Annotated in this window: 52 protein-coding genes and 1 tRNA gene (2 of these 53 cut by a window edge); 20 read left to right on the top strand and 33 right to left on the bottom strand. The window is 70.9% G+C overall.

All coding sequences use genetic code 11. The features are described 5' to 3' along the window. The 5 genes in view from tkt to pgl are tightly spaced (at most 34 nt apart) and all read left to right on the top strand, a layout consistent with a single transcriptional unit that may run on beyond the window. On the top strand, positions 1-1031 hold the 3' end of the coding sequence (tkt, locus tag OHA19_RS30370) for a transketolase (RefSeq protein ID WP_405752295.1). The gene continues 1057 nt to the left of window position 1, outside the view; the window shows 1031 of its 2088 coding nt (coding positions 1058-2088); its start codon lies beyond the left edge, outside the window; the stop codon is at positions 1029-1031. A gap of 34 nt (positions 1032-1065) precedes the next feature. Next, a complete protein-coding gene (tal, locus tag OHA19_RS30365; protein WP_405752293.1) occupies positions 1066-2184 on the top strand; it encodes a transaldolase in 1119 nt (372 codons plus the stop codon). Positions 2185-2189: 5 nt separating this feature from the next. Further along, positions 2190-3722 carry a glucose-6-phosphate dehydrogenase gene (gene zwf / locus OHA19_RS30360; RefSeq protein WP_405711497.1) on the top strand — a complete coding sequence of 511 codons (1533 nt, stop codon included), beginning with the start codon at positions 2190-2192 and terminating at the stop codon, positions 3720-3722. Continuing rightward, entirely contained in the window at positions 3719-4732 is a 1014-nt protein-coding gene (gene opcA, locus OHA19_RS30355; RefSeq protein WP_405711499.1) for a glucose-6-phosphate dehydrogenase assembly protein OpcA, read from the top strand. The genes zwf and opcA overlap by 4 nt, the downstream gene beginning before the upstream one ends. Beyond that, entirely contained in the window at positions 4729-5511 is a 783-nt protein-coding gene (gene pgl, locus OHA19_RS30350; RefSeq protein ID WP_405711500.1) for a 6-phosphogluconolactonase, read from the top strand. The genes opcA and pgl overlap by 4 nt, the downstream gene beginning before the upstream one ends. A gap of 121 nt (positions 5512-5632) precedes the next feature. Here the strand turns inward: pgl and OHA19_RS30345 are convergent, their stop codons facing one another. The 14 genes from OHA19_RS30345 to OHA19_RS30280 form a co-directional block, all read right to left on the bottom strand. Continuing rightward, the gene (locus OHA19_RS30345; protein WP_405711502.1) at positions 5633-7213 is read right to left on the bottom strand and encodes a PH domain-containing protein; all 1581 of its coding nucleotides are present in this window, start codon (positions 7211-7213) and stop codon (positions 5633-5635) included. Beyond that, positions 7210-7713, bottom strand: coding sequence for a PH domain-containing protein (locus tag OHA19_RS30340; RefSeq protein WP_405711504.1), 504 nt, complete (start codon positions 7711-7713; stop codon positions 7210-7212). Before OHA19_RS30340 ends, OHA19_RS30345 begins: the two co-directional genes overlap by 4 nt. Positions 7714-7717: 4 nt before the next feature. Next, positions 7718-9370, bottom strand: a complete 1653-nt coding sequence (pgi, locus tag OHA19_RS30335; protein WP_405711506.1) for a glucose-6-phosphate isomerase — start codon at positions 9368-9370, stop codon at positions 7718-7720. A 152-nt stretch (positions 9371-9522) separates the two neighbouring features. Continuing rightward, positions 9523-9858 (bottom strand): RNA polymerase-binding protein RbpA, encoded by a 336-nt coding sequence (locus OHA19_RS30330; RefSeq protein WP_072483070.1) that lies wholly within the window; start codon positions 9856-9858, stop codon positions 9523-9525. Between the two features lie 109 nt (positions 9859-9967). After that, positions 9968-10204, bottom strand: a complete 237-nt coding sequence (gene secG / locus OHA19_RS30325; RefSeq protein ID WP_072483071.1) for a preprotein translocase subunit SecG — start codon at positions 10202-10204, stop codon at positions 9968-9970. 115 nt (positions 10205-10319) lie between these two features. Continuing rightward, the gene (gene tpiA / locus OHA19_RS30320) at positions 10320-11096 is read right to left on the bottom strand and encodes a triose-phosphate isomerase (RefSeq protein WP_405711509.1); all 777 of its coding nucleotides are present in this window, start codon (positions 11094-11096) and stop codon (positions 10320-10322) included. 6 nt (positions 11097-11102) lie between these two features. Further along, positions 11103-12314, bottom strand: a complete 1212-nt coding sequence (locus OHA19_RS30315; protein ID WP_405711511.1) for a phosphoglycerate kinase — start codon at positions 12312-12314, stop codon at positions 11103-11105. 181 nt (positions 12315-12495) lie between these two features. Beyond that, positions 12496-13506, bottom strand: coding sequence for a type I glyceraldehyde-3-phosphate dehydrogenase (gene gap, locus OHA19_RS30310; RefSeq protein WP_405711513.1), 1011 nt, complete (start codon positions 13504-13506; stop codon positions 12496-12498). Positions 13507-13767: 261 nt separating this feature from the next. Further along, positions 13768-14757, bottom strand: a complete 990-nt coding sequence (gene whiA / locus OHA19_RS30305) for a DNA-binding protein WhiA (RefSeq protein WP_405711514.1) — start codon at positions 14755-14757, stop codon at positions 13768-13770. Beyond that, positions 14748-15782 (bottom strand): uridine diphosphate-N-acetylglucosamine-binding protein YvcK, encoded by a 1035-nt coding sequence (yvcK, locus tag OHA19_RS30300; protein WP_405711515.1) that lies wholly within the window; start codon positions 15780-15782, stop codon positions 14748-14750. The genes whiA and yvcK overlap by 10 nt, the downstream gene beginning before the upstream one ends. Next, positions 15779-16768 (bottom strand): RNase adapter RapZ, encoded by a 990-nt coding sequence (gene rapZ / locus OHA19_RS30295; protein WP_405711517.1) that lies wholly within the window; start codon positions 16766-16768, stop codon positions 15779-15781. Before rapZ ends, yvcK begins: the two co-directional genes overlap by 4 nt. Beyond that, the gene (gene uvrC / locus OHA19_RS30290) at positions 16765-18837 is read right to left on the bottom strand and encodes an excinuclease ABC subunit UvrC (RefSeq protein ID WP_405752290.1); all 2073 of its coding nucleotides are present in this window, start codon (positions 18835-18837) and stop codon (positions 16765-16767) included. The genes rapZ and uvrC overlap by 4 nt, the downstream gene beginning before the upstream one ends. A gap of 117 nt (positions 18838-18954) precedes the next feature. Continuing rightward, positions 18955-19812 (bottom strand): hypothetical protein, encoded by an 858-nt coding sequence (locus OHA19_RS30285; RefSeq protein ID WP_405752287.1) that lies wholly within the window; start codon positions 19810-19812, stop codon positions 18955-18957. Between the two features lie 4 nt (positions 19813-19816). After that, complete coding sequence (locus OHA19_RS30280; protein ID WP_405711523.1) at positions 19817-20470, bottom strand: papain-like cysteine protease family protein; 654 nt, start codon at positions 20468-20470, stop codon at positions 19817-19819. Between the two features lie 228 nt (positions 20471-20698). On the opposite strand from OHA19_RS30280, the gene OHA19_RS30275 reads away from it, so the two are divergent. After that, a complete protein-coding gene (locus tag OHA19_RS30275) occupies positions 20699-21625 on the top strand; it encodes a hypothetical protein (protein ID WP_405711525.1) in 927 nt (308 codons plus the stop codon). Between the two features lie 63 nt (positions 21626-21688). Here the strand turns inward: OHA19_RS30275 and OHA19_RS30270 are convergent, their stop codons facing one another. Then, a complete protein-coding gene (locus OHA19_RS30270; protein WP_405711527.1) occupies positions 21689-22117 on the bottom strand; it encodes a Rieske (2Fe-2S) protein in 429 nt (142 codons plus the stop codon). Between the two features lie 382 nt (positions 22118-22499). Beyond that, positions 22500-25535 (bottom strand): excinuclease ABC subunit UvrA, encoded by a 3036-nt coding sequence (gene uvrA, locus OHA19_RS30265; protein WP_405711529.1) that lies wholly within the window; start codon positions 25533-25535, stop codon positions 22500-22502. Positions 25536-25710: 175 nt separating this feature from the next. On the opposite strand from uvrA, the gene OHA19_RS30260 reads away from it, so the two are divergent. Together OHA19_RS30260 and OHA19_RS30255 are read left to right on the top strand one after the other, a co-directional pair. Continuing rightward, positions 25711-26400, top strand: a complete 690-nt coding sequence (locus OHA19_RS30260) for a maleylpyruvate isomerase family mycothiol-dependent enzyme (protein WP_405711531.1) — start codon at positions 25711-25713, stop codon at positions 26398-26400. Positions 26401-26439: 39 nt separating this feature from the next. Next, positions 26440-27096 carry an MBL fold metallo-hydrolase gene (locus OHA19_RS30255; RefSeq protein WP_405711534.1) on the top strand — a complete coding sequence of 219 codons (657 nt, stop codon included), beginning with the start codon at positions 26440-26442 and terminating at the stop codon, positions 27094-27096. A 120-nt stretch (positions 27097-27216) separates the two neighbouring features. On the opposite strand, the gene OHA19_RS30250 is transcribed toward OHA19_RS30255, so the two are convergent. From OHA19_RS30250 to OHA19_RS30230, 5 genes are all read right to left on the bottom strand, one after another. Continuing rightward, a complete protein-coding gene (locus OHA19_RS30250) occupies positions 27217-28209 on the bottom strand; it encodes a TerC family protein (RefSeq protein WP_405711536.1) in 993 nt (330 codons plus the stop codon). A 265-nt stretch (positions 28210-28474) separates the two neighbouring features. Next, positions 28475-30424 carry a TerD family protein gene (locus OHA19_RS30245; protein WP_405711538.1) on the bottom strand — a complete coding sequence of 650 codons (1950 nt, stop codon included), beginning with the start codon at positions 30422-30424 and terminating at the stop codon, positions 28475-28477. Positions 30425-30614: 190 nt separating this feature from the next. Next, positions 30615-31193 (bottom strand): TerD family protein, encoded by a 579-nt coding sequence (locus OHA19_RS30240; protein ID WP_388656832.1) that lies wholly within the window; start codon positions 31191-31193, stop codon positions 30615-30617. A 131-nt stretch (positions 31194-31324) separates the two neighbouring features. Beyond that, the gene (gene uvrB, locus OHA19_RS30235) at positions 31325-33445 is read right to left on the bottom strand and encodes an excinuclease ABC subunit UvrB (RefSeq protein WP_405711540.1); all 2121 of its coding nucleotides are present in this window, start codon (positions 33443-33445) and stop codon (positions 31325-31327) included. A gap of 62 nt (positions 33446-33507) precedes the next feature. Continuing rightward, positions 33508-34383 (bottom strand): MHYT domain-containing protein, encoded by an 876-nt coding sequence (locus OHA19_RS30230; protein WP_405711542.1) that lies wholly within the window; start codon positions 34381-34383, stop codon positions 33508-33510. Positions 34384-34598: 215 nt separating this feature from the next. Between OHA19_RS30230 and OHA19_RS30225 the strand changes: the two genes are divergently transcribed. The 3 genes from OHA19_RS30225 (at position 34599) to OHA19_RS30215 (ending at position 37652) form a co-directional block, all read left to right on the top strand. Further along, on the top strand, positions 34599-35546 hold the full coding sequence (locus OHA19_RS30225) for a glycerophosphodiester phosphodiesterase (RefSeq protein WP_405711544.1): 948 nt from the start codon (positions 34599-34601) through the stop codon (positions 35544-35546). A gap of 63 nt (positions 35547-35609) precedes the next feature. Next, positions 35610-36152 carry a methylated-DNA--[protein]-cysteine S-methyltransferase gene (locus OHA19_RS30220; RefSeq protein WP_405711546.1) on the top strand — a complete coding sequence of 181 codons (543 nt, stop codon included), beginning with the start codon at positions 35610-35612 and terminating at the stop codon, positions 36150-36152. Positions 36153-36338: 186 nt separating this feature from the next. After that, on the top strand, positions 36339-37652 hold the full coding sequence (locus OHA19_RS30215) for an MFS transporter (RefSeq protein WP_405752284.1): 1314 nt from the start codon (positions 36339-36341) through the stop codon (positions 37650-37652). 17 nt (positions 37653-37669) lie between these two features. Here the strand turns inward: OHA19_RS30215 and OHA19_RS30210 are convergent, their stop codons facing one another. Beyond that, the gene (locus OHA19_RS30210) at positions 37670-38032 is read right to left on the bottom strand and encodes a cupin domain-containing protein (protein WP_405711550.1); all 363 of its coding nucleotides are present in this window, start codon (positions 38030-38032) and stop codon (positions 37670-37672) included. A 152-nt stretch (positions 38033-38184) separates the two neighbouring features. Here OHA19_RS30210 and OHA19_RS30205 point away from each other — a divergent pair, with 152 nt between their 5' ends. Together OHA19_RS30205 and OHA19_RS30200 are read left to right on the top strand one after the other, a co-directional pair. Beyond that, positions 38185-39168 (top strand): pseudouridine-5'-phosphate glycosidase, encoded by a 984-nt coding sequence (locus OHA19_RS30205; protein WP_405711552.1) that lies wholly within the window; start codon positions 38185-38187, stop codon positions 39166-39168. Next, complete coding sequence (locus OHA19_RS30200) at positions 39165-40166, top strand: carbohydrate kinase family protein (protein ID WP_405752282.1); 1002 nt, start codon at positions 39165-39167, stop codon at positions 40164-40166. The genes OHA19_RS30205 and OHA19_RS30200 overlap by 4 nt, the downstream gene beginning before the upstream one ends. A 75-nt stretch (positions 40167-40241) precedes the next feature. On the opposite strand, the gene OHA19_RS30195 is transcribed toward OHA19_RS30200, so the two are convergent. After that, positions 40242-40892, bottom strand: coding sequence for a uridine kinase (locus OHA19_RS30195; RefSeq protein WP_405711556.1), 651 nt, complete (start codon positions 40890-40892; stop codon positions 40242-40244). Positions 40893-40955: 63 nt separating this feature from the next. Continuing rightward, a complete protein-coding gene (locus tag OHA19_RS30190; protein WP_405752279.1) occupies positions 40956-41957 on the bottom strand; it encodes a hypothetical protein in 1002 nt (333 codons plus the stop codon). Positions 41958-42221: 264 nt separating this feature from the next. Between OHA19_RS30190 and OHA19_RS30185 the strand changes: the two genes are divergently transcribed. Continuing rightward, positions 42222-42587 (top strand): nuclear transport factor 2 family protein, encoded by a 366-nt coding sequence (locus OHA19_RS30185; protein ID WP_405711561.1) that lies wholly within the window; start codon positions 42222-42224, stop codon positions 42585-42587. A 39-nt stretch (positions 42588-42626) separates the two neighbouring features. Here the strand turns inward: OHA19_RS30185 and OHA19_RS30180 are convergent, their stop codons facing one another. Then, positions 42627-43295, bottom strand: coding sequence for a winged helix-turn-helix transcriptional regulator (locus OHA19_RS30180; RefSeq protein ID WP_405752276.1), 669 nt, complete (start codon positions 43293-43295; stop codon positions 42627-42629). A gap of 86 nt (positions 43296-43381) precedes the next feature. Here OHA19_RS30180 and OHA19_RS30175 point away from each other — a divergent pair, with 86 nt between their 5' ends. Together OHA19_RS30175 and OHA19_RS30170 are read left to right on the top strand one after the other, a co-directional pair. Then, entirely contained in the window at positions 43382-44593 is a 1212-nt protein-coding gene (locus OHA19_RS30175) for a pyridoxal phosphate-dependent aminotransferase (RefSeq protein WP_329816953.1), read from the top strand. A gap of 13 nt (positions 44594-44606) precedes the next feature. Continuing rightward, positions 44607-45257 (top strand): peptidase, encoded by a 651-nt coding sequence (locus tag OHA19_RS30170; RefSeq protein WP_405711565.1) that lies wholly within the window; start codon positions 44607-44609, stop codon positions 45255-45257. A gap of 276 nt (positions 45258-45533) precedes the next feature. On the opposite strand, the gene OHA19_RS30165 is transcribed toward OHA19_RS30170, so the two are convergent. Then, positions 45534-45619: transfer RNA gene (locus OHA19_RS30165), tRNA-OTHER, on the bottom strand. A 31-nt stretch (positions 45620-45650) separates the two neighbouring features. Beyond that, the gene (locus tag OHA19_RS30160; protein WP_405711567.1) at positions 45651-46382 is read right to left on the bottom strand and encodes a hypothetical protein; all 732 of its coding nucleotides are present in this window, start codon (positions 46380-46382) and stop codon (positions 45651-45653) included. Between the two features lie 390 nt (positions 46383-46772). Here OHA19_RS30160 and OHA19_RS30155 point away from each other — a divergent pair, with 390 nt between their 5' ends. Then, positions 46773-47288: a DUF3574 domain-containing protein gene (locus OHA19_RS30155; RefSeq protein WP_405711569.1), complete on the top strand. Its 516-nt coding sequence runs from the start codon at positions 46773-46775 to the stop codon at positions 47286-47288. 29 nt (positions 47289-47317) lie between these two features. Here the strand turns inward: OHA19_RS30155 and OHA19_RS30150 are convergent, their stop codons facing one another. Beyond that, entirely contained in the window at positions 47318-47866 is a 549-nt protein-coding gene (locus tag OHA19_RS30150) for an HXXEE domain-containing protein (protein WP_405752274.1), read from the bottom strand. 87 nt (positions 47867-47953) lie between these two features. Here OHA19_RS30150 and OHA19_RS30145 point away from each other — a divergent pair, with 87 nt between their 5' ends. Next, positions 47954-48532, top strand: coding sequence for a TetR/AcrR family transcriptional regulator (locus OHA19_RS30145; RefSeq protein ID WP_405711573.1), 579 nt, complete (start codon positions 47954-47956; stop codon positions 48530-48532). A gap of 90 nt (positions 48533-48622) precedes the next feature. Next, positions 48623-48934, top strand: a complete 312-nt coding sequence (locus tag OHA19_RS30140; RefSeq protein ID WP_405752272.1) for a hypothetical protein — start codon at positions 48623-48625, stop codon at positions 48932-48934. A 91-nt stretch (positions 48935-49025) separates the two neighbouring features. Here the strand turns inward: OHA19_RS30140 and OHA19_RS30135 are convergent, their stop codons facing one another. The 3 genes from OHA19_RS30135 to OHA19_RS30125 form a co-directional block, all read right to left on the bottom strand. Beyond that, entirely contained in the window at positions 49026-50330 is a 1305-nt protein-coding gene (locus tag OHA19_RS30135; protein ID WP_405711577.1) for an SWIM zinc finger family protein, read from the bottom strand. Further along, positions 50327-53266, bottom strand: a complete 2940-nt coding sequence (locus OHA19_RS30130; protein WP_405752269.1) for a DEAD/DEAH box helicase — start codon at positions 53264-53266, stop codon at positions 50327-50329. The genes OHA19_RS30135 and OHA19_RS30130 overlap by 4 nt, the downstream gene beginning before the upstream one ends. 200 nt (positions 53267-53466) lie before the next feature. Further along, entirely contained in the window at positions 53467-54498 is a 1032-nt protein-coding gene (locus OHA19_RS30125; protein ID WP_405752266.1) for a slipin family protein, read from the bottom strand. 237 nt (positions 54499-54735) lie between these two features. Here OHA19_RS30125 and OHA19_RS30120 point away from each other — a divergent pair, with 237 nt between their 5' ends. Then, positions 54736-55083: a hypothetical protein gene (locus tag OHA19_RS30120; protein ID WP_405752263.1), complete on the top strand. Its 348-nt coding sequence runs from the start codon at positions 54736-54738 to the stop codon at positions 55081-55083. Between the two features lie 30 nt (positions 55084-55113). On the opposite strand, the gene OHA19_RS30115 is transcribed toward OHA19_RS30120, so the two are convergent. After that, positions 55114-55809, bottom strand: coding sequence for a class I SAM-dependent methyltransferase (locus OHA19_RS30115; RefSeq protein ID WP_405711584.1), 696 nt, complete (start codon positions 55807-55809; stop codon positions 55114-55116). 67 nt (positions 55810-55876) lie between these two features. Further along, positions 55877-56536, bottom strand: partial view of a PucR family transcriptional regulator gene (locus tag OHA19_RS30110; RefSeq protein ID WP_405721341.1) — the 3' portion only. Its footprint extends 552 nt past the window's final position; the window shows 660 of its 1212 coding nt (coding positions 553-1212); the start codon falls outside the window, past its right edge — the gene reads right to left on this strand; the stop codon is at positions 55877-55879.

Raw genomic sequence — 56536 nt, 5'->3', positions numbered from 1 at the left:
AGCTGCCCGCGGGCTGGGAGGACAAGCTCCCGGTCTTCGAGCCGGGCAAGGGTGTCGCCACCCGCGCCGCCTCCGGCAAGGTGCTCCAGGCACTCGGCGAGATCATCCCCGAGCTGTGGGGCGGCTCCGCCGACCTCGCGGGCTCCAACAACACCACGATCGACAAGACGTCGTCGTTCCTCCCGGTGGGCAACCCGCTGCCGGGCGCGGACCCGTACGGCCGCACGATCCACTTCGGCATCCGCGAGCACGCCATGGCCGCCGCCATGAACGGCATCGCGCTGCACGGCAACACCCGCATCTACGGCGGCACCTTCCTGGTGTTCTCCGACTACATGCGCAACGCCGTGCGCCTGTCCGCGCTGATGCACCTCCCGGTGACGTACGTGTGGACGCACGACTCGATCGGTCTCGGCGAGGACGGCCCGACCCACCAGCCGGTGGAGCACCTGGCCTCGCTGCGTGCCATCCCGGGCCTGAACATCGTCCGCCCGGCCGACGCCAACGAGACCTCCATCGCCTGGCGCGAGATCCTGCGCCGCTACACCAAGGTGTTCGGCAAGGGTGCCCCGCACGGTCTGGCGCTGACCCGCCAGGGCGTTCCGACGTACGAGGCGAACGAGGACGCAGCCAAGGGCGGCTACGTGCTCTTCGAGGCCGAGGGCGGCCAGCCGCAGGTGCTGCTGATCGGCACGGGCTCCGAGGTGCACCTCGCGGTCGAGGCGCGCGAGGAGCTCCAGGCGGCCGGCATTCCGACCCGGGTGGTCTCGATGCCGTCGGTCGAGTGGTTCGAGGAGCAGGACCAGGCGTACAAGGACAGCGTTCTGCCGCCGTCCGTGAAGGCACGCGTCGCGGTCGAGGCCGGCATCGGTCTGACCTGGTACCGCTACGTCGGTGACGCCGGCCGGATCGTGTCGCTGGAGCACTTCGGTGCCTCGGCCGACGCCAAGGTCCTCTTCCGCGAGTTCGGCTTCACCGGCGAGCACGTCGCCGCCGCCGCACGGGAATCTCTCGCCGCCGCCGCGCGCTGACGCCGATATACGACTAGTAGGAGATGCAATTCTCATGACAGACGCACTCAAGCGCCTCTCCGACGAGGGCGTGGCGATCTGGCTCGATGACCTGTCGCGCAAGCGGATCACCTCGGGCAACCTCGCCGAGCTGATCGACCAGCAGCACGTCGTGGGCGTCACCACCAACCCGTCGATCTTCCAGAAGGCGATCTCCTCGGGCGACGGGTACGAGCAGCAGCTCACCGACCTCGCCACCCGCAAGGTCACCGTCGACGAGGCCATCCGCATGATCACGACGGCCGATGTGCGGGACGCGGCGGACATCCTGCGTCCGGTCTTCGACGCCACGGACGGCCAGGACGGCCGGGTCTCCATCGAGGTCGACCCGCGTCTGGCCCACCACACCGCGGCCACCGTCGCCGAGGCCAAGCAGCTGGCCTGGCTGGTGGACCGGCCCAACACGCTCATCAAGATCCCGGCGACGAAGGCCGGTCTCCCGGCGATCACCGAGGTCATCGGCAAGGGCATCAGCGTCAACGTCACGCTGATCTTCTCGCTGGAGCGCTACCGCGAGGTCATGGACGCCTACCTGGCGGGTCTGGAGAAGGCGAAGGCCGCGGGCCTGGACCTCTCCCTGATCCACTCGGTGGCCTCGTTCTTCGTGTCCCGCGTGGACACCGAGATCGACAAGCGGCTCGACACCGTCGGCACCGACGAGGCCAAGGCCCTCAAGGGCAAGGCGGCGCTCGCCAACGCCCGGCTCGCCTACCAGGCGTACGAGGAGGTCTTCTCCTCGGAGCGCTGGGCCGCCCTGGACAAGGCGCGGGCCAACAAGCAGCGTCCGCTGTGGGCCTCGACCGGTGTCAAGGACCCCGCGTACAAGGACACCCTGTACGTCGTCGACCTGGTCGCCCCCGGCACGGTGAACACCATGCCCGAGGCCACCCTGGACGCGACGGCCGACCACGGGCAGATCACCGGCGACACGATCTCCGGCACCTACGAGCAGGCCCGCGCCGATCTCGACGCCGTGGCGAAGCTCGGGATCTCCTACGACGACGTCGTCCAGCTCCTGGAGGACGAGGGCGTCGAGAAGTTCGAGGCGTCCTGGATCGACCTGCTCAACTCGACCGAGGCGGAGCTCAAGCGCCTCGCCCCTTCGGAGGGCTGACCACCTTGTCTGGTGTTCCCGGAGCCAATCCGCTTCGTGACCCCCAGGACCGACGGCTCCCGCGCATCGCGGGGCCGTCGGGTCTGGTGATCTTCGGAGTCACGGGCGATTTGTCCCGCAAAAAGCTGATGCCCGCCGTGTACGACCTGGCCAATCGCGGCCTGTTGCCGCCGGGCTTCTCCCTCATCGGTTTCGCCCGCCGCGAGTGGCAGGACGAGGACTTCGCGCAGGAGGTCCACGACGCCGTCAAGCAGCACGCCCGTACGCCGTTCCGCGAAGAGGTCTGGCAGCAGCTGATCCAGGGGATGCGCTTCGTCCAGGGCAACTTCGACGACGACGACGCCTTCGAGCAGCTGAAGAACACGATCCAGGAGCTGGACAAGGCGCAGGGCACGGGGGGCAACTTCGCCTTCTACCTGTCGGTGCCGCCGAAGTTCTTCCCCAAGGTCGTCCAGCAGCTCAAGAAGCACGGCCTCGCGGACCAGAAGGAGGGCTCCTGGCGGCGTGCCGTCATCGAGAAGCCCTTCGGCCACGACCTGAAGAGCGCGCAGGAGCTCAACCAGATCGTGCACGACGTCTTCCCGCCCAACGAGGTCTTCCGGATCGACCACTACCTGGGCAAGGAGACGGTCCAGAACATCCTGGCGCTGCGGTTCGCCAACACGATGTTCGAGCCGATCTGGAACAGGTCGTACGTCGACCACATCCAGATCACGATGGCCGAGGACATCGGCATCGGCGGCCGGGCCGGCTACTACGACGGCATCGGCGCCGCCCGTGACGTCATCCAGAACCACCTGCTCCAGCTGCTGGCGCTGACCGCGATGGAGGAGCCCGGCTCCTTCCACCCGAAGGCACTGGTCGCCGAGAAGCTCAAGGTGCTCACGGCGGTGGAGCTGCCAGAGGACCTGGGCAAGCACACGGTGCGCGCCCAGTACGCACACGCGTGGCAGGGCGGCGAGGAAGTCCCCGGCTATCTCGAAGAGGACGGCATCGACCCCAAGTCGAAGACCGACACCTACGCCGCGATCAAGCTGACGATCAACAACCGCCGCTGGGCGGGCGTGCCGTTCTACCTCCGTACCGGAAAGCGGCTCGGCCGCCGGGTCACGGAGATCGCGGTCGTCTTCAAGCGGGCCCCGTACCTGCCCTTCGAGTCCGGTGCCACCGAGGAGCTGGGCGGCAACGCCCTGGTCATCCGGGTGCAGCCGGACGAGGGCGTGACCGTGCGGTTCGGCTCCAAGGTGCCCGGCACCTCGATGGAGGTCCGGGACGTCACGATGGACTTCGCGTACGGCGAGTCCTTCACGGAGTCCAGCCCGGAGGCCTACGAGCGGCTCATCCTCGATGTGCTGCTCGGCGACGCCAACCTCTTCCCCCGGCACCAGGAGGTCGAACTCTCCTGGAACATCCTCGACCCGATCGAGGAGTACTGGGACAAGCACGGCAAGCCCGCGCAGTACCCGGCGGGCACCTGGGGTCCCGCCGAGGCCGACGAGATGCTCGCACGAGACGGACGGAGCTGGCGCCGGCCATGAAGATCGATCTCACGGAGACCACTTCCAGCAAGATCAACCAGGCGCTGATCTCGGCCCGCCGTGCCATCGGCACCCCGGCCATCGGCATGGTGCTCACCCTGGTCATCGTCACCGACGAGGAGAACGCGTACGACGCGCTCAAGTCGGCCGGTGACGCCTCGCGCGAGCACCCCTCGCGGATCATCGCGGTGATCAAGCGGGTCAGCCGCTCGCCGCGCAGCCGCCGGGACGCGCGGCTCGACGCCGAGGTGCGGGTCGGTTCCGACGCGGGCACCGGCGAGACGGTCGTCCTGCGTCTCCACGGCGAGCTGGTCAACCACGCCCAGTCGGTGGTCCTGCCGCTGCTGCTGCCGGACGCCCCGGTCGTGGTGTGGTGGCCCGAGGACGCGCCCGCCGACCCGGCGAAGGACCCGCTGGGCGCGCTCGCCCAGCGCCGGATCACGGACGCCTACTCGGCGGAGCACCCGGGCGACGAGCTCGCGACGCGCGCCGACTCGTACACCCCGGGCGACACCGATCTGGCGTGGACCCGCATCACGCCGTGGCGCTCGATGCTGGCGGCCTCGCTCGACCAGCAGTCCGCCCAGGTCGTCTCGGCGACCGTCGAGGGCGAGTCGGAGAACCCGAGCTGCGAGCTGCTCGCCATGTGGCTCGCGGACCGGCTCAAGGTGCCGGTGGAGCGCACCGTCTCCGCCGGTCCCGGTCTGACGGCCGTGCGGATGGAGACCAAGAACGGCGTCATCGTCCTGGACCGTCCCGACGGTTCGCTGGCCACGCTCTCGATGCAGGGCCAGCCGGACCGTGCGGTGGCGCTCAAGCGGCGGGACACCGCCGAGCTGCTCGCCGAGGAGCTGCGCCGTCTGGACCCGGACAACACGTACGCGGCGACGGTGAAGTTCGGCGTGGAAAAGCTCGGCGGGCCGGCGGAGCCGAAGCCGGCCGCACCCGCGGCGGACGCCGCCCCGGCCGCCGCGAAGAAGACCGCGGCCAAGAAGGCGGCGTCGAAGTGAGTGCTCCTCAACTTGTCGTGCACCGCGACAAGGAGCTGATGGCGCAGGCCGCCGCGGCCCGGCTGATCACGAAGATCGTGGACGCCCAGGCCGCACGCGGCTACGCCTCGGTGGTCCTTACCGGCGGGCGCAACGGCAACGGCCTGCTGGCCGCGCTCGCCGCCGCGCCCGCCCGGGACGCGATCGACTGGTCGCGGCTCGATCTGTGGTGGGGCGACGAGCGGTTCCTGCCCGAGGGCGATCCGGAGCGCAATGTCACGCAGGCCCGCGAGGCCCTGCTGGACTCGGTGGAGCTGGACCCGTCCCGGGTGCACGCGATGCCCGCCTCGGACGGCCCCTGGGGCAACGACGCCGAAACGGCGGCTGCCGCGTACGCCGAGGAGCTGGCCGCCGCGGCCGGTCCCGAGGACCACGGACCGGTGCCGACGTTCGACGTGCTGATGCTGGGCGTCGGCCCGGACACGCATGTCGCGTCGCTCTTCCCGGAGCTGCCCGCGGTACGGGAGACCGAGCGCACCGTCGTCGGTGTGCACGGCGCTCCCAAGCCGCCGCCCACCCGGATCTCGCTCACGCTGCCGGCGATCCGCGCGGCCCGCGAGGTGTGGCTGCTCGCCGCCGGTGAGGACAAGGCGGAGGCCGCGGAGATCGCGCTCTCGGGTGCCGGGGAGATCCAGGCCCCGGCAGCCGGTGCGTACGGGCGCAGCCGCACCCTGTGGCTGCTGGACGCGGCGGCGGCCTCCCGGCTGCCGCGCGCGCTGTATCCGCCCGCCTCTTCCTGAGGGACCGTCAGTACGGTTGCGCACGGGCCCGGTTCGCTCCTCGGAGCGGCCGGGCCCGTCGCGTGGGAGGCGTGACGGACTCCCGCCATGGTGCGCATCGGAACCGCACGGCTGACCGGGGTCACCCGGCGGGCGGGACGCGCTCCAGGAAGGGTTCCAACAGACCGGGCACGGCCTTCGAGGCGAAGTCGAGGCCCTCGCCCGCATCCGTGTCGTACGCCGTGTACGCGCCCGACCCGGCGGCCGTCGTCGCGGTGACGCTCAGCACCCCGGCCCGCCGCTGGAAGTACGTCTGCCGGACCGTCCAGCCGATGACTCCGGCCCGTTCCAGCGCGGCGGTCGAACGCCGGACCGTACCCGACCGCACCACCAGGTAGTCGCCGCTGATGGCGTGTCCCAGGCCGCGGTAGGCGTCCCGGGCCAGCAACACCCCGGCCGGCAGACCCACCACGGCGCAGCCGAGCGCGATCCGGAGCAGTACGGGTGTCAGCAGCACGCCCAGGATCGCCAGCACGGCCACCGGGACCAGGACGGCCCAGCACGCCCGGCGCAGCCTGCGGCCGCGGGCGGCGAGGGGGTGCCCGGTCAGCGGGGCACCGGTCGGGGACGTGGCCTCGCGCAGCACGTCGGCGGCCACCGCGTCGGCGACGGTTCTGGGCGCGGCGGGCAGCAGGGTGTTGTGGTCACCGTGCTGTTCCTCGTCGTCCTTGGCCAGTCCGGTGGTGATCGCGTCGATGCGGGCGGCGCCGAAGGTCCGGATGCCGAGCGGTTCGACGAGGTCGACGCCGCGCAGCCGCCGCTCCTCGATGGAGACGGACCGGGAGGTCAGCAGTCCGCGCCGGATGCGCAGGGTACCGCCGGGTTCGCGCTCCAGCCGGTAGTTCCACCACATCTCGACCCACAGGCCGAGCGCGCCGACGACACCGGCGGCCACCGCGGCGACGGCCAGGATCACGATCATGACCGTCAGCGAGGTGTCCCGGAAGCGGTCGCCGATCCACTCGATCACCTGCCCCTGTGCCCCGAACCAGTCGCTGACCTGCATCACCGCACCGGCAGCCGCACCGCCGAGCGCGGGGGCGACGAAGGAGACCGGTGCGTAGCGGATCCAGCGCGGGTCGAGGGCGACGAGCTCGCCCTCGCGGTGGGAGCCCGGGGTGCCGGTGGCCGTACGGGCGAGCAGTTCGCGGCGGAGCCGTTCGCCCTCGGCCCTGGGGACCGGGTCGAGTTCCAGGGTGGAGTCGTTGCCGGAGTGCTCTCCGGTGCCGATACGGACGGTGACCAGGCCGAGTGCCCGTTGCAGCAGATGAGCGGTGAGGTCGACACTGCGGATGCGTTCCCGGGCCAGTGAGCGCTTCTTGACCAGGAACAGCCCTGTGTGCAGATCGACCCGTTCGGCACCGATGCGGTAGCGGGTGCGGCGCCACCGTACGAGGTCGCCGGCCGCCGCGGAGCCGATCAGCAGGACCGAGCCGGCGAGGACCCAGGCGACGGCGGCCCCCAAGCCGAACCGCCCGGACAGGCCGAGGGTGGTGGGAACGGCCGCGCCGGCCACCACCCCGGCCGTGACGAGTGCGCTGACCAGGACCGTGCGCCGGTCCAGCCGCCGCCAGTCGGCGGCGGTCGCCGCGCCGGGTTCCTGGGCCCGGCTCCGGTCGTCACCGGTGTCCGGGGCGGGGGAGAGCGCCGCGCCGGGGCTCATGTGGCGTCCCCGGGGGTGGCCTGGGTGATCCGGGTCAGCCGCTCGGCCAGCCCGGCCGCCGTTTCGTGGTCGAGGCCCTCGATCCGTACCGCGCCCCTGGCCGACGCGGTGGTCACGGTGACCGTGGCGAGCCGGTAGAGCTGTTCGAGCGGTCCGCGTACGGTGTCCACGGTCTGGATCCGGGACATCGGGGCGATCCGCCACTCCTGCCGGAAGACCCCGGTCCTGACGTACACCGCTTCGTCGGTGACCTCCCAGCGGTGGGTGCGGAACCACCACAGGGGGAGGAGGACGGCACAGCCGATGCCGAGGACCGCGATGATCGCGGCGGGCAGCAGCAGCCAGAACCGGGCGGGCTCGATGAGCACGCCCAGCACGGCCAGGACGACCACGGGGGCGGCGGTCAGCAGCAGCCACTGGGCCCGCCACCACCCCACGGCCCTCGGGTCCAGCGTGTTGTTCGGCGGCCGCAGCCGCACCGTTCCCTCCCCCGCGGTCATCGGCTCAGCGTCCCCGGCGTGCGCGGTACGCCTCGACGAGCGCCGCGGTCGAGCTGTCCAGCTGCTCGCCCCCCTCGCCCCCGGTGAGCACCGGCTCGATCTTCCTGGCGAGGACCTTGCCCAGCTCGACGCCCCACTGGTCGAAGGAGTCGATGTTCCAGACGGCGCCCTGGACGAAGACCTTGTGCTCGTACAGCGCGATCAGCTGGCCGAGGACGGACGGGGTCAGCCGGTCGGCGAGGATCGTCGTCGTCGGGTGGTTGCCCAGGAAGGTCTTGTGCGGCACCAGCTCCTCGGCGACGCCCTCGGCCCGGACCTCGTCCGGCGTCTTACCGAAGGCCAGTGCCTGGGTCTGGGCGAAGAAATTGGCCATCAGCAGATCGTGCTGGGCGACCAGACCGGGCAGCAGGTCGGCGACCGGCTCGGCGAAACCGATGAAGTCGGCCGGGATGACCTTGGTGCCCTGGTGGATGAGCTGGTAGTAGGCGTGCTGTCCATTGGTGCCGGGGGTGCCCCAGACGACCGGTCCGGTCTGCCAGTCGACCGGATTTCCGTCCCGGTCCACGGACTTGCCGTTGGACTCCATGTCCAGCTGCTGCAAGTACGCGGTGAACCTGGACAGATAGTGGCTGTACGGCAGCACCGCATGCGACTGGGCGTCGAAGAACGCGCCGTACCAGACCCCCAACAGCCCCATCAGCATGGGGACGTTGGACTCGGCGGGGGCGGTGCGGAAGTGCTCGTCGACCAGGTGGAAGCCGTCGAGCATCTCGCGGAACCGGTCCGGGCCGATGGCGATCATCAGCGAGAGGCCGATGGCGGAGTCGTAGGAGTAGCGGCCGCCGACCCAGTCCCAGAACTCGAACATGTTGGCGGTGTCGATGCCGAACTCCGCGACCTTGTCCGCATTCGTGGAAAGCGCCACGAAGTGCTTGGCGACCGCTTCCTGACCGGCCTTCAGCCCGGTCAGCAGCCAGTTGCGGGCCGAGGTGGCGTTGGTGATCGTCTCGATCGTGGTGAAGGTCTTCGACGCGATGACGAAAAGCGTCTCGGCCGGGTCGAGATCGCGCACCGCCTCGTGGAGGTCGGCGCCGTCGACGTTCGACACGAAGCGGACGGTGAGGTCGCGGTCCGTGAAGGAGCGCAGCACCTCGTACGCCATGGCGGGGCCGAGGTCGGAACCGCCGATGCCGATGTTGACGACGTTCCTGATGCGCCTGCCGGTGTGGCCGGTCCACTCCCCCGACCTGACGCGGTCGGAGAACGCCGCCATCCGGTCGAGCACGGCGTGCACACCCGGCACCACGTTCTCGCCGTCGACCTCGATCACCACGTCGCGCGGGGCACGCAGCGCGGTGTGCAGAACCGCGCGGTCCTCGGTGGTGTTGATCTTCTCGCCGCGGAACATCGCGTCCCGCAGCCCGGTCACTCCGGTGGCCGCGGCGAGATCGCGCAGCAGCCGCAGCGTCTCGTCGGTGACCAGGTGCTTGGAGTAGTCGACGTACAGATCGCCGACCCTCAGGGTGTATCCGCTGCCGCGCTCCGGATCGTCCGCGAAGAGCCTGCGCAGATGGGTCGTCCCGAACTGCTCGCGGTGCTTGCCCAGAGCTGTCCACTCGGGCGTCTGGTTGAGCCTGGTTCGGCTTGGTGTGTTCATCCCGGATATCAGCCCAATTCTTCTCGTGCTTGCAGATGCCCCGCTGCATCTACAAACCTAATTGATCAGAAGGGCCGACGAGGCGATGAAGACCTGCGGCACGGCAAAAGCGGTCCGGCCGGACACCCTGTGGGTGCCCGGCCGGTCAACCTCTAGATTTCGCCCCGGAGTTTCGCCAGCGCCTCGGCGAGAATGGCCTCGCCGTCCGCGTCGCTGCGCCGCTCGCGCACATACGCGAGGTGCGTCTTGTACGGCTCGGTGCGCGGCGGGTCCGGCGGGCTGTCCCGGTCCTGGCCGGCCGGGAAGCCGCAGCGCGGGCAGTCCCAAGTCTCCGGTACCTGCGCGTCACTGGCGAAGCTCGGCTGCGTCTCGTGCCCGTTCGAGCACCAGAAGGAGATGCGGAGACGCGGCGCGGACTCGCCGCGCTCGGCCTCCCCCATCGGCCCCGCTCCGACCCGGCTTCCCCGGATCGCGTTGCCACTTGCCACGGTCGTAACTCCCTGCGTGATGGTGCTCGAAGATGCCCCAGTCTACGTAAGGCCCAACGCGCGTCCAGTGAAAGGAGTTACACCGTCACCGGGAATCGCGTACGACGGGTCAGTTGTCCAGCTTGATCAGCAGACCAAGCACAACAATGCACGCGAACCATCCCAGACCGACGACCACGGTGATCCGGTCGAGGTTCCGCTCGGCGACCGAGGAGCCGCCGACCGACGACTGCATGCCGCCACCGAACATGTCGGAGAGGCCGCCGCCCTTTCCCTTGTGCATCAGCACCAGCAGCATCAGCAGCAGGCTGAAGACGATCAGGGCGATCTCGAACGCCAAAATCACGGCTGGTCCCTACTTTCCGGAATTCCTCTGGACTGCATGTGCTGATTACGGGGGCCGGGAGGTTACACCCTCCGCGGCCCCCGCAAGGGTACGACGGATCCGCGCTACCGCATACTCACTGGTCGCGGAAGCGGACGATCTTGACGAACTCGTCGGCGTCCAGCGCGGCGCCGCCGACCAGCGCGCCGTCCACGTCGGGCTGCGCCATGATCGCGGCGACATTGCCGGACTTCACCGAGCCGCCGTACTGGATGCGGACCGCGTCGGCCAGCTCCTGCGAGTACAGCTCGGCCAGCCGGCCGCGGATCGCACCGCAGACCTCCTGGGCGTCCTCGGGAGTGGCGACCTCTCCGGTGCCGATGGCCCAGACCGGCTCGTACGCGATCACGATGGACTCGGCCTGCTCGGCCGGGACGTCCTTCAGACCGCCGTCGAGCTGCGCGAGGGTGTACGGGACCTGGTCACCGGCCTTGCGGACGTCCAGGCCCTCGCCGACGCAGAGGATCGGGGTCAGGCCGTGCTTGTACGCGGCCTTCACCTTGGCGTTGCAGATCTCGTCGGTCTCACCGTGGTACTGCCGGCGCTCGCTGTGGCCGACGGCGACGTAGGTGCAGCGCAGCTTGGCGAGCATCGGGCCGGAGATCTCACCGGTGTACGCGCCGGAGTCGTGCGCCGAGATGTCCTGGGCGCCGTACTTGATCTTCAGCTTGTCGCCCTCGACCAGGGTCTGCACGGAGCGCAGGTCGGTGAAGGGCGGCAGGACGGCGACCTCGACGGCGTCGTAGTCCTTGTCGGTCAGCGCGAAGCCGAGCTTCTGGGTGTGTGCGATGGCCTCGAGGTGGTTGAGGTTCATCTTCCAGTTGCCCGCCATCAGCGGGGTGCGAGTGGTCATGAAAGGTCAGTCCTCCAGTGCGGCGAGGCCGGGAAGCGTCTTGCCCTCGAGGTATTCGAGGCTGGCACCGCCACCGGTCGAGATGTGTCCGAATGCGTTCTCGTCGAAGCCCAGGGTGCGGACGGCCGCGGCGGAGTCGCCACCGCCGACGACACTGAAGCCCGAGGAGTCGACGAGGGCCTGGGCCACGGCCCGGGTGCCCTCGGCGTAGTCGGGGTGCTCGAAGACGCCCATCGGGCCGTTCCAGAAGACGGTGGCGGCGTCGGCGAGCTTCGATGCGTACAGCTTGTTGGTCTCGGGGCCGTTGTCCAGGCCGATGAAACCGGCCGGCATGGCGTCCGCGGGCACCGTGCGGTGCTCGGTCGGGGCCTTGGCCTTGAGGTCCGGGAACTGCTCGGAGACCACGACGTCCACGGGGAGCACGAACTCCACGCCCTTGTCCTCGGCACGCTTGAGGTACTCCAGCACCGCTGGGATCTGGTCCTCCTGGAGCAGCGAGCTGCCGACCTCGTGGCCCTGGGCCTTGAGGAAGGTGTACGCCATGCCGCCGCCGATCAGGATGCGGTCGGCGCGCTCCAGGAGGTGATCGATGACGCCGAGCTTGTCGGAGACCTTGGAGCCGCCGAGCACGACGGCGTACGGGCGCTCGACGTTCTCGGTGAGCTTCTTCAGGACGCCGACCTCGGTGGCGATCAGGTCACCGGCGGCGTGCGGCAGCCGGGCCGGGAGGTCGAAGACCGAGGCGTGCTTGCGGTGCACGGCCCCGAAGCCGTCGCCCACGTAGAGATCGGCGAGCTCGGCGAGCTGGTCGGCGAACGCACCGCGCTCGGCGTCGTCCTTGGACGTCTCGCCGGGGTTGAAGCGGAGGTTCTCCAGGACGGCGACCTGGCCGTCGGCGAGCCCGGCGACCGTGGCGCGGGCGGACTCGCCGACCGTGTCGGTCGCGAACGCCACGCCGGCGCCGATGAGTTCGCCGAGACGGGCGGCGGCGGGCGCCAGGGAGAAGGCGGGGTCCGGGGCGCCCTTGGGGCGGCCCAGGTGCGAGGCGACGACGACCCGCGCGCCGGCCGCGACGAGCTTCTCGACGGTCGGCTGGACGGCGCGGATCCGGCCGTCGTCGGTGATGGTGGTGCCGCTGAGCGGCACGTTGAGGTCGGCGCGGACGAATACCCGCTTGCCGGCGACCCCTTCGGCGATCAGTTCGTCGATCGTCTTCATCTTGCTTGACTCCTTGGAGGGCGGGAGAGCATGCGACGGGGCCCGAACGGCGCGGCGTTGCGCTGTTCGAGCCCCGTGCTCACATCTTGGGTCTTTCGTTCGGATCAGGCCGGATCAGGCCGGACCTCGCGACCCCGGCATGATCCGAACGAGAGGCCCTGAGTGCCTGCCGGTTCAACGGTCAGAGCTGGCTGCCGACGAAGACGGTCAGGTCGACGAGGCGGTTGGAGTAACCCCACTCGTTGTCGTACCAGCCGAGGATCTTCACCGACTTGCCCTCCTGAACCATGGTCAGCGAGGAGTCGAAGGTGCAGGACGCCGGGTCGCCGACGATGTCCGACGACACGATCGGGTCCTCGGTGTAGTACAGGATGCCCTTGAGGTCGCCGTCGTCGGCAGCCTTCTTGAACGCGGCGTTGACCTCGTCCTTGGTGACCTCGCGCTGGAGCTCGACGACCAGGTCGGTGGCCGAGCCGGTCGGGACCGGGACGCGCATGGCGATGCCGTCCAGCTTGCCCTTCAGCTGCGGGAGCACCAGGGCGGTGGCCTTGGCAGCACCGGTGGTGGTCGGGATGATGTTCTCGGCGGCGGCGCGGGCGCGACGCAGGTCCGAGTGCGGGAAGTCCAGGATGCGCTGGTCGTTCGTGTACGCGTGGACCGTCGTCATGAGGCCCTTGACGATGCCGAAGTTCTCGTCAAGAACCTTGGCCATCGGTGCGACACAGTTGGTCGTGCAGGACGCGTTGGAGATGACGTGGTGGTTGGCCGCGTCGTACTTGTCCTGGTTGACGCCCATCACGATGGTGATGTCCTCGCCCTTGGCCGGAGCCGAGATGAGGACCTTCTTGGCGCCGCCGGCGATGTGCTTCTCGGCGTCGGCCTTCTTCGTGAAGATGCCGGTCGACTCGATGACGATGTCGACGCCCAGCTGACCCCAGGGGATGTCGGCGGGGTTGCGCTCGGAGAGAACCTTGATCGTGTGACCATCGACGGTGATGGTGTCGGCGGTGTGGCTGACCTCTGCCTTCAGACGACCCAGGATGGTGTCGTACTTCAGCAGGTGGGCCGTGGTCGCGGTGTCACCCAGGTCGTTGACAGCCACGATCTCGATGGCCGCACCCTGCTCCAGCAGTGCGCGGAAGTAGTTGCGGCCGATGCGACCGAAGCCGTTGATGCCTACGCGGATCGTCACGAACCGATCTCCTCGTTAGGTACGCGGGGTTTTCACCCCGGCGAGTTGTATGAGATGTCCCCGACCGCCTCCGACCCTACCTCTCCGAGGGCCACGGAGTGACATCGAGCGGGGCCGTAGGAAGCGCCGCGGCCCGTACTCCTCGGTAGGAGTACGGGCCTCCGGATACTCGGCCGTACATGCTGTGACGATTACGGAGCGTCAACGCCCCGGGGAGTCCCGCGAGTCCGGAATCCGGCCTGATTCTGCGGCTCTCGCGGGTCAGCCCACCAGGCCGTCGGCGAGCTCCTCGCTGAGGGTGGCTTCGGTGCCCGGGATGCCCATGTCCTGGGCCCGCTTGTCGGCCATCGCCAGCAGCCGGCGGATCCGGCCGGCGACCGCGTCCTTGGTCAGCGGCGGGTCTGCGAGCGCGCCCAGCTCCTCCAGGGACGCCTGCTTGTGCTCCATGCGCAGCCGTCCGGCCGCCGCGAGGTGCTCGGGCACCTCCTCGCCCAGGATCTCCAGCGCGCGTCCCACCCGGGCGCCCGCGGCGACCGCGGCCCGCGCCGAACGGCGCAGGTTGGCGTCGTCGAAGTTGGCGAGCCGGTTGGCCGTGGCGCGGACCTCGCGGCGCATCCGCCGCTCCTCCCAGGCCAGCACCGACTCATGGGCGCCGAGCCGGGTGAGCAGCGCGCCGATCGCGTCGCCGTCGCGGACGACGACCCGGTCCACCCCGCGCACCTCGCGGGCCTTGGCCGCGATGGAGAGCCTGCGGGCCGCGCCGACCAGTGCGAGCGCCGCCTCCGGGCCCGGGCAGGTCACCTCCAGCGAGGAGGAGCGGCCCGGCTCGGTGAGCGAACCATGGGCCAGGAAGGCCCCGCGCCAGGCCGCCTCGGCGTCACAGGTGGCCCCCGAGACCACCTGCGGGGGCAGCCCGCGGATGGGACGGCCTCGACCGTCCACCAGGCCGGTCTGGCGGGCCAGCTGGTCGCCGCCCGCCACCACCCGTACGACGTAGCGGGAACTGCGCCGCAGACCTCCGGGCGCCATCACGATCAGCTCCGAGCTGTGCCCGAAGATTTCGAGAATGTCCCGCTTCAGCCGGCGCGCCGCCATCGCGGTGTCCAGCTCCGCCTCGATCACAATCCGGCCGCTCACCAGGTGCAGCCCACCCGCGAACCGAAGAATCGCCGAGACTTCTGCCTTCCTGCAGCAGGTCCGGGTCACGGGAAGCCGAGAGATTTCGTCCTTCACCGCGGGCGTCATCGCCATGGGCCGATCCTTCCATGCATCCGAAAAATACGGTCGTACGCGGCGGCCAACAGCTCCGGATCATGGATCGGAACGCCGTCGGGTGAGGCCACCGGCGCCAGCTCGACCGCGGCGCCGAGCCGCTTGGCGGCGTCGGCGAGGGACTCACGATCGGGCACAGCGGCTTCGTCGGCCAGCACCACGTCCAGGGCGAGTTTAGGGGCGTGTCGTCCCAAAACCTCCAAATGACGCTGCGGGGAGAAGCCATCAGTTTCACCGGGTTGCGGTGCCAGGTTGAGCGAGAGGACCTTGCGGGCCTTGGTCTCGACGAGCGCGTCGAGCAGTTCGGGGACGAGCAGATGCGGGATCACGGAGGAGAACCAGGACCCCGGGCCGAGCACCACCCAGTCGGCGTCGAGGACCGCGGCGACGGCCTCGGGGACGGCGGGCGGGTCGTTCGGGACGAGGTGCACGGACTGCACCTCGCCGGGGGTGAGCGCCACGGTGGCCTGTCCGCGCACGGTGTCCACGTCGTCCGGGCGGGCCGGGTCGTGTCCCCGGACCAGCGCCTGGAGCTCCAGCGGCACGGCGGACATGGGAAGCACCCGGCCGTGCGCCCCGAGGAGCTTGCCGACCAGGTCGAGGGCCTGGACATGGTCGCCGAGCTGCTCCCAGAGGGCGACGATCAGCAGATTGCCGACCGCGTGCTCGTGCAGGTCGCCCTTGGACTGGAAGCGGTGCTGGATCACCCGGGCCCAGGTCTGGCCCCAGTCGTCGTCACCGCACAGGGCGGCGAGCGCCTTGCGCAGGTCGCCGGGCGGCAGTACGCCGAGCTCCTCGCGGAGCCGGCCGCTGGAGCCGCCGTCGTCGGCGACGGTGACCACGGCGGTGAGATCACCGGTGATCCTGCGGAGCGACGCGAGCGACGCGGACAGCCCCATGCCGCCGCCGAGTGCGACGACCTTGGGCTGTGCGCCGCGCTTGCGGCCGGGCAGCGCGGAGGTGGCTCTGCGCAGCCGCCGCAGGCGCAGACTACGGCTGGTCACTCGCGCCCCATGTCCCGGTGGACGAGGACGGTCTCGATGCCTTCGGTCGCGAGCCGGGCCGCCAGCTTCTCGGACATGGCGACCGAACGGTGCTTGCCGCCCGTGCAGCCGACCGCGATCGTCACATAGCGCTTGCCCTCGCGGCGGTACCCGGCGGCGATGAGCTGGAGCAGCTCCGTGTACTGGTTGAGGAACTCCTTGGCGCCGGGCTGGTCGAAGACGTAGGCGGAGACCTCCTCGTTGAGACCGGTGAACGGACGCAGCTCGGGGACCCAGTGCGGGTTGGGCAGGAAGCGGCAGTCGACCACCAGGTCGGCGTCGACCGGCAGGCCGTACTTGAAGCCGAACGACATCACCGTGGCGCGCAGCTCCGGCTCCTCCTCACCGGCGAACTGGGCGTCCATCTTGGCGCGCAGTTCGTGCACGTTGAGGCTGGAGGTGTCGATCACCAGGTCCGCGTCGCCGCGCAGCTCGCGCAGCAGATCGCGCTCGGCGGCGATGCCGTCGACGATCCGGCCGTCACCCTGGAGGGGGTGCGGGCGGCGGACCGATTCGAAGCGGCGGACGAGGGCGTCGTCGGAGGACTCCAGGAAGACGATCCGCCGGGTGACGTGCTTGGCCTCCAGGTCGGCGAGGGATTCGCGGAGGTTGTCGAAGAAGCGGCGCCCCCGGACGTCGACGACGACGGCGATCCGCGCCACGTTGCCCTGCGAGCGGGCGCCGAGCTCGACCATGGTGGGGATCAGTGCGGGTGGCAGGTTGTCGACGACGAACCAGCCGAGGTCCTCCAGACACTTGGCCGCCGTGCTGCGACCAGCGCCCGACATCCCCGAGATGATCACCAGCTCGGGGATGGTCGTGTTCCCGTCGCCCGGCTCGTTCGTGGTGGCCGTACTCACTTGTGCTGCTCCGTCTGCTCGGTCGGTGCCGTCGTGCCCGGCTTCTTGCCCGCGCCCGACTTCCTGCTCGTTCTCACGCTCGGTCATGTCGTGCTGCCCCCGTCGTCCTCTTCAATGATCTCTCCTGTCGCCGTGTTCACGGCGGGCGCGGCCGGGGCGGCCGACGCGAGGGCGACAGCCACTGATTCCGCCGTTCTGCGGCCTATCCCCGGAACCTCGCAGATCTCGTCGATTGTCGCCTGCTTCAGCTTCTTCACGGAGCCGAAATGCTTGATCAACGCCTGCTTCCGGGTTTCGCCGAGACCGGCGACGGAGTCCAGGGGGCTGGAACGGATCCGTTTGGCCCGCTTGGCGCGCTGGTAGGTGATCGCGAAGCGGTGGGCCTCGTCACGGACGCGCTGGAGGAGGTAGAGACCCTCGCTGGAGCGGGGCAGGACGACGGGGTCGTCGTCATCGGGCAGCCAGACCTCTTCGAGGCGCTTGGCGAGGCCGCAGACGGCGATGTCGTCGATCCCCAGCTCGTCGAGGGCCCGCTTGGCGGCGGCGACCTGCGGCTGACCGCCGTCGACCACGACGAGCTGCGGCGGGTAGGCGAACCGCTTGGGACGCCCGTCGTCCTCGCGGGGCTCGGCGTCCGCACCTGCGGCGTCGGCCCCCGCGGCCGGGCCGGGGGCGGCGCCGGGCGCGGTGGTGGTGTTCTGCGGTGCCGGGGCCGGTCCGGTGGGGGCGGGGGTCTCCTCCCACTCCCCCGTACGTTCCTTCTCCTGGAGATAGCGCTTGAAGCGGCGGCCGATCACCTCGTGCATCGAGCGGACGTCGTCCTGGCCCTCGAAGCCCTTGATCTGGAAGCGGCGGTACTCGCTCTTGCGAACGAGGCCGTCCTCGAAGACGACCATGGAGGCGACCACGTCTTCGCCCTGGAGGTGCGAGATGTCGAAGCACTCGATGCGCAGCGGGGCGGTGTCGAGGCCGAGCGCCTGAGCGATCTCCTCCAGGGCGCGGGAGCGGGTGGTCAGGTCGGAGGCGCGCTTGGTCTTGTGCAGCCCCAGAGCCTGCTGGGCGTTGCGCTGGACCGTCGCCATCAGGTCCTTCTTGTCGCCGCGCTGCGGGATGCGCAGGCTGACCTGGGAGCCCCGACGGCCGGCGAGCCACTGGGAGACCGCGTCCGGGTCCTCGGGCAGGGCCGGGACGAGGACCTCCTTGGGGACCGAGTCGCCCGTCTCCTCGCCGTACAGCTGCTGGAGGGCGAGCTCGACGAGGCCGGAGGTGTCGACGTTCTCGACCTTGTCGGTGACCCAGCCGCGCTGGCCGCGCACCCGGCCGCCGCGCACGTGGAAGATCTGGACGGCGGCTTCGAGCTCGTCCTCGGCGACCGCGATCAGGTCGGCGTCGGTGGCGTCGGCCAGCACGACGGCGCTCTTCTCCATGGCCCGCTTGAGGGCCTCCACGTCGTCGCGGAGCCGGGCCGCCCGCTCGTACTCCATCTCCTCGGCCGCCACCATCATGTCCTTCTCCAGGCGGCGGATGTACGTACCGGTCCGGCCGGCCATGAAGTCGCAGAAGTCGTCGGCCAGTTCGCGGTGTTCCTCGGGGGTGACGCGGCCGACGCAGGGGGCCGAGCACTTGCCGATGTAGCCGAGGAGGCACGGACGGCCGGTCCTGGCGGCGTTCTTGAAGACGCCGGCGGAGCAGGTGCGCACCGGAAAGACCCGGAGCATCAGGTCGACCGTCTCGCGGATCGCCCAGGCGTGCCCGTACGGACCGAAGTAGCGCACACCCTTCTTCTTGGCTCCGCGCATCACCTGGACGCGCGGGAACTCCTCATTGAGCGTGACCGCGAGATACGGATAGCTCTTGTCGTCGCGGTACTTGACGTTGAACCGGGGGTCGAACTCCTTGATCCAGGAGTACTCCAGCTGGAGGGCCTCGACCTCCGTGGAGACGACCGTCCATTCCACCGAGGCGGCCGTGGTGACCATCGTGCGCGTACGCGGGTGGAGCGCGGCCAGGTCCTGGAAGTAATTGGCCAGGCGCTGGCGCAGGTTCTTGGCCTTTCCGACGTAGATCACCCGGCGGTGTTCGTCGCGGAATTTGTAGACCCCCGGGGAGTCGGGGATCTGTCCCGGCTTGGGGCGGTAGCTGGAGGGGTCTGCCATGTGTCCCACCCTACTTGCGGGCAGTGACAGTGCGGCCGCCCGGAAGTGGTGCCGTGCTCCGGGGCGCGGATCGTGGGAGCACGCCCCGGAGCACGGATCAGTGGGTGCCGCGGCCGGTCACGGGGTCTCCCGGCGGCGACGGTTGCGCAGGACGGTGAGACCGCCGAGGGCGAGCACGACGAGGGCGCCCGCTCCGGCGGCCGAGGTGGCGGCCGGCGCCGTGCCGGACGCCGTGCTCGCCGCGACCGCCCGGGGCTGCGGGCCGCCGGGGGCGGGGCCGGCCGGCGGGGAGTAGCCGCCCGCCTTGCCGGAGCGGGCGTATCCGGAGCCGGGCAGCTTGTCGCCGTAGGCGGCGCGGACCCGGGCGCGGTAGGCGGCCAGCGTGGTGCCGCGGGCGCCGACCGCACGGACCGCGTCCTGGTCCAGCGGGAGCACCTCGGTCCCCTTCTGGACGTACCAGGCGTCCACCTGAGGCTCACGGAACACCGTCCCGCCGGGCAGCTTCCGGGCGCCCGCGGCGGCGTACCTCGTCTCGTCGTCGCCGGTGGCGATGTTCACCACCTGCCAGCCGCCCTCCTTCCCTCCCTTCGGAAGGGTCCACAGGGACGCCTTCTGCCCGTCCGAGGAGACGGCCGTGATGGCGAGGAAGTCCAGCCTGGCCACGGGCGCTCCCGGCTTCCCGGCCACGAAGTCCGGATCGAGGGTGTGTACGGGGACGGCCGCGCCCTCGATGCGTGGGGCGGCCGCCGACCTGGTGACCGCGCCCTCGCGGCCGAAGAACCGGGCCAGGGTGTCCAGGGTCGCCGGATCGGTGGCCGCGTGCCGGGCGGCGGACAGGGCGGCCGGGCCGGCGGTGGGGCCGGTGGCGGCGGCCGCCTCCGGGGCGACGGTGAGCAGGGCGGCGCCGGCCAGGACCCCGGTGGCGGCCAGCGCGGCGGCCGTGGACCGGGCGGTGCGTGCGTTCCTGTGGATCATCGCGTCACGCCCCGATCCGGTAGAGGGAGTGGGTCCAGGAGAACTCGTTGTTGTTCACGTACCAGGCGTGCGAGGCCCAGTTGTAGCGGTTGCTGGAGGGCCAGGGATCGCCCCAGTAGACCCAGCTGCCGGAGTCGTCGTACCCGTAAAGGACATGCATGTGGCCGCCGCCCGACGACCACTGGATGCGGGTCTCCACGGGGCGGCCCGCGGCGATCTCGGACTGGACGGTGGGGTAGCGCAGCCAGCCGGTGACGTACGAACCGGGGTTGATGCCGGCCCAGTACAGACCGTCCTGGACATTGCCCAGCGTGGCCTGCGAGTTGGGGCACTCGTAGCCCTGTGCGCGGCCGAAGGCGGCGTTGCAGAACTGGTTCTGCGAGTAGGTGCGGCCGAACCAGGTGGCGATGGTGTTGCCGGATGCCGCCCAGCACCAGTTGGTCTTCTGCTGGGCCTGCATCGTGATGTCCAGCCGCTGCGTCGCGGCGGCACCACTGACGGCGGGCCCGCTCGTGGTCGCGTTCGTGTTCGTGGTCGCGGTCGTGTTCGTGGGCGACGCCGGGGCCGCCGAGGCGGTCGCCGTCGGCACGGCGAGGAGCACGGCGGCCAGGGCGGCCAGGGCCGGGAGCCGGTCTGTTCGGATTCTTCGGATACGCATGACGTTCCTCCCGAGACGGGGGGTGTGGGATCGGAGGAGCGCGTCCGGACGCTGCCCGAGGAGCATCAACCGTTGTCGGGGACGGGTCAACACGCTTCAATGCGGGGGAACATCGCGGTGTGAACGGCGTGGCGGATACGTGAACGGCCCTGCCCCGGCCACCTGCGGCACCGCCCCCACCGACGCGCTCCCCCGTCCCGCGTCGTGAACGTTCACCTGGAGGACCTCATGCGGCACACCGAGGCCGAACTGGCACAGGTGCTGCACACCGGCCCGTTCCATTTGGCGCTGCGCACCGCGCTATCGGTGAGGGGGCTGCCGCTCCAGAGAGTGCAGCACCACCTCGCGCACCGCGGGGTCAAGGTCGGGGTGACGAGCCTGAGTTACTGGCAGCAGGGGGCCAGGCGCCCGCAGCGCCCTGAGTCCCTGCGGGCCGTGAAGGCGCTGGAGGAAGTGCTGGAGCTGCCGGGGAACTCGCTGCTCCGGCTACTGGGAAGCGGGAACGGCCGCCCGGAGGCCGACCGTCCGGCCGCGCGTTCGTACCGCTCCCTGATGGAGTCGTCCGGCTCCGTGGAGCGGCTGCTCGCCGCCATGGGGTCGCCGGTGGACGGCGGACTGCACACGGTGGGACATCACGAGCGGGTACGGATCGGTCCCGGCCGGGAGCTGCGGCAGCGCGAGTCGCAGCACGTGGTGCGCGCCCACCGGGACGACATCGACCGCTACCTCGCCGTCCACCGGGGCGACCCGGGCTGCGATCCGGCGCGGGTGACGGTGACGGCCGGGGAGAACTGCCGGACCGGCCGGGTCCGCTGGGACCGCGGGACCGGGGTGCTCGTCGCCGAGCTGCTCTTCGACACCCGGCTGCGGGCGGGCGACACCTACCTCTTCGGCTACGGCTTCGACGACGGCACGGGGGGTCCCAGCGGCGAGTACGTGCGGGGGTTCAGCTTCGGCGGCGGACAGTACGTGCTCCAGGTGGCCTTCGACGAGGCCGCGCTGCCGGTACGGTGCCGGCGCTTCGCCCAGGTCTCGGCGGGGGCGCCGCGCGGCGCCCGCACGGACCTCACACTGACCGGCAGGCACCGGACCGTTCACCTGGTGGAGCAGGGGGTTCGGCCCGGTCTGGTCGGCATCGACTGGGACTGGGAGTAAGCCCGTTTCCGGCCGGTGACTCCCCGACCGGTGACTCCTCGGCCGGTGACTCCTCGGCCGATGTCAGGCGTCGGGGCCCGCGACCAGCTTTCCGCCCTCGACCCTGACCGGGACCGCGGGCAGCGGCGCGGTCGCCGGACCGCGCATCGCCTTGCCGGTCGTCGTGTCGAAGTGGCTGCCGTGGCAGGGGCATGTCCCCACGTTGTCCTCGACCTTGTCCAGCAGGCATCCCGCGTGGGTGCACTGGGCGCTGAACGCCTTGTACTGGCCCTTGGCCGGGCAGTTCACGATGACCCGCTCGTTACGGAAGAGCTTGGATCCGCCGACCGGAATCTCGTCCGGCGCGCCGAGCTCGACGGGTGCGGTCGGCGTCGGCGTCTCGGCGTGGCCGAGCTTCGATTCGGTCGAGCAGGCGGCCACTCCCAGCCCGGCGGCGCCGGCGAGAGCGGCACCCTTCAGCACGGTACGGCGGGCGGCGGGCTGGCCGGACATGCGGTCTCCACTGGTCGAAGGGGTGGATGGGCACCGGGCGCGACTGAAGCGCCGCGGGTACCAGGAGTACCGCGGGCATCAGAGCTGTCAGAGCCATCGGTGCCATCGGTGACAGAAGCGACGATACCGGCGGAGAGCGAAGGCCCTGCGGCCGGGCCACCCGAGGCCGATCGCCCCTGGTCAGCGGCTCGGCCCTGGCAGTGAAGCAGGGAGCGGTGCAAGAAGCAGGGAGCGGTGCAACAGGGGGCGCGAAACAGGGGCAGTGAAAACAGGGGTGGCGGCTCCCGGGGTCCGGGAGCCGCCACCCCTGTTCTGCCGAAGGCTTCAGGCCTTGCGCGTGTCCGTCGAAGGCGTCAGGCCTTGCGCGTGTCCGTCGAAGGCGTCAGGCCTTGCGCGTGCGGGTCGCCTTCTTCGCCGCGGGCTTCTTCGCCGCAGCCGTCTTCGCGGTCCGGTCCGTGCTCGTCCGGGCCGTGGCCGTCTTCCTGGCCGGGGCCGACTTCGCGGCGACCGCCTTCTTCGCGGCCGCCTTCCGCACCGGCTTACGGGCTGCGGGCACCGCGGCCTCGCTCACCCGCTCCGGGTCCAGGATGCCCTGGAGGAACTTGCCGGTATGGCTGGCCGGAACCCCGGCGACCTCCTCCGGAGTCCCCTCGGCGATGACCAGACCGCCGCCGCTGCCACCCTCGGGCCCCATGTCGATGACCCAGTCCGCGGTCTTGATCACATCGAGGTTGTGCTCGATGACGATCACCGAGTTGCCCTTGTCGACCAGCCCGGAGAGCACCTTGATGAGCTTGCTGATGTCCTCGAAGTGCAGACCCGTGGTCGGCTCGTCCAGGACGTAGACCGTACGACCGGTGGAGCGCTTCTGAAGCTCGCTGGCGAGCTTCACGCGCTGCGCCTCACCGCCGGAGAGCGTCGGCGCGGACTGGCCGAGCCGCACGTATCCGAGACCCACCTCGTTGAGCGTGCGGAGGTGGCGGGCGATCGTCGGGACCGCCTCGAAGAACTCCAGGCCCTCGTCGATCGGCATGTCCAGCACCTCGGCGATGGACTTGCCCTTGTAGTGGACCTCCAGGGTCTCCCGGTTGTAGCGCGCTCCGTGGCAGACCTCGCACGGGACGTACACGTCCGGCAGGAAGTTCATCTCGATCTTGATGGTGCCGTCGCCGGAGCAGTTCTCGCAGCGGCCGCCCTTGACGTTGAAGGAGAAGCGGCCCGGCAGATAACCGCGCACCTTCGCCTCCATCGTCTCCGCGAACAGCTTGCGGACATGGTCGAAGACACCTGTGTACGTGGCCGGGTTGGACCGGGGGGTCCGGCCGATGGGCGACTGGTCGACGTGCACCACCTTGTCGACCAGGTCGTCGCCGTCGACCCGGGTGTGCCGTCCGGGGACCGACTTGGCGCCGTTCAGTTCGCGCGCCAGGTGGGTGTAGAGGATGTCGTTGACCAGCGTCGACTTACCCGAACCCGAGACGCCCGTGACGGCCGTGAGCAGGCCGAGCGGGAAGGAGACGTCGATGTCCTGGAGGTTGTTCTCCCGGGCGCCGTGCACCGTGAGCCTGCGCTGCGGATCGACGGGGCGCCGGACATCGGGCATCGGGATCTGCTTCTCGCCGGTCAGATACTGACCGGTGATCGACTCGCCGTTGGCCAGCAGCTCCTTGAGCGATCCGGAGTGGACCACCTTGCCGCCGTGCTCACCGGCACCGGGGCCGATGTCGACGACCCAGTCGGCGACCTTGATGGTGTCCTCGTCGTGCTCGACGACGATGAGCGTGTTGCCCATGTCGCGCAGCCGGACCAGGGTCTCGATCAGCCGGTGGTTGTCCCGCTGGTGCAGGCCGATGGAGGGCTCGTCCAGCACGTACAGCACGCCGACCAGGCCGGAGCCGATCTGGGTGGCGAGGCGGATGCGCTGGGCCTCGCCGCCGGACAGGGTGCCGGCCGCGCGGTTGAGCGAGAGGTAGTCGAGGCCGACGTCGACGAGGAACTTCAGCCGCTCGTTGACCTCCTTCAGCACCCGTTCGGCGATCTTCTTGTCGCGGGCGTTGAGCTTCATCCGGCCGAGGAACTCGGCGCACTCGCTGATCGACATGGCGGCGACCTGGGCGATGGACTTCTCCATCACCGTCACCGCGAGGACGATCGGCTTGAGCCTGGTGCCCTCACAGGTCGGGCAGGGCACCTCGCGCATGTAGCCCTCGAAGCGCTCCCGGCTGGAGTCGCTCTCGGCGTCGGAGTGCCGCCGCTTGACGAACTGCACCGCGCCCTCGAAGGCGGGGGTGGTGTACGCGCGCTCCCGGCCGTAACGGTTGCGGTAGCGGACCTCGGTCTGGATCTTGTGGCCGTGCAGCAGGGCCTTCTTGGCGCGCTGCGGCAGCCCGGCCCAGGGGATGTCCGTACGGAATCCGAGGGCGTCGGCGAGGGCGTTGATCTGCCGGCCGAAGTACTCCTTGGTGTGGCCGTGCGACCAGGGATGGATCGCGCCCTCGTCGAGCGACTTCTCCTCGTCCGGGACGATCAGCTCCGGATCGACCTCCATCCGCGTACCGATACCCGTGCAGTCCGGGCAGGCACCGAAGGGCGAGTTGAAGGAGAAGGAGCGCGGTTCGAGCTCCTCGAAGGAGAGGTCGTCGTACGGGCAGTAGAGGTGCTCGGAGTACATCCGCTCGCGCTCGGGGTCGTCCTCGGCGAGGTCGACGAAGTCGAGCACGACCATGCCGCCGGAGAGCCCGAGCGCGGTCTCGACCGAGTCGGTCAGCCGGCGCTTGGCGCTGTCCTTCACCGTGAGACGGTCGATGACCACCTCGATGGTGTGCTTCTCCTGCTTCTTCAGCTTGGGCGGCTCGGAGAGCTGGATGGTCTCGCCGTCGACCCGGGCCCTGCTGTAGCCCTTGGTCTGCAGATCGGCGAAGAGGTCGACGAACTCGCCCTTGCGCTCGCGCACCAGCGGCGAGAGCACCTGGAAGCGGCTGCCCTCGGGCAGGCCGAGCACCTTGTCGACGATCGCCTGCGGCGACTGGCGCGAGATGGGCCTGCGGCACTCCGGGCAGTGCGGCTTGCCGATCCGGGCGAAGAGCAGCCGGAGGTAGTCGTAGACCTCGGTGATGGTGCCGACCGTCGAGCGCGGGTTGCGCGAGGTCGACTTCTGGTCGATGGAGACGGCGGGCGAGAGGCCCTCGATGAAGTCGACGTCCGGCTTGTCCATCTGGCCGAGGAACTGACGGGCGTACGAGGAGAGGGACTCCACGTAGCGCCGCTGGCCCTCGGCGAAGATCGTGTCGAACGCGAGCGACGACTTGCCCGACCCGGAGAGCCCGGTGAAGACGATGAGGGAGTCGCGGGGGAGGTCGAGCGAGACGTTCTTGAGGTTGTGCTCGCGAGCGCCACGAACGATGAGACGGTCGGCCACGCCGGTCCGCACCTTTCTGGAGAGAAGTGGGGGAACTGAGCCCCTGTCCCAGGGTATGGGGGGCGCCACAGCGGTGTACGAAGCTTTCGACTCCGAGCGTATAGCACGCACATTCGATTTACGGACGGCTGATGACTCCTTCACCCGAATGAGTGGCGGGGCTAGGCTCGGCCCCATGATTGATCATGCGCACGACCTCGCAGCACTGCGTGAAGCGACCGACCGACTGCTCAGCGCCACGGCGAAACTGGACGATGCCGCACTGTCGGAACCGTCACGGCTACCGGGCTGGAGCCGGGGTCATGTCGTCGCGCACCTCTCTCGTAACGCCGACGCGCTCGTAAATGTTCTCCAGGGCCGGCCGATGTACGCAGACAGCGAAACCCGCGACCGCGACATCGAGCGCGACGCGCCCCGGCCGCAGGCCGAGCAGCTGGCCGACCTGGCCGGGAGCGCCGACCGCTTCGAGGCCGCCGCCGCGGCCCCGGCCGACTGGTCCCGCACGGTCACCCTGCGCAACGGCGTGACGGACTCCGCCTCCCGGATCCCGTTCCGTCGCCGGGTCGAGGTCGAGCTGCACCATGTCGATCTGAGGGTCGGCCACGAGCTGGAGGACCTGCCGGAGGACTTCGTCTCCCGCGAGATCGAATTCCTCGCCGAACGGTTCGACGGACACCTCGATGTCGTGTCCACGAGGATGACCGCCGACGGCGGCCCGGTGCGGACGACCGGCGGCGGCGCGGAGGGCGGCCCGGTCACGGTCCGCGGCACGGCCCCCGAACTGCTCGGCTGGCTCTGCGGGCGCCGTGACGGCTCGGCACTGACCGTCGAAGGCGGCCCGCTTCCCGTCCTGCCCCCGCTATAGGCTGACTTCCCCTCCTGCCCCCGCTATAGGCTGAGACGTATGACGTACAGCGGAGCGGTCAAGGTCGGCGGGCGTGCGGACGTACACGAGTTGACGGATCTGATGATCTCCAAGGTCGCCGTCGGCCCGATGAACAACAACGCCTATCTGCTGCGCTGCCGGGCCACCGGTGAGCAGCTGCTGATCGACGCGGCCGCCGAGGCCGGGACGCTGCTGCGGCTGATCGGTGACGACGGCATCGCGTCCGTCGTCACCACCCATCGGCACGGCGACCACTGGCAGGCGCTGGGCGAGGTGGTGGCGGCCACCGGAGCACGCACCTACGCGGGGCGGTACGACGCCGAGGGCATCCCGGTCCCGACCGATGTCCTCGTCGACGACGGCGGCACGGTCCGCGTGGGCGAGGTCACCCTGACCGCCCGGCACCTCGTGGGTCACACCCCGGGCTCCATCACGCTGGTCTACGACGACCCGCACGGCGCCCCGCACCTGTTCACCGGGGACTGCCTCTTCCCGGGCGGGGTCGGCAATACGCACAAGGACCCCGAGGCCTTCGCGAGCCTGCTCCGCGACGTGGAGACCAAGCTCTTCGACCAGCTGCCCGACGAGACCTGGGTCTATCCGGGCCACGGCCACGACACCACGCTCGGCGACGAGCGTCCGCAACTGCCGCAGTGGCGCGCCCGCGGCTGGTGACAGCGGCCACGGGCCGGACTTCCCCGTACGACACCGGCCGGGGCGGGCAACTCACGTTGCGCGCCCCGGCCGGTGCCGGTTCCTGACCCTGCCGGACGGCCGCCGGGCCGTCCGGCACGGTCAGGCGCCGATGTCCACGCCCTTGTCGGCAGGCTCGTCCGACTCCGTCCGGGCCTGCTTCTTGTTGGCGATGAGGCTGGTGATCGTGGTGATCACCAGCACGCCGCAGATGACGCCGAGCGATACCGGGATGGAGATCTCGGGGACGTTCACTCCCGACTCGTGCAGTGCGTGCAGCACCAGCTTCACCCCGATGAAGCCGAGGATGACCGAGAGCCCGTAGCTGAGGTGGACCAGCTTCTTCAGCAGCCCGCCGATCAGGAAGTACAGCTGCCGCAGCCCCATCAGGGCGAAGGCGTTGGCGGTGAAGACGATGTACGGGTCCTGGGTCAGACCGAAGATCGCGGGGATGGAGTCCAGCGCGAACAGCACATCGGTGGTGCCGATGGCGAGCATGACGACCATCAGCGGCGTCAGGACGCGCTTGCCGTTGTTCCGGATGAAGAGCTTGGTGCCGTGGTAGCGGTCGGCCACCCCGAAGCGGCGCTCGATCGTCTTGAGGAGGCGGTTCTCCTCGAACTCCTCCTCCTCTTCACCGGCCCGCGCCTCCTGGATGAGCTTCCAGGCGGTGTAGATCAGGAACGCGCCGAAGATGTAGAAGACCCACGAGAAGTTGGCGATCACGGCGGCACCGGCGGCGATGAAGATCGCCCGCAGTACCAGCGCGATCAGCACACCGACCAGGAGCACCCGTTGCTGGAGGTGCGAGGGCACCGAGAACTTCGCCATGATCAGGACGAAGACGAAGAGGTTGTCGACACTCAGCGACTTCTCGGTGATGAAGCCGGCGAAGAACTCGCCCGAGGCCTGGCTCTCGCCGAAGACCAGCAGGCCGAGCCCGAAGAGGGCGGCCAGCGCGATCCAGACGATCGTCCAGATTCCGGCTTCCTTGGTCGTCACGTCATGGGGCTTGCGCCCGATGAAGAAGTCGACGGCGATAAGGGCTGACAGACCAAGAATGGTCAGCACCCAGAGGGTCCATGAAACGTCCACTGCGCCTCCGGCAGTTCGCTACGGCTACTGATCAGCGTCGTCGCTGCCGGAGGTCTCTTCCACCCGGGCACGCGGGCTGCGTGCCACGGGCCGGCGCCCCGGGACCGGTCACGGTCCGTATTGACGGGTGCGCCGCGTATGGGAGTACTCCCCTCCGCTCAAAGAACAGTACAAGGAACACCAAGGAAAGGTAAAGAGCAGGGTAAAGATCTTTCAAAAGTGCTGGTCGGAGGGGTGTGAGTCGGGTGCCGGTGTCCCCGGACCTTCAGGGGCGCCGGGGGCGGCGGGCCGCCGCCACCTTGGCGAGCACATCCTCCAGGACCCGGCTGCCCGGCGGAATCCGCGGCGGCTCGTACGTCCAGGCGTGCCCCACCCAGGGGTCGGCCAGGTGGTCGTCGGCGACCGGCGTGACGCGAAGCAGCGAGCGCCAGAGCGGGTCGAGCACCGGCCCGTACGCACTGGCGTCCTCCCTGTCCGCGACCATCATCAGATGGACGCCGACCGAGGGCCCCTCGTCGGCGAGGTAGCGCAGCTGGGTGACTGCCCGGTCGTCGAAGCCGTGCGGGAAGTCGTTGACGATCAGCAGCTGCTCGCCGGTGTCCAGGTCCGGCGGGAGCGAGTCGGCGGCGCCGGCCCGGATCGCCATCTGCACCAGGTCGACCCGGCGGGTGAGATGGGCGAGGACCGAGGCCACTCCCCCGGCTCCGGAGGCGGGCGGCCCGGCGAGTACCCCGGACCGGACCAGGGGTGCGAGCGCTCCGGCCGCGGAACCCGCGGGGTCGATGACATGGACCGAGAACTCGTCGGCCGGGTAGACGGCCAGCAGCCGGGCCGCATGCGCGACCGCACACTCCATGGCGAGTGTGCGCAGCCGGGCGCTGTCCATCAGGGCCGCGGCGTCGGACGTCGTACGGCCGCTGTCGATCCACATCCCGCGCTCCAGCGGCAGCCGGACCAGCAGCGGGATGTGCAGGGCAGGGTTCTCGGGCAGGTGGAGGTCGCCGATGCGCAGCGCCATGGGGATCTCCATCGGGACGCGGTAGGCGTGCCAGGCGGGGTTGTCCCAGCCCGCGAACGCGGCGGGCAGCGCGGGTTCCACCACGGCGGACTCGGCGGCGAGCTGGGCGAGGTCGCGGTCCAGGGCCTCGCGGGCCCGGGCGGTCAGCTCGTCGCGCTTGGCGCGGGCCTGCTCGCGGGCCCGGTCCCCCGCGCCGCCGATCCTGCTGCGTGGGTCGGACAGGGTGCGGTCGAGCTCCTGGTCCATGCGGGACTCGGCGAAGTCGACGGCGCTGCGATAGGCGGCGGTGGTGCGGGCCAGGTCCTCGAACATGCCCCATATCTGGTTGTAGAGGCGCTCGTCCATGGACCAGCCGGTCGCGTCCCCGGCGACGGGCTGTGCGGGGCGGCCCGGCTCGGCGGGCGGCGCGGTGGGAGGGGGCGGCGGGGGCGCGGCCGGCCGGCGGCGCGGGTGCGCGTAGTTGATGGGCCCGCCCGTCGAGGCGGCGGGCGGCGGGGTGGCGGGCTCTGCGAGCGGTTCGGGCGACTGGGGGGCGGGCCGGCGGCTGTCCGCGGGCGGCACGGGACCGGGCGCGCCGGCGCCGGGTGCGACCCGGTCGGCGTCCGGGGTGCGTGGCGGGGGCGGGGGCGGGGCGACCGAGCGGGCCATCGCCCGGGTGACCGCGTCCTGGATGGAGTGGGCCAGCTCGGTGGCCCGGGGCAGGCCCTGGTCGGCGAGCATGGCGTCGAGGCCGCCCGCGTAGCCCTGGCCGACGGCTCGTACCTTCCAGGCGCCCTGTCGGCGGTAGAGCTCCAGGGCCGCGACGGCGGACTCGGTGTCCAGGCCGGTGAGCGTGTAGGTGGCGATCTCGGTGCCGTCGAGCCCGGTGACGGCGACGAACGGGGCGGCGACCGCGCCGAACCGGACCGGACCGCCGACGCCGGTCGGCAGGGCCAGCAGCACGGTGACCCGGTGCACCGAGGCGGGCAGGGCGTCCAGGTCCACGGCCAGCCGGTGGTCGGCGGCGGCCTGCCTGGACACTTCGAGCCCGGGGAGCTGTGGCGATCCGGGATGGGCGATCCATTCGGTGCCGCGCACCGCGCCGTTCTCGTCGCCCAGCGTGGCACCGGCCACGACGGGCGTGCCGGCCGATACCCGGATCTCCAGACGGGTCTGGGGCAAGGTGTGGTTCTGCCCCCGGACCAGCTCGGCCGTCATTGCCCTGTCCCCTCGACGATTCGCTGCTGAGTGTCGCTCGTCGCGCCGTGTACGGTGCGGCGCGATGTGGTGCAGCTCCCGGCGGCCGATGCCTCCGGGAGCTGCGGGTGCCGGTGTGTACCGGCTCGGAGGGTGCCGAGGACCTTGGCCGGGCCAAGGTCTTCAGCGCCCTCCTCCGGTCGGGCCCTGCCTACAGGTGCGGCAGGATCGCCGGCATCAGGTCCTGGAAGGTACGGCCGTTGGCCGGGTTGCCGAGCGCGGTCATCTGCCACCCGTTCCCCGAGCGGTGCACCTTGGCCATGATCTGGGCGGTGTACTGCCCGCCGCCGTCGAGCGTGTAGCGGGCGAGCTCCTGGCCGTTGGTCTCGTCGACGATGCGGCAGAAGGCGTTCTGCACCTCCTGGAACGTCTGGCCGGTGAAGGAGTTCACCGTGAAGACGATCTGGTCGATGTGGACCGGCACCCGCTGCAGGTCGACGAGGATCGCCTCGTCGTCGCCGCCGGAACCGGCGCCGCCGACCAGGTTGTCCCCGGTGTGCTTGACGGAGCCGTCGTCACTGACGAGGTGACGGAAGAAGACCACGTCGACCGGCTGCTTGTCCGCGAAGAGCACCGCCGACGCGTCGAGGTCGATCTCCCGTGTACGTGAACCGAACAGACCCCGGCGCGGCGCCGCCTGCCAGCCGAGCCCCATCCGCACCGCGGTCAGGGTCCCCCCGTCGCTCTTCTGCAGGTTGATGGCCTGACCCTTGGTCATATTGACCGTCACGCGCTGTCCCCTCTCCGCTTTCCCCGCAACCGTCCGTGCGCGGTTTCCCAGAACCCTACGCATGCGCGCCGATGGCGCGACCGCTCGGGGCCGTTTTGTGTCGGTCCTGCAACACACCGGATGCCGCGGGCTCAGGCGAGGCCCGCCTCACGCATCTGGCGCAGCTCCTTCTTCAACTCCCCGACCTCGTCACGCAGTCGGGCGGCCACCTCGAACTGAAGGTCCGCGGCCGCCGCCCGCATCCGTTCGGTCATCTCCTCGATGATCCCGGCGAGCTCGGTGGCGGGCCGGTCGGTGACCGTTTCGCCGCCGCCCTTGGCCTTCTTCGAGCCGGTCGTCTTGATGCCCAGCGCGGGAACCGGAGCCTTGGCCCCCTTCGCCTGGCGGTAGCCGGTGCCGAGCAGCTGCTCGGTGTCGACCTCCTCGCGGGCGATCGTCGCGACGATGTCGTTGATCTTCTTCCGCAGCGGTTGCGGGTCGAGACCGCGCTCGGTGTTGTACGCGATCTGCTTCTCACGGCGGCGGTTGGTCTCGTCGATGGCCTGCGCCATCGCCGGGGTGATCTTGTCCGCGTACATATGGACCTGTCCCGAGACGTTTCGGGCGGCGCGCCCAATGGTCTGGATCAGGGACGTGCCCGAGCGCAGGAAGCCCTGCTTGTCCGCGTCGAGGATGGCGACGAGCGACACCTCGGGCAGGTCGAGGCCCTCGCGCAGGAGGTTGATGCCGACGAGTACGTCGTACTCACCGGAGCGCAGCTCGCGCAGCAGCTCGATGCGGCGCAGCGTGTCGACGTCGCTGTGCAGATAGCGGACCTGGATGCCGAGCTCCAGGAAGTAGTCGGTGAGGTCCTCGGCCATCTTCTTGGTGAGGGTGGTGACCAGGACCCGCTCGTCCTTCTCGGCGCGCGTGCGGATCTCGTGCACCAGGTCGTCGATCTGACCCTCGGTGGGCTTGACGACCACTTCCGGGTCCACGAGGCCGGTGGGGCGGATGATCTGCTCCACGAAGCCGTCGCCCCGGGACAGCTCGTACTTCCCGGGGGTGGCGGAGAGATAGACGGTCTGGTCGATCCGGCTCAGGAACTCCTCCCACTTCAGCGGGCGGTTGTCCAGCGCGGAGGGGAGCCGGAAGCCGTGGTCGACCAGGGTGCGCTTGCGGGAGGCGTCGCCCTCGTACATCGCGCCGATCTGCGGCACGGTGACATGCGACTCGTCGAGGACGAGAAGGAAGTCCTCGGGGAAGTAGTCGAGGAGGGTGTTGGGCGCGGTGCCGGGCGAGCGGCCGTCGAAGTGCATCGAGTAGTTCTCGACGCCGGAGCAGGTGCCGATCTGCCGGAGCATCTCGATGTCGTACGTGGTGCGCATCCGCAGCCGCTGGGCCTCCAGCATCTTGCCCTGCTTCTCCAGCTCGGCGAGGCGCTGCTCCAGCTCCTGCTCGATGCCGCTGACCGCCTTCTCCATGCGCTCGGGACCGGCGACGTAGTGGCTGGCGGGGAAGACGTGGAGGGACTGGTCCTCGCTGATCACCTCGCCGGTGAGCGGGTGGAGGGTGGAGAGCGCCTCGATCTCGTCGCCGAACATCTCGATGCGGACGGCGAGCTCCTCGTAGACCGGGAAGATCTCGATGGTGTCACCGCGGACCCGGAAGGTGCCCCGGGCGAAGGCGAGGTCGTTGCGGCTGTACTGGATCTCGACGAAGCGGCGCAGCAGCTGGTCCCGGTCGATCTCGTCACCGACCTTGAGCTGGACCATCCGGTCCACGTACTCCTGGGGCGTACCGAGACCGTAGATGCAGGAGACGGAGGCGACCACGATGACATCGCGCCGGGTGAGCAGCGAATTCGTCGCGGAGTGGCGCAGCCGCTCGACCTCCTCGTTGATCGAGGAGTCCTTCTCGATGTAGGTGTCCGACTGCGGTACGTACGCCTCGGGCTGGTAGTAGTCGTAGTACGAGACGAAGTACTCGACGGCGTTGTTGGGCAGCAGCTCGCGGAACTCGTTCGCCAGCTGTGCGGCGAGCGTCTTGTTCGGTGCCATGACGAGCGTGGGGCGCTGCAGCTTCTCGATCATCCAGGCGGTGGTCGCCGATTTGCCTGTGCCGGTCGCGCCGAGCAGGACGACGTCCTTCTCGTCCGCGCGGATGCGCCGCTCCAGCTCGGCGATGGCCGCGGGCTGGTCGCCGCTGGGCTGGTAGGGACTGACGACCTCGAAAGGCGCCACCGAACGTTCGATCTTCGAAACGGGCCGCATGGAACCACCGTACGACCCGCCACTGACAACCGGGCCGGGTCAGCCGATGCGCGCGGCCGGTCTCACCATTCTCCCGGTGGCGCGGGGTCGCGCGGCCGGGAGTGGAAGGACGCTGGGTCGGCGTGCGTCCCGAACCGCGGCACCTGCCGCTGGGCCGGGATTCCGGGCTTCCGGGCGGCCCCGCCCGGGCCCCCCGGGTCGTTCCAGTCCGGGGTGCCCATCACCATCAGCGGATCGAACATCACGACCACCGCGGCCAGGATCAGGAAGCAGGCGGGTCCGATCAGCAGTGGCACGAGCGGTGCGCTCGACCCGTCGCCCGCGGTGGCGTCGGGGTGCAGATGGACGCTGAGCGCGGCCATGCCCGTGTAGTGCATGCCGCTCACCGCCACGCCCATGACGACGCTGGCGCCGAGGCTGGGCAGGAATCCGTGGACGGAGACGGCCGCCCAGAGCGCCGTCGTCGCGGCCACCACGGCGATGACGACGGAGAGGGCGACGGTGACCGTGTCGTACTCGAACTGTCCGTCGAGACGCATTCCGGCCATGCCCAGGTAGTGCATGGTGGCCACGCCGAGCCCGGTGATCGTGCCGCCCGTCACCAGGGCCATTCTGGTGGCGCCCCGGTAGCCGACGATGAAGATGCCGACACCGACCATGCCGACGGCGACCGCGAGGCTGGCGAAGGTGACCGGCATGTCATAGCCGATGGCCACCCCTTTCACGGAGAAGCCCATCATCGCGATGAAGTGCATCGTCCAGATGCCGGAACCGATGGAGGTCGCGCCGAGGGCCAGCCAGCCGGCCTTGAAGGAGCGCTCGGTACGCAGCGAACGATTCGTGCAGCGCAGTCCGAGGGCCGCGCCGAGGCAGGCCATGAGGAAGGCCGCGACGGGCGTCACCGCTCCGTAGCTGAAACCGTCGATCGTGCCCTGCATGCTCGTACGCCCTTCGCGGAAGCCCGGGTTTCGGGGTGACCCTAAGGCGCGAGTCCCGGCAAACAAACAGAAGAGCTGCATTTTATCGAGAGGGAATTCGGCCCGTTACCCGGCATCGTCGGCCGCGTTCACGTTGTGGCCATCCTTCGCCTGTCCCCCGTTGGGGCGCGGCTGTCACTCTCGGCCCGTCCGCAACTCTGACGCAAGGAGTACACGTGTTCGCACGCACCGCAAGCGCCGCCCTCACCGCCGCCGCCCTGATGGGCGCCGGCGCGTATCTGATGTCGACCGCCGATACGCAGACGACCGGCAGGACCGTCGCTGCCGGGCACACGACCGCGGTCACCGGCGTCAGCACCGTGAGCGCCCGGACCGGGGATGCGAAGCGGACCGCCCCCACCGTCCTCGCCCACCGGGGCGCCTCCGCCTACGCGCCGGAGAACACCCTGGCCGCCGTCGACAAGGCCGACGCCCTCGGCTTCGACTGGGTGGAGAACGACGTCCAGTTCACCAAGGACGGTGTGCTGGTGGTCGTGCACGACACCGATCTCAAGCGGACCACCGACGCCGAGGCGGTCTTCCCGGACCGGGCTCCGTGGGCGGTCAAGGACTTCACGGCCGCGGAGATCGCCCGGCTGGACGCGGGCAGCTGGTTCGGTCCGCAGTTCGCCGGAACCCGGGTGCCCACGCTCAAGCAGTACCTGGACCGGATCGAGCGCAACCGGCAGAAGCTGCTCCTGGAGATCAAGAGCCCCGAGATCTACCCGGGCATCGAGAAAGAGACCCTGCGGGTACTGCGCCAGAAGGGGTGGCTCGACCGTTCGCACGTGAAGAACAGGCTCGTCATCCAGAGCTTCGGCGCGGACAGCGTGAAGAAGGTGCACCAGCTGCGGCCGGACGTCACGACGGGCTTCCTCGGCACTCCCGCGGTGGCCGACCTGCCCTCGTACGCGGCCTTCACCGACCAGATCAACCCCGCCCACACCTCGGTCTCGGCCGACTACGTGGACGCGGTGCACGCGCTGAAGGGCGCGCACGGCAAGAAACTCCGGGTCAACACCTGGACGGTCAACGACGCGGCGACCGCCGCGAAGGTGGCGGGCCTCGGCGTGGACGGGATCATCACCAACAACCCCGACGTGGTGCGCGAAGCCACCCGCTGACCTCCGGCGGGCCCGTCCGCCCGTCCGCCCCCGTTGTCAGTGGCCGGCCGTACGGTGGTTCACATGAACAGCAACGGTGTTGTCGAGTGGGCCGTCGTCGGGAGCGACATCGGCCCGCTGCTGCTCGCCGCGACCGGCACGGGACTGGTGAGCGTGGTCTTCCACGCCCGTCCCGAGGTGCGGGAGAAGGCGGTCGGGCAGCTGCGGACGCGACTGGGCGCGGAGCCGGTGGAGGCTCCCGGCTCCGCCCGGCTCGCCGAGCCGATACGTCAGCTCGCGGCGTATTTCGCGGGCTCGCCGCAGGCGTTCTCACTCGACCTCGACTGGTCGCTGACCACAGGCTTCAACCGCCAGGTGCTCCGCGAGCTGGCGACGGGCGTGCCGTACGGGACGGTCGTCGGGTACGGGGATCTCGCCGGGCGGGTGGGGCAGCCGGGCGCCGCACAGGCGGTCGGGGCGGCCATGGGGTCCAATCCGCTGCCGGTGGTGGTGCCGTGCCATCGGGTGGTGGAGAGCGACGGCGGACTCGGCGGGTTCGGCGGCGGCCTCGAAGCCAAGCGCCGGCTGCTGGCGCTGGAGGGTGTGCTGCCCCAGCCGCTGTTCTGAGCCGGACGCCGGAGCCGTCACCCTGGGCCCGGGCCACCGGGGCGCTGTTCGGCGTACCGGAGGACGCGGGGTGGTGATCGGGGTGGGTGAGTCGGGCGAGCCCGGGGGCCCTCGCGCGCAGCCGTGTCGGCCATGCCCGGCCGGGAGCCTGTTTCGTACCCGTGTACGGGCTGGCACACTGCGCCAGTGACCAACACCCTCGACACACCTGACACCCCCGCCGGGCCCGGTCGGTCCGCCGTCCCGGTCTCGGCGGCCGAGCTGCCCGGACTGCGGCGCCGAACATCCGCGGTACTCATAGGCAGCCAGATACTCGGCGGCCTCGGCGTGCCCATCGGTATCGCCCTGGCCCCCGTGCTGGCCACGGAGGTGAGCGGTTCCGAGGCGCTGTCCGGTCTGGCCCCGACCGCCTCGGTGACCGGAACCGCGCTGCTCTCGCTGCCGCTGGCCGCGCTGATGACCGCGCGCGGCCGGCGCCCCGGTCTCGTACTGGCGTATCTGATCGGTGCGCTCGGCGCGGGGCTCGTGGTCCTGTCCACCCTCGTCGACAGCTTCCCCCTGCTGCTGCTCGGCATGGCCGGGTTCGGTGCTGGTTCCTCGGCCAACCTGCAGGCCCGCTTCGCCGCCGCGGACCTGGCCGAGCCCGACCGGCGCGGCCGGGCGATCTCCACCGTCATCTGGGCGACCACGATCGGTTCCGTGCTCGGGCCGAACATCGCCGCCCCGGTGGGCCGTCTCTTCCGGGGCTCCGCGATTTCCGAGCAGGCCGGCCCGTTCGTCTTCGCGGCCGGGATCTTCCTGCTGGCCGCCGTGGTGGTCGGGGCGCTGCTGCGGCCCGACCCGCTGCTCACGGCGCGGGCGCTGGCGCCGCAGGGCGACGGGTCCTCGGCCGGCCGTTCGCTGCGTGCCGGGATCGCGGCGGTCCGGGCCTCGCCGATGGCACGGCTGGCGCTGGTGACGGTGGCCGTCTCGCACACCGTGATGGTCTCGATCATGGTGATGACCCCGGTCGATCTGGGCCATCACGGCGCCGGGCTCCAGCTGATCGGTCTGGTCATCAGCGGCCACATCGCGGGGATGTACGCGTTCTCCCCGGTGATGGGCTGGCTGTCGGACCGCTTCGGCCGGCTCGCCGTGATCGGTCTGGCGGCCGGGCTGCTCTTCTGTGCCGCGCTGCTGGCCGGAACCGCGGGCCCCAGCCACGGGCAGACGGCGGCCGGTCTCTTCACGCTCGGTCTCGGCTGGTCGGCGGGGCTGGTCGCCGGCTCGGCGCTACTCACCGACTCCGTGCCGCAGCCCGCCCGCGCCGCCGTGCAGGGCCTGTCTGATCTGACCATGAACACGGCGGCGGGCATCGGCGGGGCGATCGCCGGGATCATCGTCGCCCGGGCGAGCTACGGCTGGCTGAACGTGGTCGGCGCATGTCTGCTGCTGCCGATGGCCGCGCTGGCACTGCGCCGGGCACTCGCCCGTCCCGGCACTTCCGACAGAACCCCCTAGGAAGCTCCGTCGGGGCGTCAGAGGCTGATGTGGTAGGCCTTGCGCAGCGTCTCGTGCACCGTCCACGTCGTACGGTCGCCCTCGCGCAGCACACAGGCGTCACCCTGCCCGATCTCCAGCGTCGCACCGCCCTCGACCGCCACGGTGGCGCGCCCGCTGACGACCACGAAGAGTTCGTTGGCCTCGGTGTCGGTGACCACGCCGGGCGTGATCTGCCAGATGCCGCGCAGCTGCTTGCCGTCGGGCGACTCCCAGAGCACCTTGCCGGTCACCACGGGCTCGCCCGAGACGATCTGCGCGGGATCCAGCGGTTCGGGTTCGAGTTCGGCGTCCGGAATGTGCACGGCGAACGAGGCAGGGGCTTGATCAAATGTCGTCATGGCCGGTCACCTTAGCGACCGTCGGGAGGCGACTCGGCAGCAGGATGCGCCGGGGCGGCAAGGCGGAATCCCGGCCGGTCCGGCACGTGCCGTGCGGGTCCGCCACCCGGCCGCACGTTTGAGGCGTCCGCGCCCGCGACAGGGATGTGGACATGTCATTCAACGCGTCGCACCGCGCACACCCCTGCGCCCCCGCCCTCTCCGCCGAGGTACGGGCGGCCCTCGCCGCGCACCACCCCGTCGTGGCCCTGGAGTCGACGATCATCGCCCACGGTCTGCCGCGCCCCCGCAATCTGCGGGTCGCCGAGGAGCTCGAAGGGCTCGTACGGTCCGCGGGCGCGGTGCCCGCGACGATCGCCGTACTCGATGGAAGGGCCCGCGTCGGCCTGGACAAAGCCCAGTTGGAGCGGGTCGCCACGGACCCCGCGATGCGGAAGCTGGGGCACCGGGACCTCGCGCCGGCCCTGGCGACGGGCGCGAGCGGGGCGACGACCGTGTCCGCGACGGCGTTCCTGGCCGCCCGCACCGGCCTGCGCGTCTTCGCGACCGGCGGCCTCGGCGGCGTCCACCGGGAATGGACCCGGACCCAGGACGAGTCCGCCGATCTCCGGCTCCTGGCGCGGACCGGCATCACCGTGGTGTGCGCGGGGGTGAAGTCGATCCTGGACGTCCCGGCGACCCTGCAGCGCCTGGAGACGCTGGGCGTCACCGTGCTCGGTTACGGAACCGACCGCTTTCCCGGCTTCTATCTGACCAGTTCCGGCGAGCCGGTCGACTGGACGGTACGGACGCCCGAGGAGGTCGCGGATGTGATGCGGGCACAGGACGTGCTCGGCGGCCTCGGGTCCGCGCTCGTCGTCGCCAACCCCGTCTCCGAGGCGGACCAGTTGGATCCCGCACTCCACGACCGTGTGCTGGCCGAAGCCCTGGCGGAGTGCCGGGAGCAGGGCATCGCGGGCCAGGCCGTCACCCCGTTCCTGCTGGACCGGCTGATGCGGGGGACCGGTGGCGCCTCGCTGGAGGCCAATCTCGCGGCCGTACGCGCCAATGTGGCGCTCGCCGCGCGGATCTCCGGCGCCTGGTCCGCCCGGACCGAGGACCCTGCACCGCATCCGGACCGGGCGGCCGGACGATGACCGACGGCCAGGCGATCACCGACGGCGAGGCGATTACCGATGACCGGACAGTGACCGACGGCGAGGCAATTGCCGACGGCAGGGCAACTGCCGGCGGCCGGACAGTAACCGGCGGTCTGCTCGTCGTCGGGGACGTCGTCACGGATGTGGTGGCCCGGCACGGAACGGCCCTGGTCCACGGCACGGACACCTCGGCCCGCATCCGCACCCTCCCCGGCGGCGCGGGAGCCAACGTCGCCTGCTGGGCTGCCCGTTCGGGATGTGCGGACGTTCGGCTGCTGGCCAGGGTCGGCGCCGACAGTGCGGCCTGGCACCGGGACGCACTGCGGCGGGCGGGGGTGCGCTGCCTGCTGGCCGTGGACGAGGACGCGCCGACCGCCACCGTCGTCGCACTCGTCGATTCCGCCGCGGAACGCACCTTTCTCACCGACAGCGGCGCCGTGCTCCGTCTCTCCCCCGACGACTGGTCACCGTCGATGCTGGACGGCATAGCCCATCTCCATCTCTCCGGCTACCTCCTCTTCGCCGCGACGAGCCGCGCGACGGCCCTGCTCGCCCTGCGGGAAGCCCGGCGACGGCGGATCCCGGTGAGCGTGGATCCGGCCTCGGCCGGGTTCCTCGCCGAGCTGGGCGCCGACCGGTTCCTGACCGCCGTGGAGGGCATCGATCTGCTGCTGCCCAACGCGGACGAGGCCCGACTGCTCACCGGGCTGCCCGAACCGGCCGATGCCGCGGCCAAGTTGAGCCTCCAGGTGGGCCGGGTGGTCGTCACGCTCGGGGAGCGCGGCGCACTGCTCGCCGCCGCCGGGGCGGTGGCCGGGCGCATCCCGGCGGTTCGGGTGCGCGGAGCGGTGGACACGACGGGGGCGGGCGACGCGTTCACCGGTGGCTTCCTCGCGGCGCACCTGGCCGGGGCGGACGCCACCTCGGCCGCGGCGGCGGGATGCCGGGCGGGCGCGGAGGCGGTCACCACCGTGGGCGGCCGACCGGGTCCGTGAACACGGCCGTAGCCCTCGGCCCCGGACCGTGTCATCAGGCCGACGACCCGCACCACCCGGCCCCGGACCGTGTCATCAGGCCGACGACCCGCGCCATCCGGTCCAGGCCGGGTGGTGCGGGTCGTCGGCGCGTACGACCGCGTCCGCCCGGTCGCCGGGCGCCGACTCGTCCTCGTACCGCGCGAAAGCGGGCAGCGTCCAGCGTTCCGCCTCCTCGGTACGTCGCCGAAGCGCGCCGGGCGAAAGCCGCAGGTGGACACTCAGGTCGAACGGGAACCAGTGCCCCAGCAGCAACGGCCCGTGGACCACCAGCACCCCGCCCTCGGGCAGCGGCCGGTACGGGCTCCTCGTGGCGCGGTCGGTCACCGGATCCCAGAGATCGGTCAGCACCCGCCCGTTCCCGCCGGCCTCCAGCGGCCCGAAGACCTCGCGCCACAGCGCGCCCGTGTCGAACCAGCTGTCGTAGTACGAGTCGGGGTCCTCCTTGCCGTACTCGTACCGGAGGCTCGCCGGCCGCAGAAACCCCTCGGTGGACACGACCAGTACCGCACGGCCCCGGACCCGCAACGCCTGTGCGACGCGCTCGGCCAACTCCCCGGTACGGGCTGCCGGAGCACCGTCGACGGCGACCTTCAGCCGGCGGCCGCCGGCGGCGGGCTCCAGGGCGTCGGTGTGTACGGCGAAGGCTTCGGCCAGCCGCTCCCAGGTGATCGCTTCGAATCGCACCCGCCCATCATCGCCCCCGGTCCGTCATCGCTCCGAAGCGGCCATCGCCCGGGTCCGCCCTCGTCACGGGTCGGCCCTCACCCCCGGGTCCGGTGCTCGGTGCCCGGCGTCCCACCAGCGAGGGGCGTCCTCGTCGGGTTCGTCGGGGCTCGCGAAACGGAACGGGACGCCGAGCCGCTCCGCCAGTTCCCGGCCCGTCCGCGCCGCCTCGCCGGTCCCCGCCGCACCGATCCGGAAGTCTGCCAGGGCGGCGCTCTCCCACGGCCGGGCCAGGACAGCGGTCAGCACCACGATCCAGCCCCGGGTGTCACCGTCCCAGACCGCCTCGACGGCCACGGGATCGCGGGGCAGTGCGCGGGCGGCCGCGGCCAGGCTCTCCACGTCCCGGCGGGCCGGTGGCGCCATGCGGCCGGCGAGCTCGCGGTGACGCCCGTCGAGCGCCTCCACGCAATCGTGCAGCCCGGGGCGGGGGTCGATGCCGCTCGTCCACATCGCGTGCACGGCCTGGATGTACCGGCCCGCCAGGATCAGTCCGTCGACCCGCTCGCGCACGCCGGCGGGGAACGTCCACCACAGGAGCTGTGCCCGATGGCTCTCGGTGAGGCGCAGTACGCGGTCGGCGAGGGGGCGCAGGCCCGGTTCGCGGCCGGCCGCCGCTTCGGCGAGCCTGCGGATGTCGGCGAACCACCGTCCGGGTACGCCGTCCGGCGCATCGATGCGCCGGAACCCACGCTCCAGCAGCCCCTGCGCATTCTGCGGCTGCCCGCGCAGTACGGCCTTCGTCGCGGCGACCGCGTTGGCCAGCGCGCTCGCCGGGTTCGACCAGTCGTCACCGTGCGCCGCCGGGTCACCCGGGCCGTGGCCTGGCCGGCCGGCGACCGGTGACGCCCCGACCTCCAGGTCCACGCGCCAGAAGAGCGGAAGCCCACGGAAGGCGGCGAAGAGCAGACGCCGCTCGCGGGAGCTGCTCGAATCGGGGTCCGTACGCAGGGAGTCCAGGGGCACGACCGCTTCGAGCACGTCGCGGACGGCGGCGAGGCAGGAGCCGAACCGGTCACCGGGCACGGTCCAGGCGATGTCGATGTCGCTGTACGCGTCAGCTGTTCCGCGGGCGAGCGAGCCCGCGGCTCCGCCCGCGAACCGGGGCAGTACGCGGTGAGCGCCCGCATCAGGTCCTGTGCGAACGCGGCGCGCCGCGCCGGGTCGAGTTCGGCCTCGCCCGTCCGGTTCTGCGGATTCTCCCCGTTCATGGCCGTCCCCTCCCCTTCATGGTCGCCCCCTCCCTTCGTGGCCGCTTCCTCCCCTTCATGGCCGCCTACGATCTCCCCCATGGACCTCGAATTCGCCCGCACGTTCGCCGCCGAGTGGCTGGACGGCTGGAACTCCCATGACCTGGACCGCGTTCTGACGCACTATCACGACGACGTGACGTTCAGTTCGCCCGTCATCGCGCAGATGACCGGCGACACCTCCGGCACGGTGCACGGAAAGGAAGCCCTGCGCGCCTACTGGGCGACCGGCCTGGAGCGCATCCCCGAGCTGAGGTTCGAGCTGGTGGACGTCCGGGTGAGCGTCCATGCCCTGGTGATCGACTACCGCAACCAGATCGGCGGCCGGGTCAGCGAGGTACTGACCTTCCGCGACGGTCTGGTGATCTCCGGCTTCGGGGCGTACGGCGAGACGCTCGCCAACTGACGACCGCCCGCCCCACCGGGCACCCTCGGACCGCCCGGGTCACTCACCGCGCAGCGCAGCGGCCAGCGGTCCGTCGCCCGACACCTCGACGCGTCCGTCCTCAACGGCCTCGGCGAGGGTCAGCCCGCCCTGCGCGAGCTCCAGGCAGACCTCGACGTCGAGTGCGATGCGGGCGTCGGCACGATCGGCTGGGCCGTCCCCGTACACCGCGGCTCCGTCCTCCGTGCCACCGGCGCGCACATGGAACTCGCCCTCTTCCAGGTGCACTTCCACGACCCCCGCGTGGGCCGGGCCGTCCAGCGCACGCAGCAGCGGAAGCGCGAACCAGTGGGCCCGCACCGCATCGGTCGGCCGCCGTTCGGCGAGCGCGGGCGCACCCCACTCGGCGAGCGCGGCGAGCACCGGCATCAGGCCGTGGCCGCGCTCGGTCAGCTCGTAGACCGAGGCGGCTGCGGGCGGCGGAAGCCGGCGGCGGGTGGCGAGGCCGTTCTGCTCCATGTCCCTGAGCCGGGAGGCGAGCACGTCCGTGCTGACGCCGGGAAGGTCGGCGTGCAGGTCGGTGTAGCGGCGGGGGCCCGCCAGCAGTTCACGGACGATCAGCAGCGTCCAGCGGTCGCCCACGAAATCGAGGGCGCGCGCGGTGGCGCAGAACTGGTCGTAGCTCCGGCGGCGGACCGGGCGCGTTGCGGGCTGTTGCTGACGTGGCATGCGACGCAGTCTAGACATGTTGTTGGACTTTCCAAGCCCGAGCTTGGTAAAACCAAGTATCGCAATCAGGTCGGGGAGGCCACCGCATGGAATTCCGGCAGTCCAGCAAGCTCGACGAGGTCTGTTACGAGATCCGGGGCCCGGTCATCGAGCACGCCAACGCCCTGGAGGAGGCCGGCCACAGCGTGCTCCGGCTCAACACGGGCAACCCCGCGCTCTTCGGTTTCGAGGCGCCGGAGGAGGTCGTCCAGGACATGATCCGGATGCTTCCGCAGGCCCATGGCTACACGGATTCGCGCGGCATCCTGTCCGCCCGCCGGGCGGTGGCGCAGCGCTACCAGGCGATGGGGCTGGCGGACGTCGGGGTCGACGACATCTTTCTCGGCAACGGCGTCTCCGAGCTGATCTCGATGGCCGTCCAGGCGCTGCTGGAGGACGGCGACGAGGTGCTCGTCCCGTCCCCCGATTACCCGTTGTGGACCGCGGTGGTGACGCTCGCGGGCGGCAAGTCCGTGCACTACACCTGTGACGAGGCGTCGGACTGGAACCCCGACCTCGCCGACATGGCCTCGAAGATCACCGACCGCACCAAGGCCGTCGTGATCATCAATCCGAACAATCCGACCGGTGCCGTCTACCCGCGCGAGATCCTCGAAGGCATCCTCGATCTGGCGCGCAGGCACGGCCTGATGGTGTTCGCCGACGAGATCTACGACCAGATCCTGTACGACGACGCCGAGCACCACGGCGTGGCGGCCCTCGCCCCCGACCTGGTCTGCCTCACCTTCAGCGGCCTGTCGAAGACGTACCGCGTGGCAGGATTCCGCTCCGGCTGGATGGTGGTCTCCGGCCCGCAGCAGCACGCCCGCAGCTACCTGGAGGGGCTGACCACGCTCGCCTCCATGCGTCTGTGCCCCAACGCGCCCGCGCAGTACGCCATTCAGGCCGCGCTCGGCGGCCGGCAGTCGATCCGGGAGCTGGTCGCGCCGGGCGGCAGGCTGTACGAGCAGCGCAACCGGGCCTGGGAGAAGCTGAACGAGATCCCGGGGGTGTCGTGCGTGAAGCCGAAGGGCGCGCTGTACGCGTTCCCGCGCCTCGATCCAAAGGTGCACCGCATCGTCGACGACGAGAAGTTCGTGCTGGATCTGCTGCTGCGGGAAAAAATCCAGGTCGTGCAGGGAACCGGCTTCAACTGGCCGCGGCCCGACCACTTCCGCATCCTCACGCTCCCGTACGCTGACGATCTCGACGCGGCGATCAGCCGGATCGGCCGCTTCCTGACCGGATACCGCCAGTGATCGGATGCCCCCGGTGACCTGTTCCACCTGCCGCTTTCCCGTCCATACCCAGTTCGCCTCGTTCGGGCTGGTCGGCCCGATCGTGGAGAACGGACTCGATCCGGCCACCGACCCGGCATGGGCGGAGTCGGGTGCGGCGTCACCGGCCGAGTACGCGCGCTGGTCAGGTCATCTGTGCGGTATGACCTGCCTGCGCATGGCACTCGGCGCCGGGGCCCCGTCCCTGTTCGCGCTGCGCGACGGCGCACTGCGGTACGGCGCGTACACACAGGACGCCCAGGGGGAGATCCGGGGGCTGATCTACGCCCCCTTCGCCGAGTACGCACGTGAGGTGCACGGCGTGGATGCCACGGTGCACCGCCATCTCTCGCCGGAGGAGATCCTCGGCCTGCTGGACGCCGGCCGTACGGTCATGGCCTCGGTGCACTACGGCATCCGGTACCCGGGGCGGCCGGCTCCGGGGCGGGGCGGGCATCTGGTGCTGCTGACGTCCCGTACGGCCGACGGCACGGGCGTCCACTTCCACAACCCGTCGGGGACGACCGCGAAGACCCGGGCAGCGGAGCTCGCGCTGCCCGACTTCGAACGCTTCTTCGCCGGGCGCGGGGTGTCGCTGCCCGCGAGCGGCGCGTCGTTCGGAACAGGAGCGGGCCCGGGGGCGTAGCCGGCCCCCGAGCCCTGGTGTGCCACCCATACGGCACGCCGACACTTTTAAGGACCCGTGTCAGGTTTATGTCGCCGCGTCCTGCCTTTAGACGACCGCAGATCGAAGCTCTGCGAGCCGGAGTCGAACCGGCATCTCGACGCCCATGGGCACGGGCCCGTTTGATTCGGCGATGGGTGGCGAATGCTGAGTCTGGAGCAAGAGTCTGAGATTGATCGCGGTCTGCCTCTACCATTTGGGCCACCCCGGCCCGTTCGTGCGCCGGGGCGCACGGAGTGCCGGGGGGAGGACTCGAACCTCCACTGGAACCGCGTCGTCACGACAAGCTTCAGTTTCAGCTTGCGCTCCTGGCGCACCCCGGCCGAAATTGTCGGCCGGGGAATCAATGGTCGGTCACCCGAAGAGGTAACCGAATACCGCCTCACCCACCCGCTGGTCGGTGACGTCCGCGCCGTTGGCTTCCTCGCGGGCGTACTTCACGGCCTGCTGGAGCTTCTCCACCCGGTCCAGCAGCTCGTTGACGCGCCGCGCGGGAAGGGCGCCGGAGAACTTCACCGTCGTCCAGTACCCGATCGGGACGTCCTCGTAGTACACCTCGACCTGCGCCGGGTGCTTGTCGGTGGCCTCCGCCTTCACGTGGTTGCGGGGCACCTTCTTCGTACGGAGGGTCCGTACCGGCTCGGTCTTCCAGGAGTCCGTCGACGGGTCCTGGGTCCAGGCCTCCGCGGCGTCGAGCACCGGCAGCTTGCGGACAAAGGTGTTGAGGTCCGTCAGCTGCTTCTCCAGGAAGAGCAGATACGAGACCGGCACGTCGCTCACCAGCACCCGTCCGTCGACCTTCACGTCCGCGCGGGCCGTGCAGTTGGCCCAGTCCTTCGTGGCGGTCACATCGAAGAGCCGGGTCAGGGTCGCCGCGGTCTCCCGCAGCACGTCCTCGGCCTTGACCTGCACCAGCGTCGACTCGGGCGGCAGCTGCTCACCCTCCTCGTCCTTCGGCTGGTACGTCCGGGAGATCCCGGCCAGCAGGCCGGTCTTCTGGAGGCCGTGATGGGCCGCCGTCAGGTCCTGGTGAGCCTTGGACTTGACGCCCTTCTCCACTGCGATGATCTGATTGAGTTTCGCCACGACGAGGAAGCTAGCAACGCCGAACCGGCCGGGACAAACAGATTTCGCGGTGCCCGTTCCGTTCCGTTCCGTTGCTTCAGCGGTACGGGCGGTCGGTGCCGCTGCCGGACAGCCCCACCGGTCGGGCGGCCCCGCCGGTCGACAGCCCCGCTTGGAGTGATCGTGACGGCCCGTTCCTCGGGGCGCAGCGAAATTCCGGCGGTCCCCGGGCCGACCCGTACGGGTGGTTTCCACCGGACGCCCATGTTCTTGCCGCAGATCGGCGGGGGCCGCTTGTCACAGTGAGGCCCGCGCGTCCGCACCACCCGGCCCGCGGGAACTCGGCCCGCAGCCCTCTTGCGGACACCACCCGTCACCGCCTCCCCCAGGCGCCGAACGAAGGTCCCCGCCTTGTCCCGTTTCCCCCGCTTCACCGTCGCCCAGGGCCGAAGCGGCCCGAAGAAGCGCACCGCACTGACCACGACGGCCGTCGCCCTGGCCGTGCTGGCCGTGGGCACGCCCGTCGCTTACGCCACGCTCGGCGACGAGGCCCCCGCGGCCTCGCAGTCAAAAGCGTCGGCCCTTGTCACTCGCGGGAAGGCGTACGTCGAGACCCGGCTCCTCTTCGGCACCGAACGCCCGGACGGCGGCCCCGATGTGACCGATCGTCAGTTCCTCGCATTCATCGACGAGGAGGTCACGCCGCGCTTCCCGAACGGGCTGACCATCCAGGACGGCCGGGGGCAGTGGCGGGACTCCAACGGGTTCATCGAACGGGAGCGCAGCTACGAACTGACCCTGCTCTACCCCGCGTCCGAGGCCCGCGTGCGCAACGCCCAGATCGAGCGGATTCGCGACGCCTACGAGAAGGCCTACGCCCAGGACTCGGTGGCCCGGCTCGAAGAGCGTACGACCGTCGACTTCTGACCCCGGCCACCGTCCGGCCACACCGCCGGTCATGCCGCCGCGCGGGCCCTGCGCCCGCGCGGCCGGTTGATCCGGTGCGCCAGTGCGTGCACTCCCACCACGGTCACCGGAAGAAGCGCCAGCGCCGCAGCCGTCGCGCCGGCACCGCCACTGCCGACGCCGGCCGCCTTCAGCCGCCGCACGGCCCAGACCGAGTACGGGATGACGACCGTCGGCGCCGTGACCACCCCCGGTGTGTAGCCGCGGTACGCCAGCGACTGCGCCAGGTGCGCGACACCGTGCACCCCGAAGCCGACCAGCACGCTCCGGAAGAACGGGCTGCGGCCGCCGGTGCGCGCGCCGTCCGCCGATGCCGCCGCCATGACCGCGCCCATGAGGCCGATGGCGACGCCGACGTCCCGCTGCGAGAGTTCCATCCGCTGCCAGACCGTCTCGGGCACTCTCGGGAACCGTTCCTCGAACACGGGCCGGGCCGCCCGCGTCCAGCCGGCCATGGTGGCCAGCTCCTCCAGATCATTGGCCACCCAGGCGGCGAACAGCCCCCAGGTCACCGCCTTGGAAACCGTCTCCCGCGCCATACCGGGCCCCCTGCGTCGCAGTACGAAGTACGATGACAGCACCCTATAACGCAACGCAACGTTGCGTTGCTTTTCTCTGGAGCGCTCATGCCCGACCCGACCGTGAACCGCCGCCCGGGACGGGGCCCCCGCGCCGCGGAGGCGATCTTCGACACCACGTTGCGCCATCTCGCGGAACGCGGCTACGCCCGGCTCACCGTCGAGGCCGTCGCCCAGGAGTCCGGGGTCAACAAGACGACGATCTACCGCTGGTGGCCCTCGAAACCGGCGCTGCTGCGGGCGGCCCTGATCCACGCCCGGGTCCTCGACATCGGCATCCCCGACACGGGCAGCCTTCGCGGTGACCTGATCGCCCTCACCGAACAGATCACCCGCCTGCTCACCGACGAGCGCACGGAACCCGTCGCCCGCGCCATGACCTCGGGCACCGGCCTGCCCGACGACGAACTCGCCGCACTGACCCGCGACTTCTTCGCCGACCGCTTCTCCCGCGAACAGCCGGTCTTCGGCCGGGCAGCCGCCCGCGGCGAACTCCCCGCCGGCACCGACCCGATGCTGCTGCTGGATCTGATCGCGGGAGCGGTCTGGATGCGGGTGCTGCTCCGCCGCGAGCCGGTGCCGCCGGACTTCGCCCGGCATGTCGTCGATGCCGTACTGCCTCGCTGACGGCGCCCGGAAGCGGACGCCACCCGATCGGGTACTGTGCCGCGGCCGGGTACGGGACCGTACACACGCACCGAACGGGGAACGATCCACATGGGCACGCCAGTACGCCACTTCACAGCGACGACGCCGGACGGTCAGGCGTTCACGGTCAATATCGAGCGTGACTTCAGGTACGACCCGTACCGCGACTTCGTGGTCTGTACGCACTGTGACTGGTCGCCGTCGCTGCTGACGATGAAGAGGATCGCCGACATGTCCTGGGAGCATCTGGCGTCGGTGCACGGCGCCGAACAAGGCCGGACCGACCAGGAGAACGAGGGCTTCCGCAAGGCGCGGCTGATCGTGCTGCCGATCGTCGCCGTGTTCCTGATCGGTCTCCTCGTCTATCTGCGGAGTTACTGAGCCCCGACCCGTCCATCCGCGAAGCTGCTGAACCCCGGCCCGTTCATCCGCGGAGTCGTTGAACCCCGGCCCGGACCTGACCGGCCGGGGTTCAGCCCCCGCTGAGTTCGATGAGCGCGCTCACCGGGTCGGTGTCCGGAGTGGCGCGGGGCCACCAGTCGTCCTCGCCCGGCTCGGACTCGTAGCCGTACCAGCGGCCGTCGTGGCCGAAGCGGAGCTGGAGTGTGCCGCCGGGATGGGTGAGGTGGTTGCGCCGGGGCTGGAAGCGGGGGAAACCGGCGGCCGCGAGTGCGGGGCGGGCCCGGTCGAAGGGGCCGGCCGGGGGATCCCAGGGGGTTTCGAGGACGGCCAGCCCTCCGGCACCGCCCTGGCGCCAGGCCGCGACCGCCCGGGCCAGGTCAGTGGTGGTGCGGCCGGTGGCGTACGCCAGCTCGCGGTAGAGGGCACGGGTGGTGGCGGTGAGCCCCGCGGTGGGCCGGGACGCGGCCAGCCGCACCGCGTCCTGCCAGGGGGTGAGTCCGGCGAGCGGGTCCAGACCGGTGGTCAGCAGCGCGTGTGCGCGGGCCGCCGCGTCCGTGGCGAGGTGGTCGAGGGCGAGCGGGTCCCGTGCGCCGGGCAGGCTCGGGTACGAGGGCGGCTGCGCGGGGTGCGGCAGCACGGGAAGCGGGGCGGGGAGCGGCGGGAGATAGCGGTCGGCGAGGGCCTCGCGGGCCGGCCCGGAGGGGGTGGCACGAGCCTCCGGGCGTTCCCGCGCGGAGTGGGCGGCGTTGCGGCGGCCCAGCTCTTCGAGGAGTTCCCGTTCGCCCCGGCCGCGGAGCAGCAGAAGGACGAACGGGTCGGTGTCCAGGAGTCGCGCCATCTGGTAGCAGAGGGCGGCCACGTGCTTGCAGGGCCAGCCGTGGTCCGGGCAGGAGCAGCCGGGGTCGAGGTCCCCCGCGGCGGGCAGCAGCGCGATGCCGGCCTCGGTCGCCGTGTCGGCCAGCGAGTGCGGCATCTCCTTGGTGAGCAGCGCGGCGAGGTGGCCGGGCCGGGCCGCGACCGCGTCGAGGAAGGTGTCCCAGTCGGGGTCGGCGAGGGTCCGCAGCCGCAGTTCGCAGCGGTAGGGACGGGGGCGGCTGCCGTGGACGTAGGCGACGACCCGGCCGGGGGTGACGGTGATCGCGGCGACCTTGCCGCTGTCGGCGTAGGTGCGGCCGCGGGAGAGCCGGGCCTCGTCCATCGAGAGGGATTCCAGGGCGGCCACCCAGGCACGGCCCCACCAGCTGTCCGCGAAGGGTTCGTCGCCGTCGCCCGTGCGGGGCGGTACGGCCTCGAAGGTGCGCCGCAGGTCGTCGGGGCCGGGGCGCGGGCGTGCGACGGGACGGGTGTCGTGGCCGGTGTGCGGTCGGGGGCTCATGCCGGCCTCCGGAGCGAGACGAGGTCGGCCAGATCGCGGTCGCTGAGCTCGGTCAGGGCGGCCTCGCCGGTCCCGAGGACCGTGTCGGCCAGGGCCCGCTTGGCCTCCAGCAGCTCACCGATCCGGTCCTCGACGGTGCCTTCCGCGATCAGCCGGTGCACCTGCACGGGCTGTGTCTGGCCGATGCGGTACGCCCGGTCCGTGGCCTGTTCCTCGACGGCCGGGTTCCACCAGCGGTCGTAGTGGATGACGTGCGCGGCCCTGGTGAGATTGAGTCCGGTGCCCGCGGCCTTGAGGGAGAGCAGGAAGACCGGGACCTCTCCGGACTGGAAGCGGTCCACCATCCGTTCCCGCTCGGCGACCGGTGTGCCGCCGTGCAGGAGCTGGGAGGGGACGCCGCGCGAGGAGAGGTGGGCGGACAGGAGCCTGGCCATGGTCACGTACTGGGTGAAGATCAGGACCGAGCCGTCCTCGGCGAGGATCGTGTCGAGGAGTTCGTCGAGCAGGGCGAGCTTTCCGGAGCGGCCGGTGAGGCGGGTCGGCTCCTCCTTCAGATACTGCGCGGGGTGGTTGCAGATCTGCTTGAGCGAGGCCAGCAGCTTCATGATCAGGCCGCGCCGGGCGATGCCTTCCGACGCCTCGATGAACGCCATCGTCTCGCGGACCGCCGCTTCGTAGAGCGTGACCTGTTCGCGGGTGAGGAAGACCGGGTGGTCGGTCTCCGTCTTCGGCGGCAGCTCGGGGGCGATGCCCGGGTCGGACTTCTTGCGGCGCAGGAGGAAGGGCCGGACCAGCCGGGAGAGCCGTTCGACCGCTTCGTCGTTGGCGAGCCCGGCGGCCGTGCCGGTGTTCTCGACGATGCGGGCGTGCCGGGCGCGGAACGCCTTGAGGGGGCCGAGCAGTCCGGGAGTGGTCCAGTCGAGCAGGGCCCACAGCTCGGAGAGGTTGTTCTCCACCGGGGTGCCGGTGAGGGCGACCCGGGCCGGGGCCGGGATGGTGCGCAGCGCCCTCGCCGTGGAGGACTGGGGGTTCTTCACGTGCTGGGCCTCGTCGGCGACGATCAGCCCCCAGCTGTGGCCGGCCAGTTGCGCGGCACTGGAACGCATCGTGCCGTACGTGGTGAGGACGAAGCCGCCGTCGGACCCGGCCAGTGTGCGGTCGGTGCCGTGGAAGCGGCGCACGGGGACACCGGGAGCGAAGCGGTTGATCTCCCGGTGCCAGTTGCCCAGCAGGGAGGCGGGGCAGATCACGAGGGTGGGCGCGGGACGGGCGCGGTGCAGATGGAGAGCGATGAGGGTGATCGTCTTGCCCAGGCCCATGTCGTCGGCGAGGCAGCCGCCGAGGCCGAGCGAGGTCATCCGGTCCAGCCAGGCCAGGCCGCGCAGCTGGTAGTCGCGCAGGGTGGCGTGGAGGCCGGGCGGCGGGGCGATGGCGGTGTGGTCCGCGGTGATGCGCTCGCGGAACGCGGCCAGCGCTCCGACGGGTACCGCTTCGACCTGATCGCCGTCCACCTCGGCGGTGCCGGTCAGGGCGACGGCGAGGGCGTCGACCGGATCGAGCAGGCCGAGCTCCCGCTTGCGTGCCTTGCGTACGAGCGCGGGGTCGACGACGACCCATTGGTCCCGCAGGCGCACCACCGGTCGGTGGGCCTCCGCGAGGATGTCCATCTCCGCCTCGGTGAGCCGCTCGTCGCCCAGCGACAACTGCCAGTTGAAGGCGAAGAGCTGCTCGGCGTCGAAGAAGGAGGTGCCGTCGGTGGCCGAGCCGGGCGCGGGCCGCACGACGGCGGCGGCGGTGAGTGAACGGGCCAGCTCCCTGGGCCAGTGCACGCTCACCCCGGCCGCCGCCAGCCTGGCCCCGGCGTCGCCGAGCAGCTCGTACAGCTCGTCCTCCGCGAGGGCGAGCACATCGGGCACCGGCTGGTCCAGCAGTCTCTCCAGCGGCGCCCAGACGCGGGCGGCGCGGCGCAGGGCGAGGACGGCGTCGATCCTGGCCCGCGGGCCGAACGGCTCGCCCGCCCCGCCGTTCCACAGTGCGGCGGCGTCGGTGACGTACGTCGGGTCGGCGAGGCTGTGCACCTGGGTGATGGCCGCGGCGGCCTGTCGTGCGGCGCCAAGGCCGGTGGCATCGGCCCCGCCGGAACCAGCGGCGTCGGAGGTGTCGTACGCGTCGGCCGTGTCGAAGAGTTCGTACGCCGACAGGTCCAGGCGCAGCGACACCCGTACACCCGCGTCGAGCCCGGACGCGACCTCGACCGCCCAGTCACGGGCTCCGGGCAGGTGCTGGGCCTCACGGGCCGCGAACGGCGCGCCCATCGCGTACGCCGCCGCGGGGGTGCGCGGCAGGGTGTCGGCGGCCGCGTCGAGGAAGGACCCCAGCAGCCACTGGGAGTCGGGGAGCCGGAGGGGGGTGAGATCCGGCAGCGGGACCGCGTGGCCCTCGGGCGGCATGGCGGCGGCGATCGCCCGGAGGTGGGCGATGTCCTCGGCATCGCGCGGCCCGGCCCGCCAGGCATCGTGGTCGTCGCCCGTCAGCCCTGGGAGCAGCCTGCCGCGCGCCGCCAGGTTGAGCGCCAGGAGCGCGGCGGCACCCCAGCAGCGCGTGGCGGGATGGGCGGACTCCTGGTGCCGGGCCCGCACCAGCAGCGGCAGAGCGTCGGCGACGGGCAGCAGCACCGCGGGCACCGTATGCCGGCGAACGCCGTCGCCCCGCCCGTGCCGACGGACGACGGTGATCTCCGCCGTGTGCGCGCCGGGTGCCGGACTCCCCGGGTCCGCGGAGTGTGCGCAGAGGTCGCCCGGCTGAGGGAGGCGACCGCCGTCGGGATCCCAGAAGGCGACGCTCCCGTCCCTCGGCAGCGGTGCGGGCAGGAACACGGCGGCACAGCGCAGGAGACGGACGGCGGAGGCGTCCAGCTGGTGTTGTGCCGTTGTCATCGGTCCCCCTCCCCTCCCGCGCCGATCTTCTTGATCGCCTTGATCCTCATGACTCCTGCGAGTCTAGGCGGGGGGTCTGACAACCGGTCTTCAGCGCCCGGCCGGCAGCTTCAGCGCATGGCAGCGCTTGACCAGCGGCTTCAGCGCATGGCCACGCTCGGCCCGCAACTTCAGCGCATGGCAGCGTTCGGCCGGCGGCTTCAATGCTTGGCCAGCGGCTTCGGACGCGACGGCCGGGCGGGAACAGCGTCCGGAGGCACGGGCATGGGCGCGGGCGCCGCGGCCGTCGGCTGCTGTGGTCGCGGCTGGGCCTGCGCGGGACGCTGGGCCTGCGCGGGACGCTGCGGCGGGGCGGGGCGGGGCGCCTGCGCATGGCGCTGTGGCTGCGCCGGCCGCTGCGGCTGGGCGGCGCCCGGCGGGGGCGGGGGCGGCGTCAGCTGTTGCTGGCCGGGCTGCTGCTGTTGCTGGCCGGGCTGCTGCGCCCGCTCCAGGAAGCGGAGCAGCTCCACCGGGAACGGCAGCACCAGCGTGGAGTTCTTCTCCGCCGCGACCGCCACCACCGTCTGCAACAGGCGCAGCTGGAGCGCGGCCGGCTGGGCGGACATCTCCCCCGCCGCTTCCGCGAGCTTCTTCGACGCCTGGAGCTCGGCGTCCGCGTTGATGATCCGGGCCCGCCGCTCACGGTCGGCCTCCGCCTGCCGGGCCATGGAGCGCTTCATGGTCTCCGGCAGCGAGACGTCCTTGATCTCCACCCGGTCGATCTGCACGCCCCATCCGACCGCGGGGCTGTCGATCATCAGCTCCAGGCCCTGATTCAGTTTCTCGCGGTTGGACAGCAGGTCGTCCAGATCGCTCTTGCCGATGATCGACCGCAGCGAGGTCTGTGCCATCTGCGATACCGCGAACCGGTAGTCCTCCACCTGGATCACGGCACTCGCCGCGTCGACGACCTTGAAGTAGATGACCGCGTCCACCCGCACCGTGACGTTGTCCCGGGTGATCCCGTCCTGTGCCGGCACCGGCATCGTCACGATCTGCATGTTGACCTTGCGCAGCCGCTCGATGCCGGGGATCACCATGGTGAACCCGGGTCCTCGCACGTCGTCGCGGAGCCTGCCGAGCCTCAGCACGACGCCCCGCTCGTACTGCTTGACGACCTTGGCCGCCGCAGCCAGATACAGCGCGCCCGCCGAGACCGCCGCCACTATCGCGATCACGAGATCCTGGACCATGACGGCCCCCTGAGAGCCGGAGACTGACCGAAGGCGAACGAATCATATGATTCGCCGCTATTACCACGGTATGCCCAGTCTCAATCAATATGAACACGGACGCGCCACCACATGAACACGGACGGGCCACCGCCTCGGCGACCGTCCCCCCGCCCGGCCGCGTACCGGATGCCGGGGCGCCGCGGAGCGGGCAGGGTGTCCAGCGACAACACGTACCCGGTAGACGAGGACCCGCCCATGCCCGTGATCGCTCACCGACGCCGCCGCCTCGGCATCGCAGCCGGGACCGCGCTCCTGACCCTCACCGTCGCAGGCTGTTCCGGCCTCGGCCGCACCGCGGTCGGGCCGATCACCTACACGACCGAGCGGGGCACCGTGATCATGGTCAACAGCCCGTCCGTGAAGGGCTGCCACCGGCTCGCCCCCTCGGGCGCCAAGGCGGTGAGCAACGGCACCCTGGTCGACATCATCCTGTACCGCACGCGCAACTGCACCGGCCCGGGGACGACGTATCTCGCGACGACGCTCAGCGACGTCAACGGGCTCTCCGCCCTGCCGTGGCGCAGCTACACCACGGTCCACTGACCGGGCACCGCGTCCGGCACGGCCCGCCGGTCACGCGGGCACGGCACGCACCCATATCCCGTCGTCCGTGAGATACCGGTCGACGGTCAGGCCCGCCGCCTCCAGATGCCCCTCGAACTGCTCCCTCGACAGCTCCCTCGACCGGAACGTCTGGGTCCATCGCGCGTCGTCGAAGACGTACTCGGCACGCACCGAGTCCACCCCGTCCCCCACGGGCTCCGCCGAGACGATCCGTACGGTGTATCCGGCCGGATCGGTCCTCTCCCGCGGCAGGTCGGTGTGGTAGTCGGCGCCCTCGCGCTGGAAGAGCACCACGCCGCCGTCCTTGACGTGCTTGCGACAGGTCCGCAGCAGTCCGTCACGCACCCGGTCCTCGCCCGCGTGCACCAGGAACGACGCCAGCATCACCACGTCGAACCTCTCCTCGCCGAGATCCAGCGACTCGATGGGGCTGCGCACGGTACGGGCGCCTCGAATGTGCTCCAGCATCTGCGCCGACTCGTCCACGGCGGTGACCTCGAAGCCACGCCCGACCAGCGGATGGGTCATCCTGCCGACACCGCAGCCCAGCTCCAGAATGCTCGCCCCCGCGGGCACCGCCGCCGCGATCACGTCCGGTTCGTCGCCGACGGACAGCCGTCTGTACAGCTCGACCGCGCAGCCGTCCGGCGTGATCGCGCCGGGACCCGTCCCTGAATAACCCTCACGCACCAGTTGTCCGCTCATGTACCGACGAACGAACGGCCGTTGACGGTGGTTCCGGCCGCGGATCCCTCCCGCCACCGGACACCGCTCACACCGAGCGGCGGGCGACCAGTGCCGCGCTGATGTGCTGGAGGTCGGCCGGGCGGGCCGGGGAGAGGCCGGTCAGCCGGTCGATGCGGCGGATGCGGTAGTCGACGGTGTTGGGGTGGATGTGCAGGGCGGCCGCGGTGGCCCGCCGGTCCAGGCCCAGTTCGAGATACGTCTCCAGGGTGCGCAGCAGCTCCGGTTTCGCCTCCAGCGGCCGCAGCAGCTGCGCGAGCCCGTCCAGGGCCTCGCTGGGCCGGCTGAGCTGGTATTCGAGCAGGACATCGGCCAGCCGGTACAGGCCGGGCGGCCGGCCCGTACGGGCGATCAGATCGACGATCTCGGTGTTGCGTGCCACGGCGGCCGGCACCGCTTCCGGTCCGGCGGTCTCCGCGGCGGCGGTGATGGGAACACCGGCAGCGCGGGTCGCCTCCTCGATCAGCTCGCAGAGGCCGCCGGGTCCGTGCCACGGCGGCGGATCGGCGGCCGGCAGCAGCACCGTGCCGCCGGAGGCGTCGAGGGCGGTGAGTGCGGGCGTACCGGCGAAGTGGTCGAGGGCCGTGCGGACCCGGCGGATCTTGCGCCGGGCCGCGACGCCCGCGCCCGGCCCCGGTGACTGGTTCAGCTCGTCGGGGTGCGGGCCGAGCGCGAGCGTCATCGTGAG

It is taken from the genome of Streptomyces sp. NBC_00012, from assembly GCF_045040875.1.
GTDB lineage: Bacteria > Actinomycetota > Actinomycetes > Streptomycetales > Streptomycetaceae > Streptomyces.
Note: the sequence above shows the minus strand (reverse complement) of the source record. Positions and strands in the feature narration are given on the sequence as shown.

What these genes read in the sequence shown, in the direction of transcription:
- OHA19_RS30275 (WP_405711525.1), top strand. Translation starts at nt 20,699, where the DNA reads ATGCGGCACACCGAGGCCGAACTGGCACAGGTGCTGCACACCGGCCCG.
- OHA19_RS30135 (WP_405711577.1), bottom strand. Translation starts at nt 50,330, where the DNA reads ATGAGCCCCCGACCGCACACCGGCCACGACACCCGTCCCGTCGCACGC.
- OHA19_RS30185 (WP_405711561.1), top strand. Translation starts at nt 42,222, where the DNA reads ATGGACCTCGAATTCGCCCGCACGTTCGCCGCCGAGTGGCTGGACGGC.
- OHA19_RS30120 (WP_405752263.1), top strand. Translation starts at nt 54,736, where the DNA reads ATGCCCGTGATCGCTCACCGACGCCGCCGCCTCGGCATCGCAGCCGGG.
- OHA19_RS30230 (WP_405711542.1), bottom strand. Translation starts at nt 34,383, where the DNA reads ATGCAGGGCACGATCGACGGTTTCAGCTACGGAGCGGTGACGCCCGTC.
- tal (WP_405752293.1), top strand. Translation starts at nt 1,066, where the DNA reads ATGACAGACGCACTCAAGCGCCTCTCCGACGAGGGCGTGGCGATCTGG.
- OHA19_RS30245 (WP_405711538.1), bottom strand. Translation starts at nt 30,424, where the DNA reads ATGACGGCCGAGCTGGTCCGGGGGCAGAACCACACCTTGCCCCAGACC.
- OHA19_RS30115 (WP_405711584.1), bottom strand. Translation starts at nt 55,809, where the DNA reads ATGAGCGGACAACTGGTGCGTGAGGGTTATTCAGGGACGGGTCCCGGC.
- OHA19_RS30260 (WP_405711531.1), top strand. Translation starts at nt 25,711, where the DNA reads ATGATTGATCATGCGCACGACCTCGCAGCACTGCGTGAAGCGACCGAC.
- OHA19_RS30255 (WP_405711534.1), top strand. Translation starts at nt 26,440, where the DNA reads ATGACGTACAGCGGAGCGGTCAAGGTCGGCGGGCGTGCGGACGTACAC.
- pgi (WP_405711506.1), bottom strand. Translation starts at nt 9,370, where the DNA reads ATGAACACACCAAGCCGAACCAGGCTCAACCAGACGCCCGAGTGGACA.
- rapZ (WP_405711517.1), bottom strand. Translation starts at nt 16,768, where the DNA reads ATGACCGAGCGTGAGAACGAGCAGGAAGTCGGGCGCGGGCAAGAAGCC.
- opcA (WP_405711499.1), top strand. Translation starts at nt 3,719, where the DNA reads ATGAAGATCGATCTCACGGAGACCACTTCCAGCAAGATCAACCAGGCG.
- OHA19_RS30345 (WP_405711502.1), bottom strand. Translation starts at nt 7,213, where the DNA reads ATGAGCCCCGGCGCGGCGCTCTCCCCCGCCCCGGACACCGGTGACGAC.
- OHA19_RS30175 (WP_329816953.1), top strand. Translation starts at nt 43,382, where the DNA reads ATGGAATTCCGGCAGTCCAGCAAGCTCGACGAGGTCTGTTACGAGATC.
- OHA19_RS30200 (WP_405752282.1), top strand. Translation starts at nt 39,165, where the DNA reads ATGACCGACGGCCAGGCGATCACCGACGGCGAGGCGATTACCGATGAC.
- OHA19_RS30145 (WP_405711573.1), top strand. Translation starts at nt 47,954, where the DNA reads ATGCCCGACCCGACCGTGAACCGCCGCCCGGGACGGGGCCCCCGCGCC.
- OHA19_RS30180 (WP_405752276.1), bottom strand. Translation starts at nt 43,295, where the DNA reads ATGCCACGTCAGCAACAGCCCGCAACGCGCCCGGTCCGCCGCCGGAGC.
- OHA19_RS30130 (WP_405752269.1), bottom strand. Translation starts at nt 53,266, where the DNA reads ATGACAACGGCACAACACCAGCTGGACGCCTCCGCCGTCCGTCTCCTG.
- OHA19_RS30280 (WP_405711523.1), bottom strand. Translation starts at nt 20,470, where the DNA reads ATGCGTATCCGAAGAATCCGAACAGACCGGCTCCCGGCCCTGGCCGCC.
- tpiA (WP_405711509.1), bottom strand. Translation starts at nt 11,096, where the DNA reads ATGACCACTCGCACCCCGCTGATGGCGGGCAACTGGAAGATGAACCTC.
- OHA19_RS30270 (WP_405711527.1), bottom strand. Translation starts at nt 22,117, where the DNA reads ATGTCCGGCCAGCCCGCCGCCCGCCGTACCGTGCTGAAGGGTGCCGCT.
- whiA (WP_405711514.1), bottom strand. Translation starts at nt 14,757, where the DNA reads ATGGCGATGACGCCCGCGGTGAAGGACGAAATCTCTCGGCTTCCCGTG.
- uvrB (WP_405711540.1), bottom strand. Translation starts at nt 33,445, where the DNA reads ATGCGGCCCGTTTCGAAGATCGAACGTTCGGTGGCGCCTTTCGAGGTC.
- OHA19_RS30125 (WP_405752266.1), bottom strand. Translation starts at nt 54,498, where the DNA reads ATGGTCCAGGATCTCGTGATCGCGATAGTGGCGGCGGTCTCGGCGGGC.
- uvrC (WP_405752290.1), bottom strand. Translation starts at nt 18,837, where the DNA reads ATGGCAGACCCCTCCAGCTACCGCCCCAAGCCGGGACAGATCCCCGAC.
- OHA19_RS30315 (WP_405711511.1), bottom strand. Translation starts at nt 12,314, where the DNA reads ATGAAGACGATCGACGAACTGATCGCCGAAGGGGTCGCCGGCAAGCGG.
- OHA19_RS30210 (WP_405711550.1), bottom strand. Translation starts at nt 38,032, where the DNA reads ATGACGACATTTGATCAAGCCCCTGCCTCGTTCGCCGTGCACATTCCG.
- OHA19_RS30340 (WP_405711504.1), bottom strand. Translation starts at nt 7,713, where the DNA reads ATGACCGCGGGGGAGGGAACGGTGCGGCTGCGGCCGCCGAACAACACG.
- OHA19_RS30205 (WP_405711552.1), top strand. Translation starts at nt 38,185, where the DNA reads ATGTCATTCAACGCGTCGCACCGCGCACACCCCTGCGCCCCCGCCCTC.
- OHA19_RS30150 (WP_405752274.1), bottom strand. Translation starts at nt 47,866, where the DNA reads ATGGCGCGGGAGACGGTTTCCAAGGCGGTGACCTGGGGGCTGTTCGCC.
- OHA19_RS30220 (WP_405711546.1), top strand. Translation starts at nt 35,610, where the DNA reads ATGAACAGCAACGGTGTTGTCGAGTGGGCCGTCGTCGGGAGCGACATC.
- OHA19_RS30285 (WP_405752287.1), bottom strand. Translation starts at nt 19,812, where the DNA reads ATGATCCACAGGAACGCACGCACCGCCCGGTCCACGGCCGCCGCGCTG.
- OHA19_RS30140 (WP_405752272.1), top strand. Translation starts at nt 48,623, where the DNA reads ATGGGCACGCCAGTACGCCACTTCACAGCGACGACGCCGGACGGTCAG.